The sequence below is a fragment of the Geobacter sp. DSM 9736 genome (genome assembly GCF_900187405.1).
Lineage (GTDB): Bacteria > Desulfobacterota > Desulfuromonadia > Geobacterales > Geobacteraceae > DSM-9736.
On the sequence record NZ_LT896716.1, the window covers coordinates 288,358 to 346,028 of the forward strand.

At 57.0% G+C, this 57,671-nt stretch carries 47 protein-coding genes (1 of these 47 running past the window's edge); 36 read left to right on the top strand and 11 right to left on the bottom strand.

Going from position 1 to position 57,671, the window contains the following annotated elements; translation table 11 throughout:
- The 17 genes from CFB04_RS01325 to coaBC all read left to right on the top strand — a co-directional run.
- Positions 1–704: the final stretch of an aldehyde dehydrogenase family protein gene (locus CFB04_RS01325; RefSeq protein ID WP_088533589.1), read on the top strand. 724 nt of this gene lie to the left of the window's left edge; the window shows 704 of its 1,428 coding nt (coding positions 725–1,428); the start codon falls outside the window, past its left edge; its stop codon occupies positions 702–704.
- A 173-nt stretch (positions 705–877) separates the two neighbouring features.
- Positions 878–1,078, top strand: coding sequence for a hypothetical protein (locus CFB04_RS01330; protein WP_231934311.1), 201 nt, complete (start codon positions 878–880; stop codon positions 1,076–1,078).
- Between the two features lie 260 nt (positions 1,079–1,338).
- The gene (gene ndk / locus CFB04_RS01335) at positions 1,339–1,752 is read left to right on the top strand and encodes a nucleoside-diphosphate kinase (RefSeq protein WP_088533590.1); all 414 of its coding nucleotides are present in this window, start codon (positions 1,339–1,341) and stop codon (positions 1,750–1,752) included.
- Positions 1,753–1,813: 61 nt separating this feature from the next.
- Positions 1,814–2,878 (top strand): 23S rRNA (adenine(2503)-C(2))-methyltransferase RlmN, encoded by a 1,065-nt coding sequence (rlmN, locus tag CFB04_RS01340; protein ID WP_088533591.1) that lies wholly within the window; start codon positions 1,814–1,816, stop codon positions 2,876–2,878.
- An 89-nt stretch (positions 2,879–2,967) separates the two neighbouring features.
- Positions 2,968–3,831, top strand: a complete 864-nt coding sequence (gene mtnP, locus CFB04_RS01345; RefSeq protein ID WP_088533592.1) for an S-methyl-5'-thioadenosine phosphorylase — start codon at positions 2,968–2,970, stop codon at positions 3,829–3,831.
- A 42-nt stretch (positions 3,832–3,873) separates the two neighbouring features.
- Positions 3,874–4,791, top strand: coding sequence for a PfkB family carbohydrate kinase (locus CFB04_RS01350; protein WP_088536664.1), 918 nt, complete (start codon positions 3,874–3,876; stop codon positions 4,789–4,791).
- Positions 4,792–4,871: 80 nt separating this feature from the next.
- Complete coding sequence (locus CFB04_RS01355) at positions 4,872–5,618, top strand: lipopolysaccharide assembly protein LapB (protein WP_088533593.1); 747 nt, start codon at positions 4,872–4,874, stop codon at positions 5,616–5,618.
- A 7-nt stretch (positions 5,619–5,625) separates the two neighbouring features.
- Positions 5,626–6,453: a helix-turn-helix domain-containing protein gene (locus CFB04_RS01360; RefSeq protein WP_088533594.1), complete on the top strand. Its 828-nt coding sequence runs from the start codon at positions 5,626–5,628 to the stop codon at positions 6,451–6,453.
- Positions 6,454–6,520: 67 nt separating this feature from the next.
- Positions 6,521–7,240 (top strand): GAF domain-containing protein, encoded by a 720-nt coding sequence (locus CFB04_RS01365; protein ID WP_088533595.1) that lies wholly within the window; start codon positions 6,521–6,523, stop codon positions 7,238–7,240.
- Between the two features lie 80 nt (positions 7,241–7,320).
- On the top strand, positions 7,321–7,701 hold the full coding sequence (locus CFB04_RS01370; protein ID WP_088533596.1) for a response regulator: 381 nt from the start codon (positions 7,321–7,323) through the stop codon (positions 7,699–7,701).
- Between the two features lie 49 nt (positions 7,702–7,750).
- Positions 7,751–8,200, top strand: a complete 450-nt coding sequence (locus CFB04_RS01375; protein WP_088533597.1) for a universal stress protein — start codon at positions 7,751–7,753, stop codon at positions 8,198–8,200.
- A 145-nt stretch (positions 8,201–8,345) separates the two neighbouring features.
- Complete coding sequence (locus CFB04_RS01380; RefSeq protein WP_088533598.1) at positions 8,346–9,527, top strand: response regulator; 1,182 nt, start codon at positions 8,346–8,348, stop codon at positions 9,525–9,527.
- 121 nt (positions 9,528–9,648) lie between these two features.
- Entirely contained in the window at positions 9,649–10,047 is a 399-nt protein-coding gene (locus CFB04_RS01385; protein WP_088533599.1) for a response regulator, read from the top strand.
- Positions 10,047–11,675, top strand: coding sequence for an NAD(P)/FAD-dependent oxidoreductase (locus CFB04_RS01390; RefSeq protein WP_088533600.1), 1,629 nt, complete (start codon positions 10,047–10,049; stop codon positions 11,673–11,675). Before CFB04_RS01385 ends, CFB04_RS01390 begins: the two co-directional genes overlap by 1 nt.
- A complete protein-coding gene (locus tag CFB04_RS01395) occupies positions 11,668–12,768 on the top strand; it encodes a 3'-5' exoribonuclease YhaM family protein (protein WP_088533601.1) in 1,101 nt (366 codons plus the stop codon). Before CFB04_RS01390 ends, CFB04_RS01395 begins: the two co-directional genes overlap by 8 nt.
- Positions 12,769–12,811: 43 nt before the next feature.
- Positions 12,812–13,438, top strand: coding sequence for an MBL fold metallo-hydrolase (locus CFB04_RS01400; RefSeq protein ID WP_088533602.1), 627 nt, complete (start codon positions 12,812–12,814; stop codon positions 13,436–13,438).
- Positions 13,439–13,538: 100 nt separating this feature from the next.
- A complete protein-coding gene (gene coaBC, locus CFB04_RS01405) occupies positions 13,539–14,735 on the top strand; it encodes a bifunctional phosphopantothenoylcysteine decarboxylase/phosphopantothenate--cysteine ligase CoaBC (protein WP_088533603.1) in 1,197 nt (398 codons plus the stop codon).
- A 71-nt stretch (positions 14,736–14,806) separates the two neighbouring features.
- Here coaBC and CFB04_RS01410 read toward each other — a convergent pair whose 3' ends face one another.
- Positions 14,807–15,721, bottom strand: coding sequence for a zinc dependent phospholipase C family protein (locus CFB04_RS01410; protein ID WP_088536665.1), 915 nt, complete (start codon positions 15,719–15,721; stop codon positions 14,807–14,809).
- A gap of 45 nt (positions 15,722–15,766) precedes the next feature.
- Between CFB04_RS01410 and CFB04_RS01415 the strand changes: the two genes are divergently transcribed.
- Positions 15,767–16,471, top strand: coding sequence for a uracil-DNA glycosylase family protein (locus CFB04_RS01415; protein WP_088533604.1), 705 nt, complete (start codon positions 15,767–15,769; stop codon positions 16,469–16,471).
- Between the two features lie 45 nt (positions 16,472–16,516).
- Complete coding sequence (locus tag CFB04_RS01420; RefSeq protein ID WP_088533605.1) at positions 16,517–16,963, top strand: PaaI family thioesterase; 447 nt, start codon at positions 16,517–16,519, stop codon at positions 16,961–16,963.
- A 42-nt stretch (positions 16,964–17,005) separates the two neighbouring features.
- On the opposite strand, the gene CFB04_RS01425 is transcribed toward CFB04_RS01420, so the two are convergent.
- Positions 17,006–18,628: a methyl-accepting chemotaxis protein gene (locus tag CFB04_RS01425; RefSeq protein WP_088533606.1), complete on the bottom strand. Its 1,623-nt coding sequence runs from the start codon at positions 18,626–18,628 to the stop codon at positions 17,006–17,008.
- Positions 18,629–18,792: 164 nt separating this feature from the next.
- On the opposite strand from CFB04_RS01425, the gene CFB04_RS01430 reads away from it, so the two are divergent.
- From CFB04_RS01430 to CFB04_RS01465, 8 genes are all read left to right on the top strand, one after another.
- Positions 18,793–21,447 carry an EAL domain-containing protein gene (locus CFB04_RS01430; protein WP_172825415.1) on the top strand — a complete coding sequence of 885 codons (2,655 nt, stop codon included), beginning with the start codon at positions 18,793–18,795 and terminating at the stop codon, positions 21,445–21,447.
- A 74-nt stretch (positions 21,448–21,521) separates the two neighbouring features.
- Complete coding sequence (locus CFB04_RS01435) at positions 21,522–21,869, top strand: hypothetical protein (RefSeq protein WP_088533608.1); 348 nt, start codon at positions 21,522–21,524, stop codon at positions 21,867–21,869.
- Positions 21,870–22,014: 145 nt separating this feature from the next.
- Entirely contained in the window at positions 22,015–23,007 is a 993-nt protein-coding gene (locus CFB04_RS01440) for a glycosyltransferase family 2 protein (protein WP_088533609.1), read from the top strand.
- Positions 22,988–24,388, top strand: a complete 1,401-nt coding sequence (locus CFB04_RS01445; RefSeq protein WP_088533610.1) for an NDP-hexose 2,3-dehydratase family protein — start codon at positions 22,988–22,990, stop codon at positions 24,386–24,388. The genes CFB04_RS01440 and CFB04_RS01445 overlap by 20 nt, the downstream gene beginning before the upstream one ends.
- A complete protein-coding gene (locus CFB04_RS01450; protein ID WP_088533611.1) occupies positions 24,376–25,563 on the top strand; it encodes a DegT/DnrJ/EryC1/StrS aminotransferase family protein in 1,188 nt (395 codons plus the stop codon). The genes CFB04_RS01445 and CFB04_RS01450 overlap by 13 nt, the downstream gene beginning before the upstream one ends.
- Positions 25,560–26,318: a bifunctional 2-polyprenyl-6-hydroxyphenol methylase/3-demethylubiquinol 3-O-methyltransferase UbiG gene (locus tag CFB04_RS01455; RefSeq protein ID WP_088533612.1), complete on the top strand. Its 759-nt coding sequence runs from the start codon at positions 25,560–25,562 to the stop codon at positions 26,316–26,318. Before CFB04_RS01450 ends, CFB04_RS01455 begins: the two co-directional genes overlap by 4 nt.
- 20 nt (positions 26,319–26,338) lie before the next feature.
- The gene (locus CFB04_RS01460) at positions 26,339–28,147 is read left to right on the top strand and encodes a tetratricopeptide repeat protein (RefSeq protein WP_088533613.1); all 1,809 of its coding nucleotides are present in this window, start codon (positions 26,339–26,341) and stop codon (positions 28,145–28,147) included.
- 10 nt (positions 28,148–28,157) lie between these two features.
- Positions 28,158–30,128, top strand: a complete 1,971-nt coding sequence (locus tag CFB04_RS01465; protein WP_088533614.1) for an MASE3 domain-containing protein — start codon at positions 28,158–28,160, stop codon at positions 30,126–30,128.
- 149 nt (positions 30,129–30,277) lie between these two features.
- Here the strand turns inward: CFB04_RS01465 and CFB04_RS01470 are convergent, their stop codons facing one another.
- The 3 genes from CFB04_RS01470 to CFB04_RS01480 form a co-directional block, all read right to left on the bottom strand.
- Positions 30,278–31,417 carry a hypothetical protein gene (locus CFB04_RS01470; RefSeq protein WP_088533615.1) on the bottom strand — a complete coding sequence of 380 codons (1,140 nt, stop codon included), beginning with the start codon at positions 31,415–31,417 and terminating at the stop codon, positions 30,278–30,280.
- Positions 31,418–31,726: 309 nt separating this feature from the next.
- Positions 31,727–32,158 carry a response regulator gene (locus tag CFB04_RS01475; protein ID WP_088533616.1) on the bottom strand — a complete coding sequence of 144 codons (432 nt, stop codon included), beginning with the start codon at positions 32,156–32,158 and terminating at the stop codon, positions 31,727–31,729.
- The gene (locus CFB04_RS01480) at positions 32,155–34,569 is read right to left on the bottom strand and encodes a PAS domain S-box protein (protein ID WP_088533617.1); all 2,415 of its coding nucleotides are present in this window, start codon (positions 34,567–34,569) and stop codon (positions 32,155–32,157) included. The genes CFB04_RS01475 and CFB04_RS01480 overlap by 4 nt, the downstream gene beginning before the upstream one ends.
- Before the next feature lie 382 nt (positions 34,570–34,951).
- Between CFB04_RS01480 and CFB04_RS01485 the strand changes: the two genes are divergently transcribed.
- From CFB04_RS01485 to CFB04_RS01495, 3 genes are all read left to right on the top strand, one after another.
- The gene (locus tag CFB04_RS01485; RefSeq protein ID WP_088533618.1) at positions 34,952–35,437 is read left to right on the top strand and encodes a hypothetical protein; all 486 of its coding nucleotides are present in this window, start codon (positions 34,952–34,954) and stop codon (positions 35,435–35,437) included.
- A gap of 106 nt (positions 35,438–35,543) precedes the next feature.
- Complete coding sequence (locus tag CFB04_RS01490; RefSeq protein WP_088533619.1) at positions 35,544–36,017, top strand: hypothetical protein; 474 nt, start codon at positions 35,544–35,546, stop codon at positions 36,015–36,017.
- Positions 36,017–36,280, top strand: a complete 264-nt coding sequence (locus tag CFB04_RS01495; protein ID WP_088533620.1) for a hypothetical protein — start codon at positions 36,017–36,019, stop codon at positions 36,278–36,280. The genes CFB04_RS01490 and CFB04_RS01495 overlap by 1 nt, the downstream gene beginning before the upstream one ends.
- Positions 36,281–36,305: 25 nt before the next feature.
- Here the strand turns inward: CFB04_RS01495 and CFB04_RS01500 are convergent, their stop codons facing one another.
- From CFB04_RS01500 to CFB04_RS01510, 3 genes are all read right to left on the bottom strand, one after another.
- Complete coding sequence (locus CFB04_RS01500) at positions 36,306–37,265, bottom strand: sensor histidine kinase (protein WP_088533621.1); 960 nt, start codon at positions 37,263–37,265, stop codon at positions 36,306–36,308.
- Between the two features lie 169 nt (positions 37,266–37,434).
- Positions 37,435–40,815 (bottom strand): S8 family serine peptidase, encoded by a 3,381-nt coding sequence (locus tag CFB04_RS01505; protein ID WP_172825416.1) that lies wholly within the window; start codon positions 40,813–40,815, stop codon positions 37,435–37,437.
- A 245-nt stretch (positions 40,816–41,060) separates the two neighbouring features.
- The gene (locus tag CFB04_RS01510) at positions 41,061–41,456 is read right to left on the bottom strand and encodes a response regulator transcription factor (protein ID WP_157698684.1); all 396 of its coding nucleotides are present in this window, start codon (positions 41,454–41,456) and stop codon (positions 41,061–41,063) included.
- Between the two features lie 204 nt (positions 41,457–41,660).
- Here CFB04_RS01510 and CFB04_RS01515 point away from each other — a divergent pair, with 204 nt between their 5' ends.
- Positions 41,661–43,613 carry a PAS domain-containing sensor histidine kinase gene (locus CFB04_RS01515; RefSeq protein ID WP_088533624.1) on the top strand — a complete coding sequence of 651 codons (1,953 nt, stop codon included), beginning with the start codon at positions 41,661–41,663 and terminating at the stop codon, positions 43,611–43,613.
- Here the strand turns inward: CFB04_RS01515 and CFB04_RS01520 are convergent.
- Positions 43,600–46,143 carry an MMPL family transporter gene (locus CFB04_RS01520; RefSeq protein ID WP_088533625.1) on the bottom strand — a complete coding sequence of 848 codons (2,544 nt, stop codon included), beginning with the start codon at positions 46,141–46,143 and terminating at the stop codon, positions 43,600–43,602. The two genes, CFB04_RS01515 and CFB04_RS01520, sit on opposite strands and share 14 nt — an antisense overlap.
- Positions 46,144–46,312: 169 nt before the next feature.
- Positions 46,313–47,692 carry a sigma-54 dependent transcriptional regulator gene (locus CFB04_RS01525; protein WP_088536666.1) on the bottom strand — a complete coding sequence of 460 codons (1,380 nt, stop codon included), beginning with the start codon at positions 47,690–47,692 and terminating at the stop codon, positions 46,313–46,315.
- A gap of 95 nt (positions 47,693–47,787) precedes the next feature.
- Here CFB04_RS01525 and CFB04_RS01530 point away from each other — a divergent pair, with 95 nt between their 5' ends.
- From CFB04_RS01530 to CFB04_RS01545, 4 genes are all read left to right on the top strand, one after another.
- Positions 47,788–49,059 (top strand): nodulation protein NfeD, encoded by a 1,272-nt coding sequence (locus CFB04_RS01530; protein WP_088533626.1) that lies wholly within the window; start codon positions 47,788–47,790, stop codon positions 49,057–49,059.
- Positions 49,060–49,113: 54 nt separating this feature from the next.
- Positions 49,114–49,878, top strand: a complete 765-nt coding sequence (locus tag CFB04_RS01535; RefSeq protein WP_088533627.1) for a slipin family protein — start codon at positions 49,114–49,116, stop codon at positions 49,876–49,878.
- Between the two features lie 24 nt (positions 49,879–49,902).
- Positions 49,903–51,423, top strand: coding sequence for a phosphotransferase (locus CFB04_RS01540; RefSeq protein ID WP_088533628.1), 1,521 nt, complete (start codon positions 49,903–49,905; stop codon positions 51,421–51,423).
- Positions 51,424–51,495: 72 nt separating this feature from the next.
- On the top strand, positions 51,496–52,011 hold the full coding sequence (locus tag CFB04_RS01545; protein ID WP_088533629.1) for a ferritin: 516 nt from the start codon (positions 51,496–51,498) through the stop codon (positions 52,009–52,011).
- Positions 52,012–52,098: 87 nt separating this feature from the next.
- Here CFB04_RS01545 and CFB04_RS01550 read toward each other — a convergent pair whose 3' ends face one another.
- A complete protein-coding gene (locus tag CFB04_RS01550) occupies positions 52,099–53,124 on the bottom strand; it encodes a peptidylprolyl isomerase (protein ID WP_088533630.1) in 1,026 nt (341 codons plus the stop codon).
- A gap of 349 nt (positions 53,125–53,473) precedes the next feature.
- Here CFB04_RS01550 and CFB04_RS01555 point away from each other — a divergent pair, with 349 nt between their 5' ends.
- The gene (locus CFB04_RS01555; RefSeq protein WP_088533631.1) at positions 53,474–56,920 is read left to right on the top strand and encodes a pyruvate carboxylase; all 3,447 of its coding nucleotides are present in this window, start codon (positions 53,474–53,476) and stop codon (positions 56,918–56,920) included.
- The last annotated feature ends 751 nt before the right edge of the window (positions 56,921–57,671 follow it).

Here is a 57,671-nt window from a genome sequence, read left to right on the forward strand (position 1 = left end):
GCGGGTTGAAAAGGGTGACGCTTGAGCTCGGGTCGAATTCCCCCACTATTATTGCCGAAGACGGGGACGTCGATCATGCGGTGGGGAGATGTGTCGTCGGTAGCTTTGCCAACTCCGGGCAGGTGTGCATTTCGGTTCAGCGAATATTCGTACATACAGCCAGATACGACGAGTTCATCGGTAAATTCATCGAGGCCACCAACAAACTGAAGGTTGGAAACCCCCTTGATCCTGATAGCGATATAGGACCGATGATTTCCCGTTATGAGCTGGAGCGGGCGGTGTCGTGGCTTGAAGAGGCGAAAAATGCCGGAGCGACGATTGCGGCGGGCGGAGGTGTAGTAGGGAACTGTCTGCAACCGACAATTCTCACCGGCGTCACTAGGGATATGAAGGTTATGTGCTCGGAGGTCTTTGCGCCGATCGTCTCTGTCGTGCGGTGCGACTCTTATGAGGAGGCCCTCGACATGGCTGACGATTCGGTATACGGTCTACAGGCGGGGGTGTATACCAGCGACATCAACAAGGCCTTCCATGCGATAAAGAAGCTGGATGTAGGCGGGGTCATCATTAACGATGTGCCGACCTTTCGAGTGGATCACATGCCGTACGGAGGCAACAAGGAGAGTGGGCTCGGTAGGGAGGGTGTGCGTTATGCAATGGAGGAAATGACTAATATTAAAATGGTCTGCATCAATCTCTAGTCACGATGAAATTGCGTTCTATAACGTAGGGAAATGAAACAAAGAAAAAAATATAATTCAGGTTAAAAAAATCTTGACAATTTGTTTGAGAGTAGTATATTTCGCAGTCGTTGTGCCGCACCAAGCCATGCGCTCTGCGCTATCATGGTAATCAAAAAAGGAAAGAGGTGATTATGTCAATGAAAAAAGTGATCTCCTTAGCTCTGTGTCTGGGTCTGGCTCTGTCCTTCGCCGCCGGCTGCAAGAAGAAAGAAGAAGCTCCGGCTCCGGCTCCGGCTCCGGCCGCAACCGAGCAGCAGGCTCCGGCTGCCCAGCAGCCGATGTCTTCCGCTCAGGCTCCGGCAGCTCCGGCAGCTCCGGCTGAGCACAAGTAATCTGTACCAGTCTCAGTCCTGCTACAGAAAACGGCCTGTGGAATTCATTCCGCAGGCCGTTTTGCTTTAAGGAGCCTCCTGTTACCCCGCCATGCGATAGTCTGGGTTCCACAATCTATTGTGATGGCATAAAAGTCTGAACAGGTGAGTAAAACGAGACATGGTTCTCTGTGACCTGTCACCGGGGAAAGTCCTTGACAATAGGCGCTCTTCAATGGTATCTGAGACGGTCGTTTCAAATATCACGGGGAGGGAAAAGTATGGAAAGAACATTCGCTATAATCAAGCCCGATGCAGTGGAAAGAAAACTTACCGGCAAGGTTCTTGACAAAATAGAGGGAGCCGGTTTCAAGGTTGTAGGTATGAAGAAAATACAACTGACTAAATGCGAGGCAGAAGGATTTTACTACGTTCACAGGGAGCGCCCCTTCTTTGGCGATCTCTGCACCTTCATGTCCCGCAGTCCCGTTGTGGTCCTGGCTCTGGAAAAGGATAACGCCATAGCCGCATGGCGCGAACTTATGGGTGCAACCAACCCGGCCAATGCAGATGCAGGGACAATTCGCAAGGAATTCGGTGTGAGCATCGAGGAAAACACGGTGCACGGTTCCGATTCTCCGGAATCGGCCGCTTTCGAAATTCCCTACTTCTTCAGTCAGCTGGAGCTATGCTGATAGGTCACGTCACCATCGAACTTCGAGCCCTTCTTCCGTGAAGGGCTTTTTTCATATCCGCATGCAAAAAAAAGATCTAAAAAATCTGACAATCGAAGAACTCGAGACGCTGTTCCTCGGAGCAGGGAAGGAGCGCTTCCGCGCGAAGCAGATATTCAAGTGGATGTATCAGAAGGGGGTGGAAGATTTCTCCCTGATGAGCAACATCTCGCGTGGCTTTCAGCACGAGCTTTCCGAAACTGCATATATAAGCACCCTTCATCCCGAAGCGGTTGAGGTTTCGCAGGATGGTACACGTAAATACCTCTTCAAACTTGACGATGGGGAGCGGGTCGAATCGGTGCTTATACCCGACGAAGGGCGAAACACGCTCTGCATTTCAAGCCAGGTAGGTTGTGCCATGGGCTGCGCTTTCTGTCTCACGGGCACCTTCAGGCTTACCCGGAATCTCACTACTGCTGAAATCGTCAACCAGGTATGTGCAGTCAGGAGAGAGGCAGACATCAGGAACATAGTCCTGATGGGAATGGGCGAGCCGCTGGCCAACCTTCACAATGTGATACGCGCCCTCAAAATCATCATTGATCCGGATGGACTTCAGTTCTCAAACCGCCGTGTTACCGTTTCCACGTCGGGGCTTGTTCCTGAAATGGAGCAACTGGGGAAGGCTGTCACCGTCAACCTTGCCGTTTCCCTCAATGCAACTACGGATGAAATGCGTGACAGGCTCATGCCGATCAACAGGCGCTACCCTCTATCTGAGCTGATGGCTGCATGCCGCCGGTTTCCGCTTCCGTCGCGGCGGATGATTACATTCGAGTACGTCCTGATCCGGGACATGAACGACTCGCTGGAGGATGCCAAGCGGCTCGTTCGGCTTATCAGCTCTGTGCCTGCGAAGGTGAATCTGATCGCATTCAACGAGCATGAAGGGTGCAGTTTCAAAGCCCCTACGCAGGAAGCGATCGACCGGATGCACCGGTTTTTGCTGGACAAGCACATCACCGTCATCACCCGTTCGAGCCGCGGAGCAGACATTTCCGCCGCATGCGGCCAACTGAAGGGGAAGCTGGACAAGAAGCAGGTAGAGGCAAAGGAAGAGGTAGAGAATGAACCTCACTTCTAATACTTTTCCTGATTCTGCTTACGACATCAACCGGTTCAGTTTTTCTCTCAACCTCAACTTCAAATAACCTATTTTTCAGGAGATTCTTTATGGAGCAGGTAATTGGTGTCATCGGCGGCAGCGGTCTCTATGAGATGGCTGAGCTGCAGGATATGCGAACCGTATCGGTAAGCACCCCGTTCGGAAATCCGTCGGATGACTTCATTGTCGGCACCCTCGAAGGAGTAAAAATGGTTTTTCTCCCCCGACACGGTAAGGGGCACCGGCTTCTGCCCGGGGAGATCAACTACCGGGCCAATATCTACGGCATGAAGAGTCTCGGTGTCACACGCCTGATTTCGGTCTCGGCGGTGGGAAGTATGAAAGAGGAGATAGTGCCGGGAAACATCGTGATTCCGGACCAGTTCATCGATCGTACAAACGCCCATCGAAGAGGCAGTTTTTTCGGTGATGGCGTCGTTGCCCATGTCCAGTTCGCCGATCCAGTATGCGGGGAACTTTCCCGCTGCCTTGCTTCAGCTGCACGGGCAGCGGGTGCTACCGTCCATGAAGGGGGTACGTACATCTGCATGGAAGGCCCTGCCTTTTCTACCAGGGCTGAGTCGAACCTCTATCGTTCCTTTGGCGTATCCGTCATCGGCATGACCAATATACCCGAGGCTAAACTGGCCCGTGAAGCGGAGCTATGCTATGGGGTCATCGCTCTGGCTACTGACTACGACTGCTGGCACGAGGCCCACGAGGACGTCTCGGTCGAGGCCATCGTCGCCCTCATCAAGAAGAACGTTACGATGGCCCGCGCGATCATCAAAGGCGCCGCGACCAGCATCCATGGCTACCGGACCTGCCAGTGCGGCGACTCGCTTCAGCATGCAATCATAACTGATCGCGGTGTCATCCCGGAGAAGGTGAAGCGGGATCTCGGCCTTATCATCGGCAGGTACCTCGACTGACGGTAAGGCAGCAGAAGGAAATTCATTTTGGAGGATACAGGGATGAGCATTCTAGTCGTAGGGTCAGTGGCTTTCGATTCGGTGGAAACCCCTTTCGGTCAAGTAGAAAACGTTTTAGGAGGATCTGCCACATATTTTGCCACCTCTGCCAGCTTTTTTACAGATGTGAATCTAGTGGCGGTTGTAGGCGATGATTTCCCCGAGGAGCATCTGGAGTTTCTCCGGTCACGAAACATCGATCTTCGTGGACTCACGAGAACCAGCGGCAAGACCTTTCATTGGAAGGGGAAGTACGGGTACGACCTGAATGAGGCACAGACGCTTGAAACCCATCTGAATGTGTTCGAGAGTTTTCGCCCGGAGATTCCTCCCGAGTATGCGGATGCCGAGTACCTGATCCTGGCGAATATCGATCCCGATCTTCAGCTGGAAGTGCTGAACCAGGTGAAGACCCCGCGGGTGGTAGCTTGCGACACGATGAACTTCTGGATAGCTTCCAAGTCGGAATCGCTCAAGAAGGTCATTCAGCGTGCCGATTTCTTTATCATCAATGAAGGAGAAGCCCGCCAGCTATCCGGTGAATCTAACCTGGTAAAAGCAGCGCGTAAGATCCTAGATTTCGGAGCCAAAACTCTTATCATCAAACGAGGGGAGTACGGTGTTCTCATGTTCCGTTCATCCGTCTTTGCTGCTCCGGCATACCCGCTAGAAGAAGTGTTCGATCCTACGGGGGCCGGAGACACATTTGCCGGCGGGTTCATGGGGTACCTGGCCAGCACCGGGGACCTTTCCGACGATGGTCTTCGCAGAGCGATCGTTTTCGGGAGCGTGATGGCCTCCTTCAACGTGGAAGATTTCAGCCTTAACAGACTGAAGTCGCTTCAGCACAGGGAGATCGAAGAAAGGTACCGGAACTTCAAGAATCTCACGCATTTTCAGGGGCTCCCGTTGTCGAAATAGCGCGGGCCAGATTGACTTTGCCCGGCAACTCTGGTAGTTACTCTATCCCAGTGCGCATCACATCTTTGCAAGGTCTCGTCATGACAGGTTTTTTCAGGATAACGCCGCTCCTGCTCTTTCTCGCTCTTGCCGGCTGCGCTATTGGGGAAGCAGCCCGAAAGGAGGCTGCGTATCACTACCAGATGGGGCTTTCCTATTTAGTGGAAAACAACGTCACCGGTGCGCTGATCGAGCTGACTGAAGCGGAAAAGCTGACTCCTGACGATCCGGAGCTTCTAAATTACCTCGGGCTCGCCTACTACAGGAAAGGGCGTTTCGAGATAGCCGAATCGAAATATATGCGTGCTCTGGATCTGAAACACAACTATTCCGACGCACGCAATAATCTCGGCGTAACGTATATGGAAATGAAGCGCTGGGACGAGGCGATTCGGGAGTTTAAAGTCGTCACAGATGACATATTTTATCGTGATCAGGGTTCCGCAACCATCAATCTTGGCCTTGCGTATTTCGGAAAAGGTGATCTTCCAAAGGCGCTCTCGGTACTTCGGTCTGCGACCAGCGCCAATCCACGAGACCCGCGAGCACACCTTCATCTCGGCAGAGTGTACCTGGCTCAAGATAAAACGGAACTTGCGATCGGTGCGTTTAAACGGGCCATCGATCTTCAGCAAGGCTACGTGAACGCCTACTATAATCTCGGCCTCGCCTACATTAAAAACATGGAAAACGGGAATGCAAAGGACGCGTTCAGAATGGTGATGCGTCTGGCACCGGATTCCGAGATCGGACAGCTTTCCAGGGAGCATATCGACACCCTGAAGTGAGGGATCAGTGAGCACAATTCCGGAAACATGGGTTGGGAAGCCGGTTGGGCAAATTCTTCGGGAGACGAGGGAGGCGCGGGGCTTTTCGTTGGAGGACGCTGCGCGGGTGACGCGCATCAGCAAAAACTACCTCGCATCCATCGAGGCAGAAGCATATGAGAAACTGCCGAGCCCGGCTTACATCAAGGGGTTCCTGAGGATCTACGCTGGGTATCTCGATCTTTCCGGGGATGCTGTGGTTGCATGCTATGAACGCGGTACGGCACCAGTGCCTCCGGTTGTGGAGAAGCCAGCTGCGAGGCCTGCGCCCAAAGGGGACAAAGCATTTACCCGCAAGAGCGGCCGCTGGTCAATTCCCCTGCTGCTTCTCGTCTTGGTGCTGATCGCTTCATTCTTTTACGGGGAGCGTGACGAAAGGCCCCAGCGGCCGCAACCTCCCACTCCACCCCCGCCTCCAGCGGCACTTCCTCCTTCTCCGGTGCTGCCGCCGCGAACTTCCGCTATACCTCCTCCTCCGGAGGAAGCCCCCGCGGCTCCTGCGCAGGAGACGACCATAGAAGCCCCGGTGCCTCAGGGTAAAGGCCTCGTCCTACGGCTAAAGGTTAACCAGGACAGCCTACTTTCCATCTCCATTGACAGTGGAACCTCTCAAAAGTACGACCTGAAGAGTGGAGACGTCATCGAGTGGAAAGGGGAAAAGGCGTTCACCCTTGAGCTCAGTAATGGAGGGGGGGTAGCGGCGGAGTTGAACGGCAAGCCCGTGGCACCCCTTGGTGCCGTCGGAAAGCCTGCACATGTGGTTCTGAAAGCCGAAGGCACGCAGGCTCCGGAGTAATAGTTTTCATTATCCAAATTATTTAGAGCTCACGGCGATCCAGCCGGTGGAAGAGGAGACTACACACATGCAGCTTGCAGCTCGCTGCCGGAAATGCGGCAGGATCATGAGGAGTGAAAGAATAGACCCCTACCGGGTGAAAATGACCTGCAGTTGCGGGTTTTCCGATTTCCGTACCTTAACTGAAAGGGTAAAGACGGTAAACCCTTTCTTCCATAAGGCGAGCTTTACACCTTTTCTGGAGAGTGAGCGGGGCAAGATGATCCTCACCATGCAGCGGGCAAACCGCGAGCACCTGGAGATCATTTCGCTCGAAGAGATCAGCATGCTCGTCTCTTCCGATTTCGAACTCGCAGATGTGTTGCAGACAGTTGCAAAAAAGATGGCTGAACAGCTGAAGGTGAGCGTTTGCAGTATCTACCTGACCGATGGGGACGAGCTGGTACTCGCGGCTACGCACGGTTTCGAACCCTCCTTCATCGGGAAAATCAGGATCAGGTTCGGCGAGGGGATAACAGGGACCGTCGCCAGAGACAAGCAGCACATATCCCTGAGCCGCGCCTCTCAGGACCCGCGGTACAAGCATTTTCCCGAGCTACAGGAAGAAAAGTACAATTCCATGCTGTCCTTTCCTATCACCGACAAAAAAGATGTATATGGGGTCATCAATCTTAACTCGACATCGCTCAAGACCTTCTCCGAAGATGAAACCTATTTCGTCTCAATCATCGCCAATCTTATCCTAACAGCCATAAAACTTCGCACGCGGATCTCTGCGAGAAAGTAGCGGATGCCCGCCTTGACTTGGGGGGAGTTCATGATAGACTCGGCTATGACATGCTTTTATAATTAGAACAGGATCTGCGGGTGGCCAAACAAGCAAAAAGAATTCTTGTGGTGGATGATGAGGAGAACGCGCGGCTTGCGCTTACCAAACTCCTGTCGAACGAAGGTTTCGTTGTAGAGAGTGTGGCAAACGGCTTCGAAGCCCTGAATTACCTTCGGCAGCAGGACGTGAATCTTATCATCACCGACATTAACATGCCGGAGATGAACGGCATCACGTTCCTGAAGGAATTGAACAAGAGTTTCCCCAAGAGCAACGTAATCATGATTACCGCCTACGGTGGCGTCGAATCCTACATTGAAGCAATGAACCTGGGTGCTTTCGAGTACATCAACAAGCCTGTGAAGATTGATGATCTGAAGCTGATTCTCAAGAAGATCTTCAAAGAGACGACCCACTAAACGCAGCGAAGCGAACTGCCGGGAGTTCAGCGCTTATTCAGGAGGGTATATGAAACCGTTCGAGAAGATCCTGTTCGCCAATGACTTTTCGGAAAATTCCGAACATGCTTTCGACTTTGCCTACACCCTTGCCAGGAATTTCAACGCCCGGCTTCTTATGATCCATGTCATTAACGAGCCCGTGGATCTTCGCGGCTTTTACGTTCCGCACATCTCTTTTGAAAAGCTTGAAAAGGAAATCGAGGAGGGGGCGGAGAAAATGATGGATAAATTCTGCCGCAGCAGAATCCAGGACTATTCGAATTATGAGACGTACATCGTCTCAGGCATACCCTACGAAGAGATACTCAAGAAAGCGGACGACGAGCAGGTCTCGCTGATCGTGCTTGGGACACAGGGGCGGAGCGGAATTGATCACTTCCTTTTCGGCAGCACCGCCGAGCGGGTGGTGCGCAGGGCGAAATGCCCGGTGATGACTGTCCGTCTTCCCGAAGAGTAGTGGCTGGAGATGATAGATGTGAATATGAAGGGGCGGCCTCGGCCGCCCCTTGTCGTTTCAGTGTAACACACGTTGACATGCGTTCCTGAGTAGCTTATCCTGAACCCCTGAACCAATGAGAGAAAGCCAACGGCGGAACGGGGATATGGATAAGACCGGGACAGCAGGCTCCAACATACTGATCATCGATGACGAGAAGATCATCCTCGACCTTACCTCGATCATTCTGAAAAACCGTGGCTACAATGTCCTTACCGCTTCGGACGCCGGCACGGGGTTCAGCATTATCGAAAGCGAGAAGCCCGAGCTGGTACTTCTCGACTACATGATGCCCGGCATCGACGGACTGACGGCTCTGAAGGAAATCCGACTTCGTTTTCCCGAAACCTACGTGATCATGTTCACAGGAAAGGGGAGCGAGGAGATTGCCGTCGAGCTTATGAAAGCCGGCGCATCCGACTATATCCTCAAGCCCTTCAACAACCAGGACCTGGCGGACCGTATCGCCGGCGTCCTGAAGATCAGGGACGTGGAATTACGGAATCTTGAACTTCTCGCGGAACGGGAACGGCTGCTCAAGGAGATAGAAGCCTGGAACGTTGAGCTGGAGGCGCGGGTCAGGGAGAAAACCGAGGCTCTTCAACAGGCGCAGGCTGAGAATGTTCAGACGGAGAAGCTTGCCACCCTCGGCTACCTTTCCGCCGGGATGGCTCATGAGGTACGCAATCCTCTCAATTCCATCACCCTTTTTGTACAGCTTCTCAAAGGGGGGCTTGAAGAGAAAGAGAAGCAGGAATACATAAGCCGCATCCTGAAGGAGGTGGATCGCATTGACAACATTCTCAGCAAGCTCCTCAATGCATCGAAACGCCCCCGTTACGAGCTGAAGGATGTTCACATCGACCGCCTCATCGACCAGACACTTGAGATCTTTGCTCCGCAGATAGAGCGCAACGGCATCCAGGTAATCCGGGATTACCGGACTGCTCCTCCTGCGATTCAGGCCGATCCTTCAGAAATAGAGCAGATTTTCACCAATCTCTTCCTCAATTCCATCTATGAAATGGCCCATGGAGGTACGCTTACAGTTCACCTCGACTGCGGCGAATCCGGTATTTTCACGAAGGTTTCGGATACCGGAAGAGGAATCCCCAAGAAGGACCTTCCCAACATATTCGACCCCTTCTTCACGAGCAAGAGTGGGGGGAGCGGCCTAGGGCTTTCCGTCGTCCTTCGTATCGTGAAGACCTACAAGGGTAGGATAGAGGTTGAGGAAACGAGCGATGCGGGAACTACATTCAGGATTTTCCTCCCTTTTACTTCATAAATAGCCCCCTTTCATACTCAAACAGCGACCCTGCCGGTCTCTTCGGCAGCATTCCCCTTTCCTTTTCGCACACCCTTTTGTATGATGGCTCTGTTTTTTGAAGAGTCAGAGGTCTGTCTGGATGAAGAGCCGGGGCAAAATTCTGCTGATAGATGACGATCAGGCATTCCTGGGCCTGCTGTCCGCGGCCTTTACCGACAGCGGCTTTTCGGTCGTTACCGCCGGTGATGGTGTGGCCGGCATCAAGGCATTCGTGCAGGAGCATCCTCAGGTTGTCATAGCGGATCTGGTCATGCCGCGGCTGGGAGGCGTTAGTACCTGCATGGAAATTGCGCGCCTGGCCGGAGCGGATGAACCGGTCATCATCCTTCTGACCTCGATGTTTCACGAGCCCCCTCACGAGCATCAGATACCCGAGATGGGGGCAAAATTCCACCTTTCGAAACGAACCAAACCTGTGGATATCGTAATCATAGTAGAGCAGCTGCTCGACAGGAACCGATCCTCAGCCGGATACTGATGCCGTTTCTCATCCGCAACATCACGCTCTCCCCCGACGACCGGGAAGAGCTTCTTCTGACCAGAATTCTGCGGCACTTCTCCCTGCAGCCTTCCGAAGTGAAGCAATGGCGTATAGTGCGCAAGGGGGTCGATGCTCGCAGGAAAAAGCAGATCAGGGTCGTTTACACCGTGGAGCTCACTCTAGATCGTGAGGATGCCTTCGCGCGACGATGCGCAGATAATCCTGATGTAGAAAGAGTTACCCCAGCGGCCTCTTTCATTCCCGTTCAGATAGAGTCGTCGAAGAAGATCGTGATTGTAGGATTCGGTCCGGCTGGAATCTTCGCCGCTCTCCGTCTCTCCGAGTATGGGCTCGCACCGTTGGTCATCGAACGTGGAGCCGAAATGGCGAGAAGGGTGAAGGACGTTCAGCTTTTCTGGAACCAAGGCTCACTGGACCCGGAAAGCAATGTTCAGTTCGGTGAGGGGGGCGCCGGCACCTTTTCAGACGGTAAACTAACCACGCGGGTTCGAGATTCCAACATCGGCTATATTCTGGATCAACTGGTCAGATTCGGGGCACCCCAGGAGATACGCTACCTGGCAAAACCGCATATAGGCACAGACCGGCTGCGGGACGTCGTCGTCAACATGAGGCGTCACCTGGCGGCGAGGGGGATAGAGGTACGGTTCGGGAACCGGCTCACAGGTATTGCCGCAGAAGGGGGGGCACTGAGAGGGGCCCTGATCAATGAGCGGCTGGAGGAGGCATGTGATGTTCTTGTTCTGGCTCCGGGACATAGCGCGCGCGATACCTACCGCATGCTCCACGACGCGGGGGTTAGGCTGGAGCAGAAGGCATTCAGCATCGGACTTCGCGTCGAACACCCCCAGGAGCTGATCAACACCATACAGTACGGCATCCCGGGGCACCCACATCTTCCCCAGGCCGAATATGCCCTTGCCTACAACGATCCCAGCTCCGGCCGGTCGGCGTATTCATTCTGCATGTGCCCGGGGGGCATGGTCGTAGCCAGCTCCTCAGAAACCGGAGGGGTTGTCACCAATGGAATGAGCAACCACCTGCGAAACGCCCCCTTCGCCAACAGCGCTCTCGTGGTGACGGTGGGCCCCCGGGATTTCACTGACAAGTCGCCGCTGGCAGGGATAGAGTTCCAACGGATATGGGAGCGGAAGGCGTTCACTGCAGCAGGGGAGGGCTACCTGGCGCCTGCGCAGAATCTCCTCAGCTTCCTCGGAGAAAAAGGTGATCTTCCCCTTCGCTCCAGCTATCTTCCCGGTGTCTTGCGCTACGATCTGCCCATGGTGCTTCCTCCCTTCGTAACAGACACCCTCAGGGATGGTCTTCGCCAGTTTGACAGAAAGATGCGCGGTTTTGTGACGAGGGAGGCGACGCTAACCGGCGTGGAGACGCGCACCTCGGCACCTGTAAGAATAGAACGGGGTGAAGATATGCAGTCAGTCAGTCTTGCCGGCCTTTACCCAGCCGGCGAAGGGGCCGGTTACGCGGGGGGCATCGTCAGTGCCGCACTCGACGGCATTCGGGTGGCTGATGCCGTTGCAGAACGGTTGCGGATGGAGCGGAACCTCACTTTGCAAACCTCTAAAGGAGCATGCTTTGAGTAAAGTTTTCGTCAGTGACATAAGAGACCGCAGCCTTGTCGATTCGGTCTTTCTCGTCAAGGAAAAGATCACCGCTATGGCCAAGAACGGCAAGCCTTACCTTACACTGCGGCTCATGGACCGCACGGGTGAGGTGGAAGCGAAGGTCTGGGACAATGTGGATCTCCTCGCCGCCCAGTTCGATAAGGACGATTTTGTTGCCATCCGCTCCAAGGCTACTGTGTACCTGGGGAAGATGCAGCTGGTCGTTTCGGAACTGCGAAGGATGCCGGACCAAGATGTCGTTCTGGCGGACTTTCTGCCGGAAACGGCCCGCTGCATCAGAGAGATGGAGGCAGAGCTGCACGATCTCCTCGCATCTCTTACGGATGTTCATCTGAGGAGGCTCCTTCAGGCTTTTGTCGATGATCCGCCCTTTATGGCCCTTTACAGAATGGCGCCGGCAGCCAAAGGTATGCACCACGTCTACCTTGGGGGCCTGCTCGAGCATTCCCTGGCGGTTGCCCGTCTTGTGGACAGGGTGGTGCCGCTCTACGGGGGGATCAACCGGGACCTCCTCATCGCTGGTGCTCTTCTACACGATGTGGGGAAGGTGCGGGAAATGGCCTTCTCCCGCTCCTTCGACTATACGGACGAAGGAAAACTGCTCGGTCACATCACTATCGGCATCGAGATGATACAGGAGAAGATCCTGGCTATTAACGGGTTTCCCCCAGAGCTCGCGATGCTTCTCAAGCACATGCTTCTCTCCCACCACGGGCAGTATGAATACGGTTCCCCGAAAAGGCCGAAAACGCTGGAAGCGACGATTCTCAATTACCTCGACGACCTCGATTCCAAGATAAACGGCATAAGGACCCACATGAACAAGGAGCTTGAGAGCTCCTCCCGCTGGACCTCCTATCACCGGCTTTACGACCGGTATTTCTACAAGGAAAACTTGCTTCCGGCCGAGGAGGAAGAGACGGTCACGGAAATGGCTGCCGAGATGGTCATTCCGGTGCCCAATGCAGACTCCCCCAAACCCGACTGCCGGAAAGGATTCCGGAACTCACCGTTCGAGCAGCTGAAGGAGGGCACACTCGATCTGTTCTGATACGATTTATGATGAAGCAATATTACATTCTTCCGGAGGAACGATGATATTCGAGTCGGTGGTCGTTGGAGAGCTGGGTGTGAACTGCTTCATTCTCGGCTGTGAAAAGACTAAGGAAGGGATTGTTGTCGATCCCGGGGGGGAGCCCGGTCGTATCCTCGCAGCAGTCAGCCAGCTGGGGCTGTCGGTGAAATATGTGATAAATACGCATGGTCATTTTGACCATGTCGGGGGGGTGAAGGAGGTTCTGGCCGCTACGGGTGCGCGGTATCTCGTCCATCGTGAAGACGTGCCCTTCCTCTCAAGGGCCTCTGATTCCGCCAGGGCATATGGTCTCAGAGCCGAAAATCCTCCGCTGCCCGACGAGTTCATGGAGGATGGATTGACGGTCAGCTTTGGAGAGTGCAGGCTGAAAGTGATTCACACCCCTGGCCATACGCCCGGTGGATGCTGCCTCTACCTGGAAGATGAAAACGTAGTAATTACCGGAGATACCCTCTTTGCCGAATCAGTCGGCAGAACCGACCTGCCTGGCGGTTCCCACGAGATTCTTGTCGCTGGAATCCGGGACAGGCTCCTCAACTTGCCGGAGGAAACATCCGTCTGGCCGGGACATGGGCCTGCGAGCACCATCGGCCATGAGCGGCGGCATAATCCGTATCTGCATTAAGAGGTTCCTGGAGCGCAACCGCACGAACATCCTGCACCGGGGAGTGACCATGCCCAAAAGTCGTGGCGATGGGAGAGCAAACAGCTATCATGGAGGGGAGATGCTCAAAGGCAAGAAGATCGTACTAGGCGTGACCGGCGGAATCGCCGCCTACAAGTCGGTGGAGCTGTTGCGCCTTTTAACGAAGGCGGGAGCGGATGTTCACGTCATAATGACCCGTTCGGCCACCGAATTCGTCACCCCGCTCACCTTTCAGACCCTCTCAATGAACCCGGTGAACACCGAGCTCTTCAACCTCATATCGGAGCGGGAGATTGGTCACATTTCCCTGGCTGACAGGGCGGATCTCTTCATCATCGCTCCCGCAACGGCCAACGTGATAGGCAAGCTCGCCGGCGGTATAGCGGACGACATGCTTACTACCACGGTCATGGCCACCAAAGCGCCGGTTCTTATCGCACCGGCCATGAACGTGAACATGTACCGCAACCCGATTTACCGGGAGAACGAGGAAAAACTAAAGAAACACGGATATTTTTTCGTTGAGCCCGTTCGCGGGATGCTGGCGTGCGGATGGGAGGGAGAAGGGAAACTGCAGGACCCGAAAGAGATTTTCGAAGCGGCCATGGATGCTCTTTCCGTCAAGGATCTCGCCGGGGAGAAAATCCTTGTCACGGCAGGTCCTACGCGGGAAGAGATCGATCCAGTGCGTTTTATCAGCAACTACTCCTCGGGGAAAATGGGATATGCGATTGCACGAGCCGCACGACGGCGTGGAGCTGCAGTCACACTGATAACCGGTCCTTCGTCGGTTCAGAAACCATGTGGGATGGAGTCTGTTTCCGTTGTGAGTGCCGGGCAGATGCGGGATGAGGTCATTTCCAGGGCCAAGGGGAGTACCGTCATAGTTATGGCCGCCGCAGTGGCCGATTACAGGCCCGCAGCCCGTTCCGGTGATAAAATCAAGAAGAACGGAGAGACTCAGCAACTGGAGCTTGTGAAGAACTCCGATATTCTTGCAGAACTTGGGAGGGGGAAAAACGGCCAACTGCTGGTGGGTTTTGCCGCGGAAACGGAAAATCTTCTAGGTAATGCTTCGAGGAAGTTGCAGGAGAAAAACCTCGACCTGCTGGTAGCCAACGACGTCTCGGCCGACGGCGCAGGTTTCGATATCGATACGAATATCGTAAAGCTTCTTTTCAAGGACGGGAGAGTGGAGGACCTGCCTCTCATGACCAAGGCGGAGGTGGCGGACCAAATCCTCGACCGGGTAGCAGCCCTGAGGGGGAAGGGATAGTAGAGAGTGGGGGAATGGCCGGGCGCCCCGGGGATGAAGGCGATACCTCCACGCGGAATGGCATAATCCTGTCAGTGATGCTCCGCAGAGAGAAGCTGCAGCAGTCTTGCCGGCTCGCAGATTGCGCTTCGCAGCCCTTCCTTCATCTCCTCGATCTGCCCTACGGCATCTTCTTTCGTGATCTTGCCGCTACGGTAGAGGAGCCGGAGATTTTTCCGCACTGCTTCGGCCGTTGCGAGAGCGCGTTCCCCCGTGGGGTCGGCCTGGAAGAACACCGATTCCTCCATCCGCGTCAGGATGTCGAAGACCGCTTCCTGGGCCAGGGTCATGTACTCGTCCCGGTCGGTGTCGTCCAGAGCGAATCGTGAAGAGTTGTCCAAAGTTTTAAGTACCTGCTGCCACTTTTCGAGCCGGCTCAGGAGGAGGATCGAGTTGAATATCCTCTTGTTGGTGCCGAAGGAGAAGAGCGTGTCGGAAAGAACCCTTCGAAGAAGTGCATCGTTGGCACGGTAATTTTCCATCGACACCTTCCTGCCAGTCTCCCATATCTCCTTGTCCACGAAATTCTCGAAACGCATTTCCCAATAGGCGTGCTTGAGAGTGAGGGTCGAGAAGCTCAGCATGATCTTGTGCGGGACGAAATAGTTGTGAGCGACGGTGTCGGCGGCGAGATGGGCGAGATAGCCATAGGCACAGGCCTTCTGCGGCTCCAGTTCCGCGTTGTCCAGGACCTTGAGACCTATCCGCCAGCGATGGCAGTGGAGCAGATAGTGGGTGAACTTCTTTCCGATGGTTATGTCCGCCGCGAGGCACCCGTAGAGAAAATCGTATGGGTAGGCGGCGATGATGGCGGCAATGGCCGGCCGTATTGCCGACAGGTTCCGTAAAACGTCTGATCCCAGCTGAAGGTGGACTCCCGCCCCCCATGCCAGCGCATCGGTAGGGATGAGGCAGGCGGCGAGCAGCATGAATGTGAATATGAGCATCCGGACATAGTATTGGGTGCCCACGTAAAAGTAAAGGAGTTTGCCGTGGCGGAAAATACTCCTGCCTTGGAGACCTTAGCATCTCTCCGGGCCTACCTGGAGGAACTGCGGGATACAGGTGTCGAAGCCATACCGCTTGCCGTGCCCCTTCCGGCCGGAGCGGAGAGGTCTGTGCCGGAGCAGGCGTCGGTGGAAAGTCTCTGCTCCATCAGGTCGGACCTTGGGGAGTGCGGCCGGTGCGGGTTGGGTGCCACCCGGACAAACCTCGTATTCGGGGTCGGGAACCCTGATGCGCGTCTCGTATTCGTAGGCGAGGCTCCGGGAAGGGATGAGGACTTTCAGGGGGAGCCGTTCGTGGGAGAGGCGGGGCAGCTGCTGACAAAGATCATTCAGGCGATGGGGTTTAGCCGCGAGGAGGTCTATATCTGCAACGTCCTGAAGTGTCGTCCACCCCAGAACCGCAATCCGCAGCCGCCGGAGATCGAGGCGTGCGAACCGTTTCTGCTGCGCCAGCTGAAGGCGATCTCTCCTGAGGCCGTGATCTGTCTCGGTACCTTCGCCGCGCAGACGCTGCTCCGCACCAAGGAACCGATCTCGCGCCTGCGCGGGAAGTTCCACAATTACCACGGGATTCCACTGATGCCGACATTTCATCCGGCCTTCCTCCTGCGGAACCCGGCTATGAAGCGTGAGGTATGGTCAGATGTGCAGCAGGTGATGAAACTTCTCGGAAAGGATCAGGCCACATGACCCTCCCCAGTCACCGGGAGGCGTGCGGATCGTAGAGGAGGGGCTATGTACGAAAATCTGTATGAAAAGCAGATGACCGGGGAAGGGGAGCTACCCTTCGAACTTCCAGCCTGGATTGCACGAGCTCCTTTCGAGGAATACCTCGGTATGCGCATCGAGACGGCGACTGCTGGAGCTGCCGAGCTGACGATGCCGTTTACGGTTAAGCTCGCCCAGGGGAAAGGGCTTATGCACGGGGGTGCGATAACTGCCCTCGCGGATACCGCAGTCGCGATGGCCATCAAGAGCGTGCTGCCCGAGGGAAGTCATTTCGCCACGGTGGAGTTGGGGCTGCGCTTCCACGCCCCGGTACGTGGTGGAACGGTACGAGCCGTGGCCCGGATAGTGGAGCGGGATGACAGGAACATTAGAGGGGAAGCGGAAGTTTTCGACGGCAGCGGCATGAAGGTGGCCACCTTCACGGCGTTGTTCAGGGTCAAGCGGCAGAAATGACGGCGCTGGCCGGTTGAACCGGCCGCGCCGCTTCAGAGGTATCTACGCGATCTTGAATCGGCCGACCAGGTTTTGCAGCTGCTGCGCCTGGTCGGCCAGCTGTGCGGCAGCGGAAGAGGTTTCTTCCGCTCCCCTGGCAGTTTGCTGTACGACGCCGCTGATCTGGAGAATGTTCGAGGATATCTCCCCCGTTGTGGCAGTCTGCTCCTCGGCTGCGGTGGCTATCTGATTTATCTGCATCGAGACGTCGTTTATCTGCTCCAGGATTTCCCGGAGGGCACGCCCCGACTCCCTCGACGATTCAGTACCTTTCTCTACCTGGTCCACACCCTCTTCCATGGCTTTGACCGCTTCTCTCGTTTCTCCCTGGATCGCTTTTATCATGTCGCCTATTTCGCGGGTCGCTTTAGTGGTGCGCTCTGCCAGCGCCCTAACCTCATCGGCCACTACTGCGAACCCCCGCCCCTGTTCACCGGCCCGAGCGGCCTCGATGGCCGCATTGAGTGCCAACAGGTTCGTCTGGTCCGCTATGTCCTCTATGGTGCCGATGATGGCGCCTATCTGCTCCGAACGGGTTCCGAGGGCGGTCACTGTTCCAGCCGTCTTTTTCACCGTATCGGCGATGCGCCCCATTCCGGCGATAGTTTCCTGAACCACGGAGGCTCCATCCGCTGCGGTGGCGCTCGTTCGTCCGGCAGTTTCCGCGGCTGCCGTGCAGTTGCGGGCGATGTCGCTGCTCGTTGAAGACATTTGCTCCGTTGCGGTGGCCACCGTGCCCGCCTGGGACGCGACTTCCTCCGCGCTGGTAGCGATCTGGTCGGCGGTCGAATGCAACTGTTTAGAAGCCGAGGCGATTCCAGAAGAAACAAAGATTGTTTGCGAAACCATATCCCTAAGGCTTAGGACCATCTCTTTCATGGCAGCCATCAGCTGCCCCGTTTCATCCTTGGATTCTACGGTTACCTCAACCGTCAGATCACCCTGGGAGATACGTTGGGCGACATGTACGCCTGCGGAAAGCGGACGTGTTATCGACCGTGCAATCAGGAACCCGAAGCATCCGGCCAAGATCACACCTCCCAGCAGGAAGGAGAGCGACATGAGCCTGCTTGCCCGGTAGGAACTTTCGCTTCTCTCGTACTCCGTCTTTGCAACCTTCAACTGCACATCCACCAGCTCGCTGAACTTGCCCGATACGGGGTCTACGGCCGGATACAGGTCGGAGACGGTGAACGTGGCAAGACCCTCCGCATCTTGGGCACTGAGAACGCCGCGCAGTTTTTCCACAGCGACATCGGCTACTTTCATGAGGGGTTTTATCTCATCGATGAGCCTCTGTTCTTCGGAAACGAGGGAGGTCCCCAGATATGCCTGCCATTTTTCCCTGATTACCCTGCTTGCTTCCTCCACATTCTTCCGGCCTTCTTCCCATCCGATATTGCCGTTGCGAACCTTGTGTGAAGTATCGACTATGTTTACGGCGTACATGTCCGCTATGACCTTCAGATCCTTCAGCGGTACGACCCGGTCCCTGTAGACGGTATTCAGCCCTTCATTGGCCTTGGCGGCACTTCTAAGGCCGATCACTCCAATGAGGATGAGGAGGATGGACATGAACCCTACCAGGAAAAACAACCTTGATGCTACCTTTACGTCTTTCAGCATGTTGACCCCTTTCGCCGTTGAAGTGATCAAGTGTTACCTGAATGAAATCTATCGCCGGAGAGACAGTAAAACTTTAGCGATCTCTCCCTCTTAAAGCAGACTCACTCCATTGCCGAAAGATGAGATAGCATCAAGCGGAATTTTCACCCCTGATGGAGCAACGAGTGAGTCCTTCCCACGAACCACAGTCTTCTGCTGCCTCCTTTCCGACTCCGGTACGGATGTTCATCCAGGTCGTAGTCGTTCTGTTTTTCCTCGAGATGCTGGTCATGTTTCTGCTTCCCTACCTGCAGCTGAAAAGCGAGGGTGCAGCGGAAAATTTCGCCGATTCCGTGCTCCTTACAATTCTCAGTGCTCCACTTCTCTGGCACCTGATCGTCCGCCCTTTGCGCGGTATCGCTTTAATGGAAATGACGCGAGCCGACACGGTCCTGGAAAACATGGTGGACGGTGTCGTAGTTTTCGACACCACCGGCGTGATCGAGAGTGTCAATGCCGCTTTTCTCGCCATTTTTCAATGCCGGGCGGATGAGATGATCGGGAGGAAGATGGATTCGTTCGTCCATCTTCAGGAGAATGCCGCGCGTCTTGATGATGCCGCTTCCGATACAGAGAGGCAGATGATCTGGACCCGAGCGGACGGCAGCACGGTCGAGGTGGATATTTCGGTCAGCACCTTCAGTTCCGAGGGGATGGTGCGGACTGTTGCCATCGTAAGGGACATTACCGAGCGGAACAGGGAGCGGCGGCACCTGCACGAGACTAACCAGCAGCTGCACGCTCTTGTACAGGCTTCTCCTCTCGCCATCGTAGCACTCGACGCTTCCGGAATGGTGACTACGTGGAACCGCGCCGCCGAGCACATTTTCGGCTGGAGCAGCGAAGAGGTCATAGGAGCGCCCTTTCCTGCGTGCGACGAGGAGATGCGCATAGAGCACGGTCGGGTACGTGAGCAGGTAATGACGGGCAGGCCCTTTACCAACCTGGAGCTGCAGCGCCTGAGGAAAGACGGGAGGGTGATCGACGTCAGCGTATCGGCCGCTCCTCTCTTCGACACTTCAGGGGGCATAACCGGGATCATGAGCATCATCGCGGACATCACTTCACGCAAGAGGTCTGAGACCGATCTGCGGCTCTTCAAGCGGGCCATCAAGGCGACCGACAACGGGATTACGATCGTCGATGTCTCGACTCAGGAGAGGCGGATCATTTATGTCAATCCCGCCGTCCCAAAGATTACGGGTTATCAGGCGGATGAGGTGGTGGGCAAGGACCTCGGTTTCCTCTGCGCGGGGGAAAGGGATGGTGCGACATTCGCCAGAATCGAGGCTGCGCTTAAGGAGAACGGAGAGGGGCGCTTCCTTTTCCGCAACCGGCGGAAGGACGGCTCATTTTTCTGGAACGAGCTCTTCCTGGGGCCGGTCCGGGACGAAAAGGGAAGAGTGGGCCACTACATAGCGGTGATGAACGACGTCAGTGAGCGGAAGCGGTTCGAGGAGCAGCTTGTCTATCTTGCCAACCATGACGCGCTCACGGGCCTGCCGAACCGCAACCTGTTCATGGACCGCCTCGGACAGGTGCTGGCATACAATGCGCGCACCGACCGGCAGGCATGCGTGATGTTTCTAGATCTGGATCATTTCAAGGTAATCAATGACACGCTGGGGCATCCGTGCGGGGACAAGCTGCTGCAGACGGTGGCACGTCTGATCTCGGGCTGCCTGAGGACCGGCGACACGGTGGCAAGGCTCGGGGGGGATGAGTTTACTGTCATCCTGCCGAACATTGCAGGAAGTCACGAAATAGTCGCAGTGGCCGAAAAGATACTCGAGATTATCGCCCACCCGGTAGAGCTCGACGGGACCGAGCTGTTCGTCACCGCCAGCATAGGCATAACGCTCTTCCCCGCCGATGGCTCCACGGTGGACCTACTGCTGAAGAATGCCGATACCGCGATGTATCATGCGAAGGAGCAGGGACGGAACAACTACCAGTTCTTCTCCGAAGAGATGAACCGCCTCGTGTTCGAGAGAATGTTCATGGAGACCAACCTGCGGCGCGCGCTGGATCGCCAGGAACTGCTCCTCCACTACCAGCCGCAGCTCGACCTCTCTACCGGAGAAGTCATAGGGATGGAGGCTCTGGTACGCTGGCAGCACCCGGAGCTGGGGCTGATCCCTCCGGTCCGCTTCATTCCTCTAGCCGAGGAGTGTGGCCTCATTACGCAACTGGGTGAATGGGTTCTTAGGACGGCATGCCGGCAGAACCGTCAGTGGCAGGAGGAGGGGCTCTCTCCTCTGAAGGTGGCGGTCAATATCTCGGCTCGGCAGTTCAGGCAGCACAACCTCGTCGATCTTGTGGCTCGGGTACTGGAGGAAACGGGGCTTGAACCCGGTTTCCTGGAGCTGGAGCTGACGGAGAGCATCATCATGAAGGATCTGGAGCAGACCGTCCGCACCCTTCGCGACCTGGAGGCAATGGGTATTTCTCTCGCCATCGACGACTTCGGAACCGGCTACTCCTCCCTCAGCTATCTGCAGCGGTTTCCCATCAACACGCTGAAAATCGACCAATCTTTCATCCGCGATCTCAGCACCAATCCCGATGATAATGCCATCGTCCAGACTATTATCGTGATGGCTCACCAGCTTGGAATGAAAGTCACTGCCGAGGGTGTCGAGACAGAGGAGCAACTGGCGTTCCTTTGCAACCACAGCTGTGAAAAGATGCAGGGGTACTATTTCAGCAAACCCCTCCCCGCCGACGCTTTCGCCCTGTTGCTCCGTGAACGAAAAAAGCTGCCGCTAGGGCAGCCGTGATCGCCTAACATTAAAAAGCTTGCACGGCCTGCAGGTGTTCCAGTAAAATCGGGCGCACTACTAAAGGAAACGTCGTGGCCCGTGTAAAGCGATACAAATTCATACTATTCAGCGTCCTGCTGCTGGTCACCTTAGGACTCGTCAGTCACGGCACGCGTGTGCCGAACCTTAAGGAAGTACTTTCCTCTTCGGCTAAACCGAAGCCCCGCCCGCGGGCCGTCGTAAAAACGCAGATAAAGGCTTGCCAGGAGAGCATCAAGAAGCATTGCGACCCTTCCCCCGTCCTGCTCAACCGTCAGGACCCTGCCGCTGCTCCCGTGCACGCTCCCGTTCTGAGAAATCCTGACACTCCTCCTTTTTTCCCCCTAGTTGTAGTCTCCTCCAAACCCTCCCGAGCTTCGCCCCGGATTTTCCTGTCCTGAAGTCCCCCGGGAAGCTGCTAGCTTCCCCCTGAAAGCATCCTCCTGCATCCGCGGCTCTCGCCGTCCGGCTTTCGTGCATGATTAAGTTCATACGCGTCGCGTGTGACGTGCCCGTGGATATGTGCATCGCGCATGGAGAAAAGTTATGAGACTTTCGATAGTAATCCCCGTGTTCAATGCCGAAAACACGATCGAAGCACTGTGCAATAGACTCTTCGACCTCTACTCCTCGTCCTGTGAACTCGAAATAGTGCTCGTCAACGACAACAGCCAGGACAGCACCCATACCATATGCAGCCGCCTGCACCGCAGCCGGCCGGACACAGTCACCTACGTGCGGCTTTCCCGTAATTTCGGCGAGCACAGCGCCGTGATGGCCGGCCTGAATGTAGCTACCGGTGATTTCTGCGTGGTCATGGATGACGACTTCCAGAATCCTCCGGAGGAGGTGGGGCGTCTCGTCGAGGAGATCGGCAAGGGCTATGATGTTGTCTATACCAGGTACGCGGAGAAGCGTGACAGTCTTTTCAGAAATATGGGGAGCCGTCTGAATGACAAGGTGGCGAATATCGTGCTCAGGAAGCCAGCCGACCTGTACCTGTCGAGCTTCAAGATCATGAACCGGTTTCTCGTGGACGAGATCATCAAGTATACCGGACCTGATCCCTACATAGACGCGATAATCCTCAGGACCACAGCCAGCATCGGAAAAATCGAGGTCCGCCACGACGCGAGAAGGCACGGCAGGTCGGGATACACCTTCATGAAACTGGTGTCCCTGTGGGGGAACATGGTGATCGGCTGCTCCCTCATCCCACTTAGGATACTGGGTGTTGTCGGACTTGTCATGACGGCAGCAGGCGTCTACATCGGGGGGGAGGCTCTTGTCGATTACCTGATCCCCCACCTCCAGGACCCGAGCGAGTACAGGGTCATCATGTCTTACTCGGTATTTTCCCGTGGCTTCCTGCTCCTCTGCCTCAGCGTGGTCGGAGAATACGTCGGGCGCATCTACCTGTCGCTTAACAGCGACCCCCAGTTCGTCATACGCGAAAGACTTTCGGTTCGCCGAAAACTGATGGCGGCAGCGACGACGGAGGAGCGTAGAAAGGGATACGATGCCGCACTGCGTGCCTGAAATGGTGGCCGAAGTGCAGGATGGATCTTCCTCGGCGCCCGATTTTGTGTACGACCTTTGCCATTCACGAACGAGCGCGAATGCCCTCCACTCCGACGAGCATGTGGATTTCTGGATCGAAGAGCGCCTTGCCCGGCCCCGTCTTCACATCATACCCACGCCCCTGGAAAGGTTGTGCCGGTGGCGGATCGACCCGATCAGCGGCAATATCCGTCACGATTCGGGCCGTTTTTTCACCGTAACGGGAGTCAAGGTACGTCATCGGACCCAGACGGCCGAGCTGGAATGGGACCAGCCGATGATCGACCAGCCCGAAGTGGGTATTCTCGGCATTATCGCGAAGAAGATCGACGGTATCCTCCATTTCTGCCTGCAGGCGAAGGAAGAGCCCGGCAACGTGAATTCGGTGCAGCTTTCCCCCTCCGTGCAGGCTACGTACAGCAACTACACACGTGTGCATGGCGGCAGCGCGCCCCCGTTCGTAAATTTCTTTTTAAATCCTCCTCCGGAAAAGGTTATTTTTTCGAAGCTTCAGACCGAGGATGGAGGGCGCTTCCTCTACAAGTCGAACCGGAACATGATCGTGCTGGTGGACGAGAACGAACTGCCTGTCCTCCCCGAAGGCTTCATCTGGCTCACTCTCCGACAGATTGCGCGTCTCCTTCTCCGGGACAACCTGATCCACGCCACTACCCGAAGTATTCTTTCCTGCCTGGTTTTCCCCCTCCGGGAGTCGGAGGATTACCGGATGCTTCGTTCGCTGCCCGAGATCATACAGTGGCTGGACGACCAGAAGGCCTTCAATCACCTGTTCGTCAAGCGGGAGGGGCTCAACACGCTGCAGGAATGGGAAATGGATCGCGACGGGTATTTTTCGCACCGGGAGGGGAGGTTTTTCCGTGTCATCGGCATCAATGTGACCTCTGCCGGCCGCGAGGTATCCTCCTGGAGCCAGCCGATCGTCGAAACCCCCGAAAAGGGGGTGATCGGCCTCCTGATGAGGGTGATCGCAGGTGAGAGGTACTTCCTGATGCAGGCGAAGCCTGATGTGGGGAACCGGAGCATAATTCAGCTGGGGCCGACCGTCCAGTTCACGCCGGGAAACTACATCGGCAACAGGAGACTGGCAAAACCCTTTCTGTTCGACGACTTCATGGGGAGCGGTCGATTCCCCGTCATATCCGCCGGCTTCCAGTCGGAAGAAGGAGCGCGTTTTTTCCGTGAGGAACATCTGCATACGGTTCTGATGCTTCCGGAAGGAACGGAGCTTCTTCTCCCTCCCGAATTCCGCTGGCTCAATGAAGCGCAGCTCCACTTTTTCCTCCACCTTGGGGAGAGTGTGAACTCGTGCGCACGGAGCGTGCTGTCATGTCTGCTGTAAAAGCCGGTGAAGAAATGACTGCGGGGGGAGAAGCGAATGAAACGGCTGTCCGTTACTGGGACTACCTTCGGGATTACAGGCGGCATCGGGAGGAGCTTCTTGCGGTAGTTGACAGCGTCCTTTCCTCCGGTCGGCTCATACTCGGAAAGCGTGTGGAGTCTCTGGAAAATAAATTTTCCCTTTACTGCGGCGCAAGATTCGGTGTCGGTGTCAACTCGGGCACCGATGCGCTCTTCCTTTCACTCAAGGCTCTCGGGATAGGTGAGGGGGACGAGGTCGTCACCGTCGCCAACACGGCAGTCCCTACCGTAGCCGCAATCAGGTCCACGGGGGCCACGCCTGTCTTCGTGGATGTGGAGCCCGACACTTTCCTCATGGATGTCCGCCTGCTGCCCCAGGTTCTGACTTCACGGACCCGTTGCGTGCTGCCGGTGCATCTATGCGGGCAACCGGTGGACCTGGCCCCGCTCCAGGAGTTCGCTGAGTTGGAGGGGGTGGAGATTCTTGAAGATTGTGCGCAGGCGGCAGGAGCGACCTACAGGGGCAGAAGGGTCGGGAGCTTCGGATCCATCGGTGCCTTTTCCTTCTATCCGACGAAGATACTCGGCGGGTACGGGGACGGGGGGATGGCCGTCACTTCCTGCGAAACGCTGTACCGGAAGCTGAAGCGCCTCCGTTTCTACGGGATGGAGGGGGCTTACTGCAGCGAGGAGGAGGGGTACAACTCCCGTCTGGACGAGCTGCAGGCGGCACTCCTCGATTTCCGACTCGGCCTTCTGGAGGAAGAGGTCGGAAGGCGACGGGCAATAGCCGCCATGTACAGCGAGCATCTGAGCGGGGTAGGCGACCTGGTCCTTCCCGCGGAGGGGAAGGAGAGGGAGCACCGCTTCTACCTCTACACGATCCGGACCTCTTTCCGGGGTGAGCTCATGGCTTTTCTTGCCGAAAAAGGGGTGGAAACCCGGGTCAACTATCCCACACCGATCCACCTCATGCCTGGATACCGCTTCCTCGGCTACAGGGAAGGGAGCCTGCCGGTAACGGAGCGGCTGGCGGGGGAGATACTCTCCCTTCCGATGTATCACGATCTTTCGGATCACGAAGTGTGGCGGGTGATCGAAGAAATCCGCTGCTTTTTCGCGCGCGACCTCCCGTCGATTACGAGGCCAGCGTGAACAAACCTGAATACGAGCGTATGTACCGGGTGGAGGACTCCCACTGGTGGTACAGGGGCCTTCACGATCTAGTTATCAGGCACGTCTCCAGGGAATCCGCAGGAAGAAAAGGGTTGTCGCTACTCGACGCCGGCTGCGGCACCGGCCGGCTCTGTTCCCTTCTCACTTCCTTCGGGGATGTTGCAGGGTGCGATGTATCTTCGGATGCCCTGGCGTTCTGCAGAGAGCGGGGGCTGGGAAACGTCTTTCATGCCGACCTGAACCAGGTCGACCTGGGCTGCTGCCGGTACGACATCATCACCGCAATCGACGTGCTCTACCATCGGAACATCAGGGACGACCATGCAGTTGTGGCGCGGTTTCACCGGGCGCTCAAGCCGGGAGGGCTCCTCATCGTCAACCTGGTTGCGTTCGAGTTTCTCCGCAGCACCCATGACATAGCTGTTCATACGAGGAAGCGGTACCGGAGGAAGGAAGCGGTGGAGATGCTGGAGCGCGCGGGGCTGCAGGTGGAAACAGCAGCATACCGGCTCGGATTTCTATTCCCCCCTATTGCCTGCTACCGGCTGGCCAGGCGCATCCTCCACGCCGGCGGGGAGGCGTCTGCGGTCGATTCAGATGTGCGGCTCCCCTCGCCGGGGATAAACCGTCTTCTTCTGGGCGCGGTACTCCTGGAGAACAGGCTCGTGCAGAGGGGCTTGGGGCCCGCTGGTTCATCCGTGTTCCTTACGGCTCGGAAGTCGTCCCAAAAGTAATCATCAGGAGTTATCGGCACATGAAAAACAGGAAAAACAAGGCCGGGGTCAGCCCGGCCGGCCCGGCAGAAGTTCCGGCTCCTGCCTCCGTATCCGATGCAAGCCTGATGGAGGACCCATTCATCCATCTCCTCCTCCTGATCTGCCTCTGTTTCGCCTCCTACTGGAACAGCATGGCCGTTCCCTTTACCTTCGACGATTTCCCCTATCTCTGCGAGAATCCACTGATACGAAGTCTTAGCTTCTTTTCCGGCTCCCTCCCCCCCGACAGTGCATTTACGAACATCGACCTCAAATACAACTTCATCCTCCGCCCCGTAGCCTACTTCACCTTCACCCTCAACTACCTTGCGGGGGGGATGCAGCCGGGATCGTATCATCTGGTAAACCTCCTGATCCATCTCGGAAGCACGCTGCTGGTATACCTGCTGGTCCGAAGCCTTCTCATCCTTGCACGGCAGACGGGGAAGGATGAGAAGAGCCTCTCTTTCATCTCCTTCTTCACGGCCGCCATCTTCGCCGTTCATCCCGTCCAGACCCAGGCGGTCACCTACATCGTGCAACGGTTCACGTCGCTGGCGGCTTTTCTTTACCTGCTGACGATATTTCTCTATCTCAGGTACCGTTCTTCGGGCAGCAGCGCGCTCAGGGCCGTCTACTTCCTTGCCGCACTCGCCTCGGCAGTCTGCGCCATGAAAACCAAGGAGATCGCCTTTACGCTCCCCTTCGTCCTGCTAATGGTCGAGTTCCTCTTTCTTGAAGGGAGCAGGCGCAAGCGCATTCTGGGCCTGCTCCCCTTTCTCCTCACCATGCTGATCATACCGCTGAATGTGGCCGAGCTTTCCGCACAGTCGAGCCAGTCAGGTTCGGTCCTTATGAATGGGACAAATCTGGTCAATTTCAAGAATGTCTCGCCGGCAGATTATGCAATAACGCAATTACGGGTGCTCATGACCTACTTGCGCCTGCTCATTTTTCCGGTGAACCTGAACATCGACTACGATTATCCCCTCTACACAAGCCTCTTCGACCGAATAATTCTCCTCTCGCTTGCAGGAAACCTGCTGCTTTTCGGCGGCGGAATATGGCTGCTGAAGCTCTCCTATGGCGAAACAGTGCACCGCCTGCACTTGAGGATCGCAGCCTTCGGGATTCTATGGTATTTCACCGCCCTATCCGTCGAGTCGAGCATCATTCCGCTGGACGATCTTATATTCGAGCACAGGCTGTATCTTCCCTCGGTCGGATTCCTACTTTCCGCCGTGACGGGGGCAGACCTTCTCAGGCAGTCTCTTCCCCGGCGCACTCCTGCCGTTGCCGGTGCGATCTGCCTCATACTGATCGTGTTTTCGATGGCAACCATCAGGAGAAACAGCGACTGGAAGAATATCTGGCAGGACGCCGTGGAGAAGAGTCCGAATAAGGCGCGCCCATGGAACAACCTTGGGGACGCCCTCATGAAGGGGGGGAATCCCGTACAGGCCATAACCAGCTTCAAGAAGGCGCTGGATTTACAGCCGGACTACGCCGATGCATGGATGAATCTGGGAACCGCGTACATTGATGCGGGTGAGTACGATAAGGCACTGGAAGTTCTCCATTCGGTGCTTCGGAAAAATCCGCTGGACTTTCATGCCCTTAATAGCGTAGGTGTAGCATATGCCAATCAGGGAGAGATTGAGAAGGCGGTCGGCTTTTTCGAAAAAAGCAACGCCGTCAATCCGGCATACGACACCGCCCGCACTAATCTTGAACGGGCACGCCGTGAGCTGGGCCTTGGAGGGTATAGTCCGCCGATCCCCGAAATAGGGGTTCGGTCCTTGGAGTGATCCGGTAGGAATGATGAAGAGCTTTCCCATAAAATCCACGCTACTGCTACTGGCGGTTCTTGGGGCGCTCTTCTGGGTGAGCGACAACTACCTGCTGTTCCACTCTCTCGTCGAGATCTTCTCCGTAGTGATAGCCTGCGGCATTTTCATAATCGCTTGGAACAGCCGCCGCTTCATGGAGAACCACTATTTCCTGTTCCTAGGGATCGGCTGCCTCTTTGTTGGAGCCCTGGACCTCCTTCACACCCTCGCTTACAAGAACATGGGAGTCTTCGCGGCAAACGATCCCGACCTTCCGACCCAGCTCTGGCTTTCCGCCCGATTCGTACAAGCCGCCTCCTTTCTCCTGGCCCCGATTTTCCTGACGCGCAAGCTCCTTCCCCATGTTGCCGTTGCCGCATTTGCCGGAGTCACTGCAATCCTACTGGCTTCGATCTTCGCATGGGATATCTTTCCCGTCTGCTTCACTGAGGGGCAGGGGCTCACCACCTTCAAGCGTACAAGTGAATATCTCATCGCCCTATCCCTGCTCGGTGGCCTGATCCTGATACGGCGCAAGAAGGGGGAGTTCGACCCCCAGGTGGCCCAGCTCCTCAATCTGGCGCTTGCCGTTCTCATCGCTTCCGAGCTCGCCTTCACCCTCTATACCGACGTGTTCGGCATCAGCAACAAGATCGGCCATTTTCTGAAGATGGCTGGCTTTTTCCTGATATACAAGGCTTTGATCGAAATCGGCCTGACCCGTCCCTACGACCTGCTTTTCCGCGAGCTGAAAAAGAGCGAGGAAGCCCTGGCAAAGGAGCGGAACGATCTGGTCGAAAGCGAGGAGAAGTTCCGGTTGCTGGCGGAAAACGCCCAGGACGTGATCTATGCCTTCCATTTCGAGCCGATTCCGGGTTTCCAGTATGTGAGTCCCTCTGTTGCCAGAATTACCGGTTATACACCCGATGAATTTTATGAAGACCCGACACTTCCGGAAAGGATCGTGTGTTCCCGCGACCGCACCCTCCTTAAAGAGGTCTATGACTCTCCCGAAAGGTTCTTCACCAAGCCCTTCAGTCTGTGCTGCGTGAAAAAGGATGGAACGGAATTCTGGATGGAGCAGCTCATCCGCCCCATTTACGATCCAGGCGGGATAATTGTTTCCGTCATGGGAATCGGCCGAGACATCACCGAGCGAAAGGTGGCAGAGGAACGGATCGAGATGCTGAACACCGATCTGGCGGCGCGGGCATATCAGCTGGAGATTTCATACGGCGAGCTGGAGAAGTCGAACCAGCGACTCGCATCTGTAAACCGGGAGCTTGAGGTCGCCAACCGAGATCTTGAGGCCTTCAACTACACCGTGTCACACGACCTCCGTGCGCCCCTCGCCAATATCAGCGGCTCATGCAATGTTCTTGTCGAAGCGCACGCAGGTGAGCTTTCCGGGCAGGCTCTGGAGTTCCTCGGTTATATAGAAAAAGAGACTGTCCGCATGAGCGATCTGATCAGGGTCCTGCTCAATTTCTCCAGGTTCAGCCGGCAGCCCCTGCAGAAGCAGGCTGTCGACCTGACTGCCGAGGCACGTTCCGTTGCCGCCGAACTGCAGATGAGCCGGCCTCACCCTGGTGCGAAGATATCCATCGCCGAGGGACTGAGCTGCCACGGCGACCCCGGCCTGTTGCGCGTAGTTCTTGAAAACCTGATCGGAAACGCCTGGAAATACAGTGCGAAGACGGAGACTCCCTTTATAGAAGTGGGAATGACCGAGCGCGAAGGGGAAGTGCTTTTCTTCATCCGTGACAATGGTGTCGGTTTCGATCAGGAGCAGGGGGAAAAGCTCTTCCGCCCCTTTCAGCGCCTGCATTCCCGCGACTTCGAGGGGTTCGGCATAGGGCTGGCGACTGTTCAGAGGATCATCGAGCGGCACGACGGGCGGGTTTTCGCCGAAGGGGCTGTCGGAAAGGGAGCCACTTTCTATTTCATCGTAGGTCCCTGATGCTGAAGTCCTGCAAGCTGTCCCCCTGTGACGGTACCTTCCTGTTCACTGCTGCCGGAGCCCCTCCCCGGGCTCCGGCCATTTTGTTTTACGTGCGCACATTGATCCACACGCTCTTTCTCCGACCATGTATTCACCTGCCGATGCCTCTACCGGCCATCGACTAGTACGTTCCACCCTTTCTGCTGAAGATTGAAGACGTGACTCCGGCCGGTATCGGAGGGGGGGCTGTTTCCGGTCAAGTCGAGGGTGCCCCCGCCGGCTCCAAGGGAATCGAGGGTGGCGAGTACGGAATCTACGGCTGCAGTTGTCAGCCTGTTGTTCTGTGCAAAGACTCTGGTGAGGCCCGTGCACCCGTTGAGGGTCAGGCTCGTCAGCTCGTTGTCGTTGATTACCAGCTCTCCTCCCGTTCCATCCACGAACCCGCCTGTGAAATCCGCCGCCGAATACCTGTTGCCGTATGCCCGTACACTCATGATAAGGGGTGAGGCCGTCTTCAGCTCCCCTTCCTGATTGTCGTTCCATATCCAGAGTTGCCGGAGGACCGGCCACTGGGTCAGATTGTTGTAAAGCCGCGGGTTGGAAATCTGAGGGTTGTCCCTGGTGCAGATATGCCACATGCGGGCTCCCGTCGAGCCCCAGGTGATTGTGGGATACTGATTCACCGCTGCCCTCAGGTCCTCAAGATTTGTGGAGCCGGAGAGATCCAGTGCCTGCAGCGGGTTGCCCTCCACGTTCAACCGCACCAGGGCGGGGGTGTTTGCCAGATTTATTGAGGTGAGCGAGCCGTTGAAGATCTCGACGGTCCTGAGGTTGATGAAATTGCTGAAATCAATCGACGGGATCTTTGAATAGGAGGCGCAGAACAGCTCCAGGAACGGCGCTACCACCGCGAGGCCGCGGACTTCGGACACGTCCTGCTGGGGGATCTGTCTGATGTCGCTGCTTCCGTCGTCTGAGGCGTCATATCCGACATTTATCCCGCTGAGGGCGCTCCAGGGGGTGACCACGAGGGTATGGGTGCGGGTTGCGGCCGAGCCGAAGTCTTTGACGGGTGTAGGGGAGTCGCTGGTGGTGCCGTCACTCCAGGTCCAGCTGACAACCCCTCCTTCTTTTACCGACAGTACGGGGGCAAATGAGGCACCTGTCGTAGTGAAGGTAATGGGGCCGTCAGGGTCGGTATCTACGCTGCTCAAGGTGCTGCCGCCGTTGCCGCCTCCTCCTCCGCAGCCGAAGATGGCCAGGAATGATACTGCCGATAACAGGACGAGTGCTGCTCGTAGTTTCATTGTCGATCCTCCGTGTTGGCGCGGAACCCCCCGGCAATAGCAGGAGAATCCCGCAAATGATCCGGCGCGGCATGAATGGCTGCGTCCGGTCGGGCGTTAGTGAGATTAGGAGCTGTCGGACCGGGCCCCGCCGGGAGGGATAATTATGGCGTGACGGTGCCGTGGCTTCGAGGCCTGTCCGGAGTGCTGTGATTATCTACGTTAATACTATTTAACATATAAAACTTTTTCCGCAATGAGAGGGGGACGGGCGCGAGCGATGGGTGGGAAAAACCATTCCTCGATTTCGGCGTGCTGATTCCGCGTGGCTCACTTCTGGGGAAGCCTCACCACGGAGAACCAGTAGTCTTCGATGCTTCTGATGATCCTGTACATTTCCTCAAGCCCCATCGGTTTTGTGATGTAGCAACTGGCATGGGATGAGTAGGAAAGGGCCACATCTGCCTCCGATTCGGATGTGGTCAGTATGATAACGGGGATGACCTTCAGGTCGTCATCATTCTTGATCTCCGAGAGCACCTGGCGCCCGTCCTTTTTCGGCATGTTCAGATCGAGCATTATCAGGTCTGGGCGCGGAGCCTCGGCGAATCTTCCGTTGCGGCGAAGAAACTCGACAGCTTCCACCCCGTCTCCAACGGTTGAGAGGTTTATCCGGTAGCGGCTTTCCGCAAAGGCTTCCTGCATCAGAAAAGCATCGGCCTCGTTGTCTTCAACCAGCAGAATGTCAAAGGACTTGCTCATGGTCGTATCTCCTCGGGAAGGGTGAACCAGAAGGTCGAGCCTTCGCCCGGCGTCGATTCCACCCATATTCTTCCTCCGTGCGATTCCACGATCTTGCGGCAGATGGCGAGCCCCATGCCGGTGCCCGGATACCGGGACCGGGGATTAAGCCGCTGGAACATGACGAAGATCTGATCGAAGTACTGGGACTCGATGCCGATGCCGTTGTCGTGGACCCCGAACAGCCATTCGTGCTGTAATCGGCTGACGGAAATGTGGACAGAGGGCCGGACATCCTTCCGTCTGAAGCTCAGGGCATTCTCCACGAGGTTCCGGATCAGTTGCACGAGCTGTCCCATGTCGCCGGTGATGCGGGGCAGTGCGTCCATGGTAATGACAGCTCCAATTTCATCCAGTCGCTGCTTTACCCCTTCGAGGGCCTTTTCGGCTACCTCTTTCATTGAAACCGGAGCCGGGTTCCACGTTGGGGAGCCAAGTTCGAAAAAGGCGAGAATATCGTTCACCAGGGCTGAGATGCGATTGGCTCCCTCCACCGCGAATCCGATGTACCTGTCCGCTTTCTCGTCCAGGAGCCCCCGGTATTTCAGGGCAAGAAGCTCCACGTAGCGCGTCACGTTACGCAACGGTTCCTGGAGGTCGTGAGACGCCACATAGGCGAACTGCTGGAGTTCCCGGTTGGAGCGCTCCAGGGCGGCTATTGTGTAGCGCAGCCTTCGCTCGACCTGTTTCCGCTCAGTTATGTTGTGGACGATCTTGGAGGCCCCGATGATGTTGCCCCTGGCATCGGTGATGGGGGAGAGGGTAAGCTCTACTGGAACTGTCGTGCCGTCTTTACGCAGGCGCACCGTCTCAAAGCGGTCCTGGATTCCTTCCCGCATTTTTCTCACCATTTCCAGCCCCTCCTGTTCAAGGCCGGGGGGGAAGAGCATCGAAACGTGCCTACCGAGTGTTTCTTCCGCCGGATACCCGTAAAGTCTTTCGGCCCCCTTGTTCCAGGTCTGTATGATGCCGTTCAGGTCTTCGCTGAAGATGGCGTCTTCGGCGCTGTCGACGATGGCGGCAAGCCTTCCCATGGCTTCCTCAGTACGTTTCTGCTCGGTGATGTCGCGGAAGAAGATCGCCATGCCGTCGGCATACGGGCGGATATGTACCTCGAAGAGCTTTTTTTCCTGCTGATATGAGTAGTATTCGTGGAAGCTCGCCGGCTCCTTCGTCTGCATCGCCCGCCGGTATTCCTCCTCTATCCAGGAGCCTGAAGATTCGGGACGTTTTTCCCAGTAGGTTTGTCCCAGCATGTCGCGAGCTCGCATCCCGGTAAGCTCCTCGGCCCTTCGATTGAAATAGGTTATCCTCCACTGCCGGTCCAGAGCGATGAAGCCGTCGCTCATGCTGTCCAGGATGCTCTCTATCCTTTCCAGTGCTAATTTAAGATCATGTATGTCGGTGGACGTGCCATACCACTTTATGATCTCCCCAAGTCTTGAGCGGAGCGGAACGCTCCGGCAGAGATGCCACCGGTAGTCGCCGTCGTGCCGCCTGATCCTGTGCTCGACTTCGTACTGATCCCCTGTTTCGACCGAATGCAGCCATTTCTCTTCCGTAGCCATCCGGTCCTCGGGATGGATCCCGGCGAGTATCGCAATGTTGTCGTGCTCTTTCAGACCAACATAATTCTCAAAGGTGCGGTTGATGAAGTCGACGGCGCCGTTGGCCGTAGCCGTCCATACCAGGTTCGGCAGGAGGTCGGCGATCATCCTGAATCGCCGCTCGCTTTCGCGCAGCTCTTCTTCCGCCTGCTTCCGTTCCGTGATGTCGATGTTGATGCCGATGATCCTGAGGGGAGGGCTCCGGTTCTCCATCTCAACATAGGCTTGCCCCCTGGACGCCAGCCAGCGAACGGTTCCATCCGGCATCGGTACACGGTATTCGAGCTGGAAGGTGCTGCCGGATGCAGGGTCGCAAGCCTGCCGCGTAGCATTCTCGATGAGGTGCCGGTCTTCGGGGTGGATGAGCTTAAGCACCTCCTCATACGTCGTGCGGCCGTCTGCCGGAACCCCGAACAGGGCCAGCGAATTCTCGTCCCAGGCCACTGTGCGGGAAGCTGTGTCCATGTCGAATGTTCCCATCCGTGCGGCATTAAGCGCCAGCTGGAGCTTCTTCGAATGGTAGCGCGCCTCTTCTTCGGCCCGCTTCGCTCTCCGCGCGTACCCCAGCATCAGCGGATAGAGAAGCAGCGCGGAGAAAAGGATGAAAAGAATCCCCTTGTATACCGAGATGAGGAACCTGAGGTCGTGCTCGGCCACCAGCGCGGCGAGGACTCGGTCGGAAGTGTAGATCCAGAGCGTACCGAAGATAAGGTAGGCGACGATGATGCGCAGAAGGCTTGTGTGCTCGGACCTGGAGAGCTTCATGCCTGGACTCCGTCGAGTCTTCCTGCGGAGGTGAATAAATCTCTATATCTGTAACTTTATCAGTTCCCCGGATATCGGCAAAAAAGAGGGTGGGAGTATTGCAATCCGCAGCGGGCTCTTCATTCAGTCGGGCGCTTAAGGTCGGTGATGTCGCGGAATCTCCCTGCAAGCCCGATGATGGGGCCGGACACTTGCAACAGCGTTCGCCACGAGCTTTTACTATTCTATCCCTGGCAGATCTTTGGGCAATACGAGGATTTCAGGTCTTACAAAAATCTGCATGAAGTGAGGATTGTGCCGATAAAGACTGGAACGGTCATCGTGCGGTTACCGTTACCACCACACGGGGAGAAGTCGCCCCACGCATTGCGGAAGGTTTAGCATGATGAAAGCAGCTCACTGGATGAAGCTGGCGCTTCCGGTCGCCATGGTGTTTCTTCTTACCGTGCAGAAAGGAAACGGTTTCCTCCTGCTCATTATTATGCCCTTCTTTCTGGCGGCCCTGGTCTACAGCCTCGTGCTGATGATCAGGCGGCCCGGCGAGCGCAGGAGCCGCGGGATACGCCTCGCCGTCTGGTGCACGATGCTGGCTCTCTCCGGCGCCCTTCAGGCATACTGGAGCGCGGCTTCCCGCAGCGATGCCGAATCGGCCCTGAAGGGGGTGCTGGCGCACAAGGAGCGCACCGGGGTGTATCCGTCGGACCTGGGGAAGGCGGGTATAGATGAGACGTACCTGAGAGAGAAGTCGGGGGTGAGATACCGGATGAGCGATGGACGCCCCTTTCTGGCGTACCCGGCGGCATTCATGCCGCTGACCATGCAGGAGTATGATTTCCAGGTGAAAAAATGGAAGCGCAACGCTTATTAGCACGGATGAGGACTATACTTACTCAGCCGGTGCCGGAGGCGCCGGGCATTCCCACTGTTGATGAAGTGATGTCACAACCGGCCGCTCCACAGGGGCAGAAATCGGAATGATAGAACTAGAAGACATAGATGTAGAACTGATGAGGAGTGCGTGGAAGAAGGAATTCATCCGCCTGGGCATCCTCGCGACGACTGTGAAAGCTGGTGACGAACTTGTCTTTTACAGTAAGACCGGGATTGATTCACATGAAGAGGAGAGGTTGACGTTGATGCTCGGTGTGAGGGTAAGGGTCAGGGAGATATGCGGGGATGAAACGGAGCAGTTCGAAAGAGCCTTCCAATACGCGACATGCACCCCTAAAGCCTCTGTCGGCGCCTGCCCGGCATGCGGAAGCGTGCAGTCGATACCGATATGGTACGGTCTGATAGATAGGGAGGAATTTGACGGGCTGCAGGAAGAGAATTTCGTGCAGGGGGGGTGCCTGCTTGAAGAAGATTCACCCACTCACCAATGCACCGGATGCGGGTGCAGGTACATTCTGGAGCAGGTTGAGATGCCGATACGGCATGAGGAGAATTGATGAGCATTGCGGAAGGACGTATAGCGCCGTCTGGCCTGTTCAGGCTGACCGGCTACGATCAGTACGATTACTGCGACTACCGTGTGGGAGATTATCCGAGCCTCGAAATCGCCATCAGGGAAGCCCGCTCAAGAGCCCTGACTCCCAATGCCGTTCCCTCATCATTCTCCGATATCTTTTTCGTGTACGACCACCTCGGCGTTTGCAGGTACAGGGTTACCCACGACGAGCTCATGGAAACCGGCGCTTCGGGTGCTCCATAGCTCCGCATCCCCTCCTGGCCGGCGACTACAGTTCTATGATGAACTCCGCGCCCCTGCCTGTATTTCTCGCCCTCAATGTCCCACCCATGTTCTTCTCGATTATCGCCTTGGACATGAACAGGCCGATGCCCGTTCCCTTGTCGGGACCCTTCGTCGTGAAATAGGGCTCGAAGATCTTGTCCAGAAGATCGGGACCGATTCCTCCCGCATTGTCGGCGATAGCGATCACCGTCCTACCGTTCACCCCCGAAAGTGTCACCGCTACCTCGGGCGCCTCGATCTCGTTCTCCACCAGCTGATCCCGGGCATTTAGAAGAATGTTCAGGATCACCTGTGCGAATTCGCCAGGATGCCCCGTGACCGGCGGGTCATTCAGAATCTGCAGCTTAACCCCTATGCCGATCTCCCTGAAACTCCCCTCCATTATGGAGACGGCCTGTTGCAGTATTTCGGCGGGGGAGAAGGTGGCGGCTTCCTCGCTGCGTCGGAAGTAGTTCCTGAAATCATCTATGGTCGCAGACATGTGGTGGATGATCGTCATGCATTTCTCGGCCGTAGTGCTTATGTAGGCTTCGGTAGCTTCTCCCAGGCTGAACATGATGGGCATCTGCTGAATGTAGAGCCCCAGCGTGTTGAGCGGCTGACGCCACTGGTGGGCTATGTTGTTCACCATCTCTCCCATTGCCGCGAGACGGTTCTGCTGGATCAGGTATCTTTCCTTTTCCCGTTGTTCCTCCGCTTCCTGAAGGCGGTGCAGCATCTCATGGTGCTGCAGTTCCTTGGCCTCCTCTTTTTTCTGCACCTCGCGCTGCAGGCTTTCAACCGCTTGCGCCAATTCGAGAGTCCGCTCCCGAACACGTTTTTCCAGCAGTTCCTGCGATTTCCTCCTTTTTTCTTCCTGCCGCTGTTTCTGCTGGCATTCCGACAGGAAATCGAAGCTGAACTGCTCCCAATTCACCGTAGCTGCGGTTTCTTGCAGATTCATCCATCCCTCCTTTTCGTCATGAAATAGAAAGCAGGTGATGAGGCCGGAAAAGAACGTTATAAGATTTTTAATTATAACAAGCTATTTATTGATTGCATCATCGGCCGGAAAAAAAGAGGGGGAAAAGATGCGACTGGGCAGAGGGGAGAGGAGCCGTTACTCGCCGTCGCTAGCGGATTATGATGTTGCTGATGAGCGCGGTACCGCCGGCTATCGTCAGCGAGCCGTTAATGGTAGTGAATCCGATGTCGGTGAGGAAAGAGCCGTCTTTCCCCCCTTCCAGAACGGTAGTTATCGGCTTGTCCAGTACGATATCTTCATGGAAGGTGGAGGCCTGCAGCCTGATGGTGCTGTCGTTACCCAGGGCGTTGTAGGCGGACTGCAGGGTGGAATATCTCTGCATCGTTTCCGCCACCGATACAGTCTCTTTCCGGACGAAGGCCGCACTTACGTTTCTGGCTGCGCCCATTGAAACGGTGCAGGTTCCAGTGCCGCTGCAGTCCCCGCTCCACCCGGCAAAGTCCGCGTCCCATGAGGGCACGGCCTGGAGGCTGACGGTGGCGGTATCGCTGAACGAAGCACTGCACCCGGCGGAGGACCCGCTGATACAGGCTATGCCTGCCGGGTTGCTGTCGACCCGCCCAGTACCGGTGCCGCTTGGCGTGACGTTCAGTGTGTCGTACCGCACCGGCGTGACGCTGTCGGAGGGGCTGGAGGGCTGGCTGCTTCCGGCGGCGTTGGTTGCCGTGACGGTGAATGTGTAGGAGGTACCGTTGCTAAGGCCTGTGACGGTGATGGGGCTGCCTGTCCCGGTTGCGGTAATGTTCCCCGGTGCGGCGGTGACCGTGTAGCCGGTGATGGTGCTGCCTCCGTCGTCAGACGGTGCGGTGAAGGAGACGGTCGCGGTCTGGTTGCCTGCAGTTGCGGAGCTGATCTGTGGGGGGGGCGGAGGGACGATGGCGGCGAATGTGGCGCTCACGCTGTGGTCTGATGTAATCGGGCCGAAGGAATGGGTGAATGATGTCCGCTCCGAGACAGTTCGAGGGACCCCATCTACAGTAACTGCAGCCAGGAAGTTCCCGGAGCCGGGAATGGCGGTGCAGGCTGCGGGAGTGCTGTAGGTGACCAGAGTCCACGGGGTGCAGGTAATCGTGCCGTTGCCGCTTGTTGCCGTGCCGATGGTGAATGTCAGGGGGGTGAAGGAGAAGTTGACGTAACAGTCCGCGGAAATGGTCCCGGTGGTGTAGCTGTTGCCGGTGAAGCTTCCCGCCGGGCAGGTGCCGCCGACGTCGCCCGGTTTGTGTCCTGCCGCCGGGCTGACCGCGAAGGTGGCCGAGGTGCCGCTGGTTACGGTGACCGGGCTGGCCGACGCAATGCTTCCGTTGGACCCGGTGACGGTTCCGGTCACCGTATATGTGGCGGTGCTCCTCACTCCCGAAAGGGCGAAATCATCGATCTGCCAGTACCAGTCGTATCTGGCGTTGTAGTAGCGGAACCTGACGGCCACATACTGCCTTCCGGCCGCCAGTGCGGATATATCGAGCTTTTCGGCGGAAGGTCCGTGATCGGCTCCGCTCTTTCTCCAGACGTTGTTCCAGGTCGCCCCGCCATCGGTGCTAAGATCCACATCGCAGATCTCGTCGCTGTAGTACCGGAAATATGTACGGAAGCTCAGGTAGGCCTTGGTGAAGCTGGTGAGGTCGTAGATCGGGGACTTCAGGACTGTATCCATGGTGACGCGTCCGGCGTAGTCGCTGTCGACCACGGCAAAGCCGCCGCTGCCACCGGTCTGGTTTCCCCGACGGGCGGGGTCGTCGAAGCGCCACCCGGCAGATGTGCCGGAGACGGTCCACGCGGCAGGACTAGCGCCGCTTGAAAAGGATTCTGAGCCGACGGACGTGGTGGCGATGAATTCCGCCTGGACGGTCTTGCTGCCATTCATGGTGAATGTACAGGTGGATGCTGTGCCGCTGCAGGCTCCCGACCAGCCGGCGAAGGCGGAGCTGCCGGCAGGCGTTGCCGTAAGGGTGACGGTGGTGCCTTCGGGCACCGAAGCGGTACAGGACGTTCCGCAGTATATCCCCATGGACCCGCTCACCGTGCCGCTTCCCGCACCGGTTTTCGTAACAGTGAGGGGATGGCCCGTTACATTGCCCAGGATGCTTGCGGCGGTATCGACCTCTATTCTTCGCTTCACCAGACCGTTTCGGATATCGGTGATGCTGGTCCCCGAGTTGAGAAGCGCCGTGAGGATCTCGTCCACGGTGGCGGCGGGCTTTACCGACTTGAGGATGGCCCAGGCTCCGGCGACATGCGGGGTGGCCATGGATGTGCCGTCCCATGACGCATATCCGCTCCCGGGAACGGATGAACTTATGGCGGACCCCGGTGCCAGTAGAGTGAGGATCGAGGCGCTGTTGGAGTAGGATGCCACATAATCCGACTTGGTGGTCGCCCCGACACTGATGGCTGTGGAGATACATGCCGGGGCAGAGATGCTGGCTGCATACCCCTCGTTGCCGGAGGCGATCACCGTGGCGATCCCCGCTGCGCGCAGGTTGTCGACGGCCGCCTTGAGGGAAGCCTGAGAAGCGTCGCAATAGCTCCCGTAGGAGCCGCCTCCAAGGCTCATGTTCACCGACGATATGCTGTAGGTGCCGCGGAGGCTGTAAACGTACTGAAGAGCGCTGATCTGGTCGGACGTGTACGACATGACGCAGGGCCCTGTTGCGCCGACGCCGCAGGCGGAAACGGGGAACTGTGAGAAGACCTGCACGGCAACTATGCCCGCGTCCTTTGCCACACCGCTGAAGGTCGGGCCTTTGCCTGCGGCGATACCTGCAACGTGGGTCCCATGGTCGCAACCCTCCACAGCTGAGCTGCAGTTGGCGCCCGAGCCCGGAGCCGTAGATCCCCTGGTGCAGACCGCCGTGGACCCGTCCGGGGTATACGTGGTGGAATAGCATGCTTCGGCGACCACTTTCCCGGAGAGGAAAGGGTGGTTCTTGTCGACGCCGGTGTCGAGGATTGCCACTACCTGGCCGGTGCCGGTGTATCCATTGAACATTCCGCCGGCGTCTCCTCCGATAAGGGGCACGCTTTGGGCCAGCGCCGGCGGGACCGGTATGTCCTCCTCTATCGCGTCTATTTCAGCGGAGCCAGCGAGAGTTTCAAAATCGGCAGGATCCACATCCAGAGCCATGTAAGGGATGAAATCGAACTTCTTGGCGCTGGCGGCATTTTTGCGGGAGAGTCTGGCGAGGACCCGGTGCTGGGCGGCGGCTATTGCGGTCCGCTGCCTCCCGGCAGCGGCCTTCTCCTTAAGTTCCGCATCGAGCTGGAACGTGCCGTTCAGTTCCACCGGGGGAGCCAGACGGACAATGATCTTTGCGGACCCTTTCTCCTTGAGCGACCTGTCTATCTTTTCCAAATGAGGAATGGAGAGGTGGGGCGCACCGGCCGGGCGGAGAGAGTGTGCCGACGCGTTGAGTTCAGCGGTTGCAACGGCTGATGACATTAACAGGAGGAAAAGAAATGTCAGCTTTTTCATGACTCGGTTGAGAGCCTTTCGGCCGGTATTATTGCTGCAGCCTTGCCGGCAGGTCATCCTGCCCGTGATCGGGTTTTTTGCCGTGCAAAATATGCTCCCGTTCCGTTGCCGAGTCTTTACGGATATTTGCGGCGACGGAGCGGGGACGGAGACGTTTTAAGGGGCAGTGAAATCGCGGGAAGGTACGAGAAGGCGCGGGAAAAGGCAGAGACGGGCGCTATCTGCCAGGAAGAGCCGCAGTCGCTCTAGACAGCCAACCGTGCAACGCAGTCATCGATGGCGTCGAACAGATGATCGAAGCTCAGAGGTTTAAGGAAGTAGTGGTCGATAGTCACGGCCCTGTCCCTGGATGCCTCCCGAATGGTTTTGTCACCATAAGCAGTGATGAGGATTGTCTTGGTTTCCGGCTTTATGGACTGAACGAGCTGAGCCAGTTTGATGCCATCTATTTCAGGCATATTGACATCAGTTATAAGTATGTCCGGAAGGTACCTGCTGAAGTCACTCAGCCCTTTTCTTCCGTTGTTTGCACACATTACCGAGAAGTCGGGAAAGCAGAGGGAAATCATCTTGCTTATCAGTTCCAGGGCTATCTCGTCATCCTCACACACCAGTACGGAAACATTGCTGCGTGACGTCAAGTTCATCCTCCTGCCCGAAGCTGATAATGAGAGTGCGTTGCGGCAAAGTAACACAACTGTCGATGCTGCGCAATCATTCCCGTAACAAAAGAGGAGGGTGACTTCCGTTCCACTTGGTGAACCGAAAGTGAAACTGTCTATAATGGTTGCTTTTTAACTTGTCCGTATATATTCTGCCTCCGATACGACAAAGCGGAGTTTTTTATGGATCACACCATGACTGCTGATGAGGCTTCGCTTCGGAGCGAGCATGTACTGCGCGCCCTCCTGAACGTCACCACCGAGGAGTCGATCTGGTTCCTCGACAGGGACGGGATCATTCTGATGGCGAATGAAACGGGAGCCCGCAGATTCGGCCGCACGCCTGCGGATATGGTCGGGCTTCCTGCCGAAGATTTTCTTCCTCCCGAAGTGCGGGAACCTAGAATGGCTCTGTTCCGACAGGTGGTGGAAACGGGTGAGTCTCTCCAGTTCATCGACGAGCGAGACGGGATCAGGCTTCACCACAGTCTCTGTCCGGTCAGGGAGGAGAATGGCTGTGTCACCGGAGTCGTCTCCTGCAGCCGCGACATTACCGGATGCAGTCAGGCCGAGGAATCGCTGCGGGAGAGCCTGGAGCGGCTGGTCCTGGCGGTTCAGGGTGGAAGGGCCGGCATTTGGGAGAGCGACCCGGAGACGGGAGAGACCTCGTGGCGGGAGGGGATGGCCGAACTTCTTGCGGTCCCGGCCGATCGGGCAGACGCCGAAAGCAGGCACCGGCTGGAATTCCTCCATCCGGAAGACCGTGACCGCGCAGAGAACGAATTCAAGGCGGCCCTTGAAGAAAAGGCTTCCCTGGAGACGGAGTACCGTGTGGTTCGCGGGGATGGTTCTGTCCGCTGGTTCGCTTCACGGGCGAAGACCGTTACCACCCCCGGCCGGAAGATTATCGGCGTCGACTATGACATCACCGAGCTCAAAGCAGCCGAGGAGAACCTGAGGAGATCTGTGGAGCGTTACGAGCAGCAGGTTCGGCTCTTTGACGCAGTTGTCTCCACCACCCCTGATTTCGTGTACGTTTTCGATCTGCAGGGGCGCTTTCTCTACGCTAACCGCCGGCTGCTGGAGGTGTGGGGGATGAACCTGCCCGACATCGTTGGCAGGACCTGCCGGGAGCTGGGATACGAGCAGTGGCATCACGACATGCACATGCGCGAGATCGCCCAGGTCATCGCTACGAAAGCTCCCATAAAGGGAGAAGTCCCCTTCGAAGCTCAAAGAACAGGGATCTTCGGTGTTTACGAATATATCTTTACGCCTGTGCTCGGAGCTGGGGGAGAAGTCGAACTTATCGCGGGGACGACACGGGATGTCACCGACCGCAAACAGGCTGAAGAGGAGCTGCGGAAAGCTCATGATGAGCTGGAGCAGCGGGTGGCGGAACGTACCGCTCTGCTGGAAAATACCGTGAAGGAGTTAAGGGAAAAGGAGCACATGCTCATCCACCAGAGCCGGATGGCGGCTATGGGTGAGATGATCAGCAACATAGCCCATCAATGGCGCCAGCCCCTCAATTCTTTGGGACTTCTGGTCCAGGGCCTGCCGCTCCTTCACAGGAAGGACGTCCTGAACGAGGAGTCACTGGGGAAGGCGGTCAAAATGGCGATGGAACTTATTACCCACATGTCGGGTACCATCGACGACTTCAGGAACTTTTTCAAGCCGGAGAGGGAAAAGGTTCATTTCAGGCTGGGAGATGTGGTCACTGACGGCATCAAACTCATCGAGGCGGCCTTCAAAAGCCGCCAGATCGACATCACGGTGCATTGTGAGGAGGACCCGGAGATCTACGGCTACCCCAGCGAGTATGCCCAGGTGGTGCTGAATATACTGAGCAACGCGAAGGATGCATTCGAGGAGCGCCGGACCAGTGACCCGCAGGTCTTTGTCACCATATCTACAAGGTATTCACGGTCGCTGCTGACAATCCGCGACAATGCCGGGGGGATTGAGGAAGGCATCATCGGCAAGGTCTTCGAGCCCTACTTTACTACAAAAGGCTCTCAAGGCACGGGGATCGGCCTCTTCATGGCTAAAAACATCATAGAGAAAAACATGGGCGGCAGGATAGGCGTACGCAACACGGAGCAGGGCGCGGAGTTCTTCATCGAAGTCTGACCCCGGCCTTTTTGTCCATCCACAACCTCATGAAGGCAGGCAAGCTGAACAATGTGAAAAGGGTTGTGGCTGCTATTCCGAAATTCGTCGCCCATCCGATGGACGCCAGGGCGCCATACTCCGTAAAAGCCAGCGATCCGAACGCTGCGATAGTGGTTAGCGCCGATAGAAATACAGCCCTTCCCGACTGCACGAATCTCTCGATGCAGTCATCCTCCTGGCAGTTCCTCACGCGATGCGCCACGTGGAGGCCATAGTCGCTACCCATACCCAGGACAGTGACGAGCACCATTACGTTCATGAAGTTGAGGCGCATGTCGCACAACGCCATTATCCCCAGCATGGCTATTCCCCCCGAGGCGATGGGGAAAAGGGAGTAGAAGATCCCCACGGGGGTAGTGAAGTGGGAGACCAGCAGAAACAGAAGCATGATGCCGCCAATTGCGATGGCCCACCTGAAGCTGGCTTTCACCGACTGGACGAGCTGCGTGCTTACCAGGTCAACGCTTGTGGCCCTTGCACCGGGAACTTCCTCCTGTAACTTCTGAAGGAAGGAGTTCTGCCGGAATTCCGCACCCCGGTAGTTGAGGTAGGTGAGGAGATGATACCCCCCGCTGTCCTGGATCAGGTGTCTTTCGACGATTCCGTGGAAAGGAGAACGGGCAAGGCGCTCGACACCTTCACGTATCGGTATCGGGGCTGCCTGTGGAAGTCCTGCGATACGAGAGATGTATTCCTCAAAGGGCTCGAGGGCAAACCCCTCCTGCGAGAATGCAGTCGTCAGTCTCGTGCCGAGATCCCTCCGTCCCACCGACTCCATCACTCCCTCGATCACCTTCCGCTGGGCCTGCTCCTCGTTGAGTACCTGCCCCAGTGATGAGAAGGAAAGTATTTCTCCTCGGGATCTGGCCCCTCTTGCCAGTTCCTCCACCCTGCTTCCATGAGCCATGACCCTCTCGAAATCGGCCCCCTCGACGGCGACTATCAGCTGCTTCGGGCTCACGCTCAGGTGTTTCTCTACCTTTTCCTGCGCCTGGAAGGCTTCGGAAGCTTCCGGTTGCAGGTTTTTCAGCTCGGATTCGAATGAAATGTTTCTTGCCGACAGGAGGAGGCAAAGCACTGCCGTCAGCGAGAGGAGGATCGTCAGCCGATAACGGCGCTGACCCGTTCTCCAGAGGAGAGCAAGGCCGAAACCGGGAAGTTTTTTGTACTCCTTCAGCGGGAATTTCTTCTCCATGAACAGCAGGAGCGGCGGCAGGAAGAAGTAGGTCGCATAGAGCGAGTAGATGACGCCGAGTCCGACCAGCAGCCCCAGTTCAGCAAGGATGCGGAGGTCGGAGACGGAGAGAGCCAGAAAGGGAAGGGCTGTCGTCAACGCCGCGGTGAAGAGGGCGTACCCGGTATCGACGGTGGCAAACCTTAGAGCCTCCTCCGACGATCTCCCGTTGCTTCTTTCGAAATGGAACCTGTCATAGAGATGGATCGAGTAGTCCGTGCCGAGGCCGATGATAAGGGAGGTGAAGGCAAAGGAGATGATGCTGATGGAGGGATAGAAGAGTCCACCTGTACCTACTGCCAGAACGACGCCGAACAGGAGTATCAACGGAATCAGCAGAGTTGGGAGAAACCTTCGATACGAGGCGTAGAAGAGGACCAGCACAATGATCAGCGAGGAGATGACTCCTGCGATGATGTTCTCCTTCAGTACGGCCTCGTCGGTTACGGCGCTGATATGAGCTCCGGCGCACGAGATACTGACCGTCGCATCCTTGCGTGCCTCGTTGATGACCCCCACGACTTTTCGGGCGAATCCGATGTCGGTTACCGGTCTGCTAGGCTCCGCTATGATAATGAGAACTTTTCCGTCGCGAGAAAGAAAGTAGGGGGAGGATGTATCCAGATCCAGTGCCTGGGATGCACTCTTCAGCCGCGGCAGGATCAGGTCGCGCAGGTATAGCGGGTCCGCTGCTATGATATCGGTGAAGGCCCCCGGCATCGACAGTTCCGTCTTTGCCTTCTCAAGGGACGATTTCATCGCTGTGGCCGATAGGGATTCGTTGAGCCGCGGCAGGTCGGACCGGTCGAGAAAAAGCTGCGGCCGCGTGACTGCATAAGCAATGAAATCCGCGAAGGATGATGCTTCCGCAGGATCGAAGACCCGGTACTTCACCTTGCTGAAGGCGGGCAAGCCCTCTATGGAGGCAGCACGGAGTTTTGCGGCAAACCTCTCCGCCTCCGCTATTACCTCCTCTTTTTCACCTTCCAGCAGGAAGTAAGCGTTCCCGGCGCTCCCCGTCCACTTCAGGGTGTCTGTCAGAAGGGATAACGGCCCTGTCTGGGGGAACATCTTGAAGATGTCCGACTCGAAATGTGTTCGAGCGATGGAAATGCAGGAAAGGAGAAAAAGGAGACAGCAGGATGCGAAGACGATGACGGGTCTTCCGGTGGTGACCCTGAAAATCCATTCAAGGTGACGCTGGACCGAAGATTGTGCCGCTGAAAGAATTTTATTATAGGCGTTGATGATCATGCGTTACCTGAAGAAGTGAAGTTCGTTAGATTTTACAAAAGGCCCCCGGCTTCGCAAGGGCTCTTGCGCCCTCCTGTGAACCCGTGAGGGTCGGGCCTCGAATAGAACGGAAAGATTTGAGAGAGGAGAGGAGGACGATGAAGATGAATGACGACGATATATTCTGGCGCTACAGCGGCATCCCGAGCCGCCGCATTTTTTCGACGAGGGTGGTGCGGTTCAAGTTGAGAAGGGCGGCGGCGCGGGCCTTAACCCCTTTGGAGAGTGCAAGCGCTTCCTCGATCATCTTCCGTTCGATCTCGTTCAGCGTCTTCATCAGGTCCACCCCTTTTGCCGTTACCTTCGTTGAAAGATCATCCTTCTTTCCGAGAGACCTGGTGATGGCCGAGGGTAGGTCCTCCAGGTGCACCATGTTTCCTTCGGTAAGCGCCACTAGCCGCTCCATGACATTCTCCAGTTCGCGGACGTTCCCGGGCCACTCGTATGAGTCGAGGGCTTCGACGACCTCCTTGGACATGTTCATGAGCGGGCGTTTCATTTCCTTGCAATACTTGGCCAGGAAGTGGCGGGCGAGGGGGAGGATATCCTCGATCCTCTCGCGGAGCGGCGGGAGGTTTACCGGGATGACGTTGAGTCGGTAAAAAAGGTCTTCCCTGAAGTTTCCCCTCTTTACCTCTTCCGCCAGGTTCTGGTTGGTGGCGGAGATGACCCGCACGTCGATCTTCATTGGGCGGGTGGAGCCCACCCGCTCCACCTCCTGCTCCTGAAGCACGCGCAGGAGCTTCGTCTGGAGCAGCATCGGCATGGTGCCGATCTCGTCCAGGAAGATGGTACCGTGGTTGGCCGCCTCGAACTTGCCGAGCTTGTCGCGTGTCGCGCCTGTGAAGGCCCCTTTGACATATCCGAATAGCTCGCTCTCCAGGAGGTTTTCCGGAATCGCTCCGCAGTGGACGGCTATGAACGGCTTTGCGCGGCGTTCTCCGTTGAAGTGGATCGCCTTTGCGACGACTTCCTTCCCCGTGCCCGACTCGCCGGATATGAGGACGGTAGAGTCGGTCGAGATGATCCGCTTCATCCGGTTGAAGACCTTCTGCATCGAAAGGGAGCTGCCGATGATGTTGGCGAACTCGTACTTGTCCTGCAACTGCTTCTTCAGGTAGACGTTTTCGGTAAGGAGACGGTTCTTTTCAACCGCCTTGGCGATGATGTGGCGGAGCTCTTCGATGTTGAGGGGCTTGGTGATGTAGTCGAAGGCGCCTTCCTTCATGGCGCTCACTGCGGTTTCAGCCGAGGCGTGGCCGGTGATGAGGATGACCTCGGTGGCGGGGGAGGATTCCTTTACCTTCTTGAGGATATCGATGCCGTTGATGTCGGGGAGGAAGAGGTCGGTGATGACGATCTCGAACTGCTCCGTGTTCAGGTACCTGAGGGCTTCGGTACCCGAAGCGGCCCCCTTCACCACATATTTCATCCCCTTCAGCAGCAGCAGGAGCGCTTCGCGGCTCGGATCCTCGTCGTCGACAAGCAATATTTTGATACGATCTTTCATGACCCCCACCCAATCTGGAACGAGATACCATCTTTGTTCCTTTTTTGCAAGGCGGGAATTGACGCAGGTGTATCGCCCGGTATACTTTACAGTCCATGCGTCTAACTCTTCTGTCGGTCATGCTGCTGTTGCTCCTCCCCGATGCGGTCGTTGCGGCCCCTGTCAGGGTGGGTGTTGTTGCCGTCGAAGGCGCCATCGGGCCTGTAGCCGAGCAGTATCTGCGGCGCAACATCCAGCAGGCCGGGACTCGTGGTGAGCAGTTCCTTGTCGTGGAGATGGATTCTCCTGGCGGGCTGGACACCGCCATGCGCGGCATGGTCAAGACCATCCTGGCCAGTCCGGTTCCCGTCGTTGTCCACGTGGTTCCGGAGGGGGCGCGGGCGGCATCCGCCGGCGCCGTCATAGCGCTGGCTGCCGATATTTTCGCCATGGCTCCCGGGACCAATGTTGGTGCTGCACATCCCGTAGCCATCGGAGAGAAACCGGACAAGGTGATGAGCCGGAAGATGGTCAACGACGCTGCCGCCTATGTGGAAGGGATAGCTGCGCGGCGGGGCAGGGATATGCAGCTGGCCAGGCGGATGGTAGTGGAGAGCCTTTCGCTGCCCGCGGAACGGGCGATGGAGGGGGGAGTGGCGGATATGATCGCTACCGACCGCAGCGATCTCCTCCGTAAACTCGATGGCCGTGCAGTAACCCGCGGGACCGGCAGCATCATCCTGCGCACCGCCGATGTGGAGCCGGTCGTCCATCGGATGAACACCGGAGAGAGGATACTTCAGGCGATAAGCGACCCGGACGTCGCCTACATCCTCATGATGGTGGGGCTTCTAGGGCTTTTCTTCGAACTTTCGACCCCCGGAGTCATCCTGCCCGGTGTTGTCGGGGCCATCTCACTTCTCCTCGCATTCTTCGCATTTCAGACGCTCCCGGTAAACTACGTGGGAATTCTTCTCATCTTCGTGGCGCTAGTTCTTTTCGTGCTGGAAGTAAAGGTCGTTTCGTACGGTATGCTTACCCTGGGGGGGATAGTCGTCATGGCGCTTGGCTCCCTGTTCCTTTTCGAGTCTCCGGACCCGTGGCTGCGGGTTTCGCGAAGCCTTATCGCCATCACTGTCGCAGCAGCCGCGGCCTTTTCCGTCTTCGCCGTTAGCCGGGCTGTAAGGGCCCATCGGCACCCCCCGTCTACCGGGCGCGAAGGGCTTGTCGGGGAACCCGGGATTGCGGACACCGATATCGCGGCCGAGGGGAAGGTCGTCGTCCACGGGGAGTACTGGAACGCCTGGAGCGAAGAGCGGATCGCCCGGGGTGACCGGATCGTAGTGGTCGACCTGGAGGGCCTGCGTCTGAAAGTAAAGAAAGGCTAGTTGCCGAAGTCTCTCTGTCGCAACCCTGGCTTTGCCTACAACAAGGAGGTACACGTGATCGACATATTCAGCTATGTCCCCCTTCTCTTCGTCCTCGTCCTGGTCGTAATGTTCGCAGCCAGCGCGATAAGAGTGCTGCCGGAGTACGAACGGGGGGTGCTCTTCAGGCTGGGGCGGCTCGCCGGGGTGAGAGGTCCCGGACTCTTCTTCATCATCCCGGGCATCGACCGGCTCGTGCGCGTATCGCTACGTACCGTCGCCATGGATGTGCCCCCCCAGGATGTAATCACCCGCGATAACGTAACGGTGAAGGTTTCCGCTGTCATCTACTTCCGGGTAATGGCCGCCGAAAAAGCCATCGTGGATGTTGAGAACTACCTCTACGCCACGAGCCAGCTCTCCCAGACCACCCTGCGCAGCGTACTCGGGCAGGTGGAACTGGACGAGCTTCTCGCCAACCGGGAGAAGATCAACAAGGAGCTGCAGGAGATCCTCGACCGGCACACCGAGCCGTGGGGAGTCAAGGTCGCGAATGTGGAAGTGAAGAACATCGACCTCCCCCAGGAGATGCTGAGGGCCATCGCGAAGCAGGCCGAAGCGGAGCGGGAGCGCCGTGCCAAGGTGATCCACGCGGAAGGGGAGCTTCAGGCCTCAGAGAAACTCGCCCAGGCTGCCACCGTGCTTGCCGCACAGCCGGCTTCGCTGCAGCTGCGTTTTCTGCAGACGCTGACGGAGATTGCGGCCGAGAAGAACTCCACCACCATCTTCCCCGTCCCGATCGACCTGCTGAAGATGTTCCTCGAAAAGGGCGAGAAATAGCAGAATGACCGCCGGGAGCCGCCGATGCTGATGGAGATGCACGCACATACCTCGGAACATTCGCCATGCAGCGCAGTTTCGGCTGTGGAGCTGGTGAGCCAGGTCTTCTTCAAAGGGCTGCAGGGGATCGTGCTCACCGACCATCACCATCTCTGGCTTCCCGAGGACATCCAGGCGCTTCGGCACGCGGCACGGGTGCCGAACCATTTCCTCATCCTGAGCGGACAGGAGGTCTCCACCTCCGATTACGGCGACGTACTGGTTTACGGGGCAACAAGGACACTGCTGCGGCACACCCCCGTGAGCGAGATCCGGCGCGAGTTCCCGGAGGCCGCCCTCGTCTGGGCCCATCCCTACCGGGACGGCCGCATCCCCTCCGATGAGAAGCTGCGGAACGCCGATATTCACGCTGTCGAGATCTTCAATTCGAACCACACCGTCCGGGGGAACAGCCGGGGGCTTCAGGACTGGCACCGTCTCCGATTCACCGCGATAGCCGGCACCGATACCCACGGAAAGAGCTACGCCGGCACCTATCCCACCATCTTCGACCATCCCGTAACCACCATCGATGAGCTTGCGGGAGAGATACGGCACGCCCGCTGCCGCCCCTTTCTCAAGGAGATACCGAAAGCGGGAGCGACGGCGCAGGTGCTGGAAGTGACCATCGGGACCAAGGGGGGAGTGGATACCAGGGAAAGGATCATCATCAAGAGCCTTCCAAACGAGGAGAAATGGAAGTCTGCCGCGCGCGGGTATGCCGTCATGGAGGCGGTCTCGGCCCATGGTTTCGGCGACGGGCTTTTCAGGGTACCGCGCCCCGTGGATTCCGATTCGGCGGCGCATCTACTGATAGAGGAGGGGCTTCGGGGAAAGTCTCTCCATGACAAGCTGGTCTCGGCGACACCCGTAGACGGCCGCGAGTACCTGAGGCTCTCTGCCCGATGGCTTGCCCGGCTGCACAACTCGCGCCTGGTCATTACCGATCCCGACGAGTTCCTTCCGAAAGAGGCAATGCGCTTCGAGCGCTACCTCCAGCACTTCACCGCGACCCGTAACCCCCGCAGCCGCAAATTTCGGGAGATCATGGAGGCTGTCCAGGAGGAGGAGAAACGGGTGGCTTCACACGAGCGAGCGGGCTTTGTCCAGGGGCATGGGGACTATCATCCGAAGAACATCTTCATCTGTCACGACTCTGCCGATGATACCCGTGGGACGAGCTATGTCGCCGCCATCGATTTCGGCAGCTCCCTCGTGCTTCCCCCAGCATTCGACGTGGGATGCTTCCTTGCCCAGTTCCGGAACCAGTTTTTCGTACAACCGGAGGTGTTGCGGAACTACCCGGAGGGAATATTCGTCGAGGCATACCTGCGGGAGGCGGGTAATGCCGGAGCGGGTTTCCTGCGGCAGGTGGAGCTGTTCAAGGCCCGGGCCAACCTCCAGATCGCGTCGTACCTGGTAAATGTCGGGCTGGGGGAGAGCGAGGACCTCTGGAGGGTGCTCGTGGAGGCGGAGCAGGCGATCAATATCTATAATGCAGGGTGACAGGCAGGTTAAGGTTGAGGTTAAGGTTAAGAAAGAGAATCAATCTGCTATTCAATTAAAAGGAGGAAACCAATGCTCAACAAGACGATGACGGAGGCGCTCAACAGGCAGCTTAACGAGGAGCTTTATTCGGCGTACCTCTACCTCTCCATGTCATCCTACGCAGGGTCCATCGGCCTCAAGGGGGCGGCCAACTGGTTCATGGTACAGTACCAGGAGGAGATGGCGCATTTCATGAAGTTCTACACCTACATCAACAACCAGGGGGAGCATGTGGTGCTTCTGCCGCTGGCCGCGCCTCCCTCCGAGTTCGATTCGCTCCTCGACATGTTCGAGAAGACCCTGAAGCACGAGCAGCACATAACGTCATGCATCAACGATCTTGTGGACCTGGCGCTTCGTGAGAAGGACCACGCGACCAGCATTTTCCTGCAGTGGTTCGTGACAGAGCAGATCGAGGAGGAGGAGAACGACCGGGACCTTATCGCCAAGCTGAAGCTCATCGGGGACAACGGGCAGGGGTTACTGATGCTCGATAACGAGATGGGGACGCGGGTCTTCGTGCCGCCGGCTCAGACGGGGGCGTGACAGGAGTCGCCGCACCGGAAATCATCCAGATCGTAAAAAAGCCCTCGGCAATCGCCGGGGGCTTTTTCATACAAAGAGTTGTGAAAGCTACTTCGCGGCCGCTTCCATCCGCTCCACTTTCGCCTTCCCTTTCAGCTCGGTAATATATTCGGCTACCGCCTGCTGCATTTTCTGGTTTTTCAGGTATTCCTTGATCTTGTCCTTCTCGTCGGAGAATTTCGCCGTCTCGGCTTCCTTCTTCTCCGTCAGCTTGATGATGTGGTAGCCGAACTGAGTTTCGACAACGTCGCTCACCTCGCCTGGCTTGAGTGAAAATGCTGCTTTTTCGAAGGGGGGCACCATCTGACCCTTGCCGAAGTAGCCGAGGTCTCCACCCTGGGCGCTGCTGGGGCAGGTGGAGTTTTCCTTGGCAAGGACTGCGAAATCTCCCCCTTCCTTGATCTTTTTGAGGAGCCCGTCTGCCTTCTCCCGTGCTTTCTTCTTATCTTCAGCGCTTGCCTTCGAGTCCACCCCTACCAGGATGTGGCTCGCCTTGATGCTTTCCGGGCGCTTGAACTTGTCGATGTTTTCCTTGTAGAACTTCTCCGCCTCGCTGTCCGGGACCGTGATCCTGGAGGCGACTTCCTTTTCCACAAGGTTATTGATGATGATGTCCTTGCGGGTCAGCTCCTTCAGCTCTTTTTCGGTGAGGCTGTTGGCGTTCAGTGCCTTTTCGAACTCCTCCTGGCTCGGGAACCGTGCCTTGCCCTGGGCGACCTTTTCGTCGGCAAGCTTTTCCACGTCCTTGGGCGCCTGCTTGACCCCTGCCTGATAGAGGACTTCGGCGGCGATCATCTGCTCCAGCGCTCCTTCCTCCAGCTGCTCCACCTGCTCCGGCGTCGGCTGCTGGGGGGACCGGTTCTGGGCGAGGAAAATCTTCACGGCGCGGTCGATCTCTCCACGCGTTATGGCTACGCCGTTCACCTTTGCCACCACCGCGTCCGGCGATTGCTTCGGGGCTGCCGCCTCCAGCTTTACCGGCGGTTTCTCATCGGCCTTCGTGAGTGAAGGACTCGCCATTGAAGCCATTACGGCTGCGAATGCAAATGTGACGGTTTTCAGCATTGCGTTCATTCTGCTCTCCTTTGAAAAGGGATTGTTGACGATGGGTCTGCTCGGGGATCTTCCGGATTGAAGGGGGCCGGGCAAAAAAATCAACGCGTGTAACTATAGCATGTTGTGTGGTGTTGACAAGATCACTTTTTGACATAAAAAAGAAAATGCTAATTATAGAAAGGGAACTGTTTTGCTGTGTAGAACGTCATTACTTGCTTGACTTTGTCAGAGATATCTGGTTTATGTGTCTCCAGGGTGAGCAGTGTATAAGTATTCGGAATACTGAAACTATTTTAGCGTTACTAAAACTTTTATCATGCTTTATCGGTTTTATTTTGGATAAAAACATAGTGGAGGAGCCCTAACGATGCAGGAGAAAAAATTCAGAAAAATAATGGCTGCAAATCGCGGCGAGATTGCGATCCGTATCTTTCGTGCGTGCACGGAACTGGGTATCGGCACCGTCGCAATCTATTCCGACGAGGACAAGCTGTCGCTGCATCGCTACAAGGCTGACGAGGCTTACCTTGTAGGGAAGGGGAAGGGTCCCATCGATGCCTATCTGGGCATTGACGAGATCATCTCCATCGCGAAACGCGCCGAGGTGGACGCCATTCATCCGGGATACGGTTTTCTCTCGGAGAACGCGGAGTTTGCGGAAGCGTGCGAGAGGGCGGGCATAGCTTTCATCGGACCGACTGCAGACATGCAGCGCGCCCTCGGGGATAAGGTCTCTGCCCGGAAGGTGGCGCTGGCGGCTGGAGTCCGGACCGTACCGGGGACCGAAGATCCCATCGAGAAGGAAGAGGAGGCGCTGAAGTTCGCCAAGGAGTCGGGATACCCGATCATAATCAAAGCTGCGGCAGGTGGCGGCGGGCGCGGCATGCGGGTGGCCCACAACAAGAAGGAGCTGCTGGAAGGGCTGGTGGCGGCCCGCAGCGAAGCCAAGGCCTCCTTCGGCAACCCCGCAGTATTTCTGGAGCGCTACCTCATCAACCCCAAGCATATCGAGGTGCAGGTCCTCGGCGACGCCTACGGCAATCTCGTCCACTTCTACGAGCGGGACTGCTCGATCCAGCGCCGCCACCAGAAGGTGGTGGAGTTCGCGCCGGCTCTCTGTCTCACCAACAAGCAGCGCCAGGAGCTTTGCACTGCTGCCCTCAAGATAGCGGGGCAGGTCTCGTACCGCAACGCCGGGACCGTAGAGTTCCTCGTGGACCAGGAAGGGGAGTGGTACTTCATCGAGATGAACCCGCGCATCCAGGTGGAGCACACCGTCACCGAGATGATCACCGGCCGCAACCTCGTGCAGGCGCAGATCCTCATCGCCGAAGGGAAGAAGCTTTCCGACCCGGAGATCAACATCCCCTCCCAGAGCGCCATCGACATGCGCGGCTACGCCATCCAGTGCCGGATAACCACCGAGGACCCCACCAACAATTTCGCCCCCGACTTCGGGACCCTCACTACCTACCGTTCCGCGGCAGGCTTCGGCGTGCGTCTCGATGCTGGGAACGCCTTCACCGGCTCAAAGATCACCCCCCACTACGATTCCCTTCTCGTGAAGGTCACCAGTTGGGGCCTAACCTTCGAGGAAGCGGCCCACGTGATGCACCGCTCACTCCAGGAATTCCGCGTCCGCGGTGTTAAGACCAACATACCCTTCCTGGAGAACGTGGTGACTCATCAGGTTTTCCTGGCCGGAACATGCGATACTTCATTCATCGAGAAGCACCCGGAGCTTCTCCAGATCCGGGAGAAGAAGGACCGCGCCAGCAAGGTGCTGAAATACATAGGCGACGTAGTGGTGAACGGCTCACCCGGTATAGCCAGGCCGCTAAGATCGGCTGAGCTGATGGAGCCGCACGTCCCGGAGATCGACTACACCAAGCCGCGTCCTGCCGGTTCCCGCGACCTGCTCATGGAGCTGGGGGCGGAGGGGCTCTCCAAGTGGATCCTCGAACAGAAGAAGCTCCTTCTTACCGATACCACGATGCGGGACGCCCACCAGTCCAACCTGGCGACCCGGATGCGGACCTACGACCTGCTTAAGATCGCTGAGCCGACCTCCTACCTGGGGGCCGACCTCTTTTCGCTGGAGTGCTGGGGGGGCGCCACCTTCGACGTCTCAATGCGCTTCCTGAAAGAATGCCCCTGGCAGCGGCTCCACAAGCTCTCGGAGGCGATTCCGAACATCCTCTTCCAGATGCTCCTTCGCGGCTCCAACGCCGTCGGTTACACCAACTATCCCGACAACGTGGTGCAACGGTTCGTCGACGAGGCGGCTGCATCGGGTGTCGACATCTTCCGCGTGTTCGACTCCCTCAACTGGACCACCGGGATGAAGGTCGCCATGGAGGCGGTCCGCAAGACAGGGAAGATCTGCGAGGCCGCCATCTGTTACACCGGCGACATCACCGACCCGAAGCGGGAGAAGTATCCCCTCGAGTACTACGTGAACATGGCGAAGGAACTGGAGCAGATGGGGGCCCACATCCTCGCCATCAAGGACATGGCAGGGCTCCTGAAGCCGATGGCGGCATACAAGCTCGTGAAGGCGCTCAAGGAGAACATCGGCATTCCGGTCCACCTCCATACCCACGATACATCCTCCAACGGTGCTGCCACACTGCTGATGGCCTGCCAGGCAGGTGTGGACATCGTCGACGCCGCGCTCTCCTCACTTTCCGGCCTCACCGCCCAACCCAACCTGAACGCGCTGGTGGCGGCACTCAAGGGGACCGAATGGGACCCCCAGGTCAACTACCAGGGGCTGCAGGAACTGGCCAACTACTGGGAGACGGTGCGGGATTACTATGCACCGTTCGAATCGGGGCTCAAAAGCGGCACCGCAGAGGTCTACCACCACGAGATCCCCGGCGGCCAGTACTCCAACTACAAGCCGCAGGTGGCCGGCCTCGGCCTCCTCGACCGGTGGGAGGAGTGCAAGGAGATGTACTACAAGGTTAACCACCTCTTCGGCGACATCGTGAAGGTCACCCCCTCCTCCAAGGTTGTTGGGGACATGGCGATGTTCCTCGTCAAGAACAACCTGGAGCCGGAGGATGTCTTCACAAAGGCTGACGAGCTGGCCTTCCCCGAGTCGGTCATCGGGATGTTCAAGGGGATGCTCGGCCAGCCGTACCAGGGGTGGCCGGAGGCCCTCCAGAAGATCATCCTGCGCGGCGAGGAGCCGATCTCCTGCCGTCCCGGCGAGCTGCTGGAGCCGGCGGACTTCGAGGAGAAGCGCCTGGAATCGGAGCTGAAGGTCGGGCAGCCGGTGGATGACAAGTCCCTGATGAGCTACCTCCTCTATCCCCACGTCTACCCGGAGTTCGTAAAGCACCGCCAGGAGTTTTCCGACACCTCTGTCATTCCGACGCCGATCTTCTTCTACGGCCTGGAGCCGGGGCAGGAGACCTCCATCGAGATCGAGCCGGGAAAAACCCTTATCATCAAGCTCAACGCCATCGGAAAGGTACACCCAGACGGAACCCGCCACATCTTCTTCGAGCTGAACGGCCAGCAGCGGCAGGTCGTCGTGCGCGACCAGTCGGTGCAGACCGACGAGGCGGTTCGGGAGAAGGCGGATAAGGGGAACACCAAGCACATAGGCGCGCCCATGCCGGGCAAGGTCCTTAAGGTTGCGGTGAAGCCGGGGGATCAGGTGAAGGCCGGCGACGTCCTGATGGTCACAGAGGCGATGAAGATGGAGACCAACATAAAGGCGAAGGAGGACGGAGCGATCGCCGAGGTGAAGTTCAAGGAGGGGGAGAAGGTGGAGAAGGAGGACCTGATCATCGTCTTAGCGTAGGCGACGCCATATTCGCGCCCTTCCGCCGCCGGCTCCTCCTCAGGCTCCTCGACGTAGCGCCTGCTACGCCTGCGGGCCATCGGTCGTCGCCGACGACGGAATCATCGCGAATCTGACGCCGCTGAGGCATGAATGCCGCGGCGTAGCCTGCTAAGCCTCCGTGGGGCTGTCTGCGGGTGCGACGATCTGGCTATTTTTGAACAACCTGAGCGTTTCGACAAACTCCTGATCCCGAAGGTGAAGAAAAGGGCAGTTCCTATTGGAGCTGCCCTTTTTTAACGTCGTTAACTACACAAACTACACAACGCAATATCGATACTCGAAAGGATTCCTGTTATCGGATAAAAATCTGGAAAAGTGAGAATTACTTCAGTATCATCTTGCGCTGGAAACGGCAGAATAGGCCGTCAAAAAGGTGAGGGAAGACTTAGATTTGTGAAGCGTGTAGATCTGACACGTTGACTGCGAACGGCGAAGCTCTCGTCTGTGTACGGTACCGATATGACGCCAACAAGCGGAAGCAATACCAGACCATTGAAATAATCGTCAGTGAGTCTGACTGGATTCTGCCACCGCCTAAATATCCGGATAGTAAGCTCGTCGGCCTCAAGATCGGCGTGAAAGAGACTAATCTACAATCCCAGGTAAAAGCTAACGGTGGTCGCTGGGATAAGGACAAGAAGGTCTGGGTAATCCCTTACGGGTGCATTCGAGGGACGACACTGGAAAAGTTTATAGTAATAGAAATGAG

Bases quoted from the DNA above. Each gene is read 5' to 3' on its own strand.
- CFB04_RS01330 (WP_231934311.1), top strand. From the start codon at position 878: ATGTCAATGAAAAAAGTGATCTCCTTAGCTCTGTGTCTGGGTCTGGCT.
- ndk (WP_088533590.1), top strand. From the start codon at position 1,339: ATGGAAAGAACATTCGCTATAATCAAGCCCGATGCAGTGGAAAGAAAA.
- rlmN (WP_088533591.1), top strand. From the start codon at position 1,814: ATGCAAAAAAAAGATCTAAAAAATCTGACAATCGAAGAACTCGAGACG.
- mtnP (WP_088533592.1), top strand. From the start codon at position 2,968: ATGGAGCAGGTAATTGGTGTCATCGGCGGCAGCGGTCTCTATGAGATG.
- CFB04_RS01350 (WP_088536664.1), top strand. From the start codon at position 3,874: ATGAGCATTCTAGTCGTAGGGTCAGTGGCTTTCGATTCGGTGGAAACC.
- CFB04_RS01355 (WP_088533593.1), top strand. From the start codon at position 4,872: ATGACAGGTTTTTTCAGGATAACGCCGCTCCTGCTCTTTCTCGCTCTT.
- CFB04_RS01365 (WP_088533595.1), top strand. From the start codon at position 6,521: ATGCAGCTTGCAGCTCGCTGCCGGAAATGCGGCAGGATCATGAGGAGT.
- CFB04_RS01375 (WP_088533597.1), top strand. From the start codon at position 7,751: ATGAAACCGTTCGAGAAGATCCTGTTCGCCAATGACTTTTCGGAAAAT.
- CFB04_RS01380 (WP_088533598.1), top strand. From the start codon at position 8,346: ATGGATAAGACCGGGACAGCAGGCTCCAACATACTGATCATCGATGAC.
- CFB04_RS01385 (WP_088533599.1), top strand. From the start codon at position 9,649: ATGAAGAGCCGGGGCAAAATTCTGCTGATAGATGACGATCAGGCATTC.
- CFB04_RS01390 (WP_088533600.1), top strand. From the start codon at position 10,047: ATGCCGTTTCTCATCCGCAACATCACGCTCTCCCCCGACGACCGGGAA.
- CFB04_RS01400 (WP_088533602.1), top strand. From the start codon at position 12,812: ATGATATTCGAGTCGGTGGTCGTTGGAGAGCTGGGTGTGAACTGCTTC.
- coaBC (WP_088533603.1), top strand. From the start codon at position 13,539: ATGCTCAAAGGCAAGAAGATCGTACTAGGCGTGACCGGCGGAATCGCC.
- CFB04_RS01410 (WP_088536665.1), bottom strand. From the start codon at position 15,721: ATGCTCATATTCACATTCATGCTGCTCGCCGCCTGCCTCATCCCTACC.
- CFB04_RS01420 (WP_088533605.1), top strand. From the start codon at position 16,517: ATGTACGAAAATCTGTATGAAAAGCAGATGACCGGGGAAGGGGAGCTA.
- CFB04_RS01425 (WP_088533606.1), bottom strand. From the start codon at position 18,628: ATGCTGAAAGACGTAAAGGTAGCATCAAGGTTGTTTTTCCTGGTAGGG.
- CFB04_RS01440 (WP_088533609.1), top strand. From the start codon at position 22,015: ATGAGACTTTCGATAGTAATCCCCGTGTTCAATGCCGAAAACACGATC.
- CFB04_RS01445 (WP_088533610.1), top strand. From the start codon at position 22,988: ATGCCGCACTGCGTGCCTGAAATGGTGGCCGAAGTGCAGGATGGATCT.
- CFB04_RS01450 (WP_088533611.1), top strand. From the start codon at position 24,376: ATGTCTGCTGTAAAAGCCGGTGAAGAAATGACTGCGGGGGGAGAAGCG.
- CFB04_RS01460 (WP_088533613.1), top strand. From the start codon at position 26,339: ATGAAAAACAGGAAAAACAAGGCCGGGGTCAGCCCGGCCGGCCCGGCA.
- CFB04_RS01465 (WP_088533614.1), top strand. From the start codon at position 28,158: ATGATGAAGAGCTTTCCCATAAAATCCACGCTACTGCTACTGGCGGTT.
- CFB04_RS01470 (WP_088533615.1), bottom strand. From the start codon at position 31,417: ATGAAACTACGAGCAGCACTCGTCCTGTTATCGGCAGTATCATTCCTG.
- CFB04_RS01475 (WP_088533616.1), bottom strand. From the start codon at position 32,158: ATGAGCAAGTCCTTTGACATTCTGCTGGTTGAAGACAACGAGGCCGAT.
- CFB04_RS01480 (WP_088533617.1), bottom strand. From the start codon at position 34,569: ATGAAGCTCTCCAGGTCCGAGCACACAAGCCTTCTGCGCATCATCGTC.
- CFB04_RS01485 (WP_088533618.1), top strand. From the start codon at position 34,952: ATGATGAAAGCAGCTCACTGGATGAAGCTGGCGCTTCCGGTCGCCATG.
- CFB04_RS01490 (WP_088533619.1), top strand. From the start codon at position 35,544: ATGATAGAACTAGAAGACATAGATGTAGAACTGATGAGGAGTGCGTGG.
- CFB04_RS01495 (WP_088533620.1), top strand. From the start codon at position 36,017: ATGAGCATTGCGGAAGGACGTATAGCGCCGTCTGGCCTGTTCAGGCTG.
- CFB04_RS01500 (WP_088533621.1), bottom strand. From the start codon at position 37,265: ATGAATCTGCAAGAAACCGCAGCTACGGTGAATTGGGAGCAGTTCAGC.
- CFB04_RS01505 (WP_172825416.1), bottom strand. From the start codon at position 40,815: ATGAAAAAGCTGACATTTCTTTTCCTCCTGTTAATGTCATCAGCCGTT.
- CFB04_RS01515 (WP_088533624.1), top strand. From the start codon at position 41,661: ATGGATCACACCATGACTGCTGATGAGGCTTCGCTTCGGAGCGAGCAT.
- CFB04_RS01520 (WP_088533625.1), bottom strand. From the start codon at position 46,143: ATGATCATCAACGCCTATAATAAAATTCTTTCAGCGGCACAATCTTCG.
- CFB04_RS01525 (WP_088536666.1), bottom strand. From the start codon at position 47,692: ATGAAAGATCGTATCAAAATATTGCTTGTCGACGACGAGGATCCGAGC.
- CFB04_RS01530 (WP_088533626.1), top strand. From the start codon at position 47,788: ATGCGTCTAACTCTTCTGTCGGTCATGCTGCTGTTGCTCCTCCCCGAT.
- CFB04_RS01540 (WP_088533628.1), top strand. From the start codon at position 49,903: ATGCTGATGGAGATGCACGCACATACCTCGGAACATTCGCCATGCAGC.
- CFB04_RS01545 (WP_088533629.1), top strand. From the start codon at position 51,496: ATGCTCAACAAGACGATGACGGAGGCGCTCAACAGGCAGCTTAACGAG.
- CFB04_RS01550 (WP_088533630.1), bottom strand. From the start codon at position 53,124: ATGAACGCAATGCTGAAAACCGTCACATTTGCATTCGCAGCCGTAATG.
- CFB04_RS01555 (WP_088533631.1), top strand. From the start codon at position 53,474: ATGCAGGAGAAAAAATTCAGAAAAATAATGGCTGCAAATCGCGGCGAG.